Origin of the sequence: Shinella sp. WSC3-e, from assembly GCF_945994535.1 — a bacterium.
Taxonomy (GTDB): Bacteria; Pseudomonadota; Alphaproteobacteria; order Rhizobiales; family Rhizobiaceae; genus Shinella; species Shinella yambaruensis.
Map to the genome: position 1 here is coordinate 283,281 of NZ_OZ000532.1, position 55,839 is coordinate 339,119.

53 protein-coding genes and 4 riboswitches (2 of these 57 running past the window's edge) are annotated in these 55,839 nt (G+C 66.4%); of the genes, 32 read left to right on the plus strand and 21 right to left on the minus strand.

Going from position 1 to position 55,839, the window contains the following annotated elements; translation table 11 throughout:
- Both AABF56_RS28025 and AABF56_RS28030 read right to left on the minus strand, forming a co-directional pair.
- Positions 1-1,416 carry the 5' portion of a sugar ABC transporter ATP-binding protein gene (locus AABF56_RS28025; RefSeq protein WP_272808342.1) on the minus strand. Its footprint begins 78 nt before the window's first position, so only the first 1,416 of its 1,494 coding nucleotides appear in the window; its start codon is at positions 1,414-1,416; its stop codon lies beyond the left edge, outside the window.
- A gap of 59 nt (positions 1,417-1,475) precedes the next feature.
- Positions 1,476-2,552 (minus strand): ABC transporter substrate-binding protein, encoded by a 1,077-nt coding sequence (locus AABF56_RS28030; protein ID WP_244770214.1) that lies wholly within the window; start codon positions 2,550-2,552, stop codon positions 1,476-1,478.
- 265 nt (positions 2,553-2,817) lie between these two features.
- On the opposite strand from AABF56_RS28030, the gene AABF56_RS28035 reads away from it, so the two are divergent.
- From AABF56_RS28035 to AABF56_RS28085, 11 genes are all read left to right on the plus strand, one after another.
- Entirely contained in the window at positions 2,818-3,468 is a 651-nt protein-coding gene (locus tag AABF56_RS28035) for an SGNH/GDSL hydrolase family protein (protein WP_244770213.1), read from the plus strand.
- A 53-nt stretch (positions 3,469-3,521) separates the two neighbouring features.
- Entirely contained in the window at positions 3,522-4,595 is a 1,074-nt protein-coding gene (locus AABF56_RS28040) for an ROK family transcriptional regulator (protein WP_336314405.1), read from the plus strand.
- A 102-nt stretch (positions 4,596-4,697) separates the two neighbouring features.
- Positions 4,698-5,180, plus strand: a complete 483-nt coding sequence (gene parS / locus AABF56_RS28045; RefSeq protein ID WP_244770211.1) for a type II RES/Xre toxin-antitoxin system antitoxin — start codon at positions 4,698-4,700, stop codon at positions 5,178-5,180.
- Positions 5,177-5,683 carry an RES family NAD+ phosphorylase gene (locus AABF56_RS28050; RefSeq protein WP_272808344.1) on the plus strand — a complete coding sequence of 169 codons (507 nt, stop codon included), beginning with the start codon at positions 5,177-5,179 and terminating at the stop codon, positions 5,681-5,683. The genes parS and AABF56_RS28050 overlap by 4 nt, the downstream gene beginning before the upstream one ends.
- Before the next feature lie 391 nt (positions 5,684-6,074).
- Positions 6,075-6,279: riboswitch (cobalamin riboswitch) on the plus strand.
- 159 nt (positions 6,280-6,438) lie between these two features.
- A complete protein-coding gene (locus AABF56_RS28055) occupies positions 6,439-8,358 on the plus strand; it encodes a TonB-dependent receptor plug domain-containing protein (RefSeq protein WP_272808345.1) in 1,920 nt (639 codons plus the stop codon).
- Positions 8,358-9,206 (plus strand): ABC transporter substrate-binding protein, encoded by an 849-nt coding sequence (locus AABF56_RS28060; RefSeq protein ID WP_272808346.1) that lies wholly within the window; start codon positions 8,358-8,360, stop codon positions 9,204-9,206. Before AABF56_RS28055 ends, AABF56_RS28060 begins: the two co-directional genes overlap by 1 nt.
- Positions 9,203-10,204 carry a FecCD family ABC transporter permease gene (locus tag AABF56_RS28065; RefSeq protein ID WP_272808347.1) on the plus strand — a complete coding sequence of 334 codons (1,002 nt, stop codon included), beginning with the start codon at positions 9,203-9,205 and terminating at the stop codon, positions 10,202-10,204. Before AABF56_RS28060 ends, AABF56_RS28065 begins: the two co-directional genes overlap by 4 nt.
- Complete coding sequence (locus AABF56_RS28070) at positions 10,201-10,998, plus strand: ABC transporter ATP-binding protein (RefSeq protein WP_272808348.1); 798 nt, start codon at positions 10,201-10,203, stop codon at positions 10,996-10,998. The genes AABF56_RS28065 and AABF56_RS28070 overlap by 4 nt, the downstream gene beginning before the upstream one ends.
- Positions 10,991-12,025 (plus strand): DUF6925 family protein, encoded by a 1,035-nt coding sequence (locus AABF56_RS28075; RefSeq protein WP_272808349.1) that lies wholly within the window; start codon positions 10,991-10,993, stop codon positions 12,023-12,025. Before AABF56_RS28070 ends, AABF56_RS28075 begins: the two co-directional genes overlap by 8 nt.
- Positions 12,009-12,731 carry an adenosylcobinamide amidohydrolase gene (locus tag AABF56_RS28080; protein WP_272808350.1) on the plus strand — a complete coding sequence of 241 codons (723 nt, stop codon included), beginning with the start codon at positions 12,009-12,011 and terminating at the stop codon, positions 12,729-12,731. Before AABF56_RS28075 ends, AABF56_RS28080 begins: the two co-directional genes overlap by 17 nt.
- Positions 12,732-12,829: 98 nt before the next feature.
- Positions 12,830-13,465: a histidine phosphatase family protein gene (locus AABF56_RS28085; RefSeq protein WP_272808351.1), complete on the plus strand. Its 636-nt coding sequence runs from the start codon at positions 12,830-12,832 to the stop codon at positions 13,463-13,465.
- 30 nt (positions 13,466-13,495) lie between these two features.
- Here AABF56_RS28085 and nrdF read toward each other — a convergent pair whose 3' ends face one another.
- The 7 genes from nrdF to AABF56_RS28120 all read right to left on the minus strand — a co-directional run bounded on the left by nrdF (position 13,496) and on the right by AABF56_RS28120 (position 22,716).
- Positions 13,496-14,485 (minus strand): class 1b ribonucleoside-diphosphate reductase subunit beta, encoded by a 990-nt coding sequence (nrdF, locus tag AABF56_RS28090; protein ID WP_272808352.1) that lies wholly within the window; start codon positions 14,483-14,485, stop codon positions 13,496-13,498.
- 179 nt (positions 14,486-14,664) lie between these two features.
- Positions 14,665-16,812: a class 1b ribonucleoside-diphosphate reductase subunit alpha gene (nrdE, locus tag AABF56_RS28095; RefSeq protein ID WP_272808353.1), complete on the minus strand. Its 2,148-nt coding sequence runs from the start codon at positions 16,810-16,812 to the stop codon at positions 14,665-14,667.
- The gene (gene nrdI, locus AABF56_RS28100) at positions 16,809-17,207 is read right to left on the minus strand and encodes a class Ib ribonucleoside-diphosphate reductase assembly flavoprotein NrdI (protein ID WP_272808354.1); all 399 of its coding nucleotides are present in this window, start codon (positions 17,205-17,207) and stop codon (positions 16,809-16,811) included. The genes nrdE and nrdI overlap by 4 nt, the downstream gene beginning before the upstream one ends.
- 9 nt (positions 17,208-17,216) lie before the next feature.
- On the minus strand, positions 17,217-17,438 hold the full coding sequence (gene nrdH / locus AABF56_RS28105) for a glutaredoxin-like protein NrdH (protein ID WP_244770199.1): 222 nt from the start codon (positions 17,436-17,438) through the stop codon (positions 17,217-17,219).
- Between the two features lie 252 nt (positions 17,439-17,690).
- A riboswitch (cobalamin riboswitch) is annotated at positions 17,691-17,904 on the minus strand.
- A 26-nt stretch (positions 17,905-17,930) separates the two neighbouring features.
- Complete coding sequence (locus AABF56_RS28110; protein ID WP_336314404.1) at positions 17,931-18,722, minus strand: acyl-CoA thioesterase; 792 nt, start codon at positions 18,720-18,722, stop codon at positions 17,931-17,933.
- A 23-nt stretch (positions 18,723-18,745) separates the two neighbouring features.
- On the minus strand, positions 18,746-21,097 hold the full coding sequence (metE, locus tag AABF56_RS28115; RefSeq protein ID WP_272808355.1) for a 5-methyltetrahydropteroyltriglutamate--homocysteine S-methyltransferase: 2,352 nt from the start codon (positions 21,095-21,097) through the stop codon (positions 18,746-18,748).
- A 101-nt stretch (positions 21,098-21,198) separates the two neighbouring features.
- Positions 21,199-21,413, minus strand: a riboswitch (cobalamin riboswitch).
- Positions 21,414-21,486: 73 nt separating this feature from the next.
- Positions 21,487-22,716, minus strand: a complete 1,230-nt coding sequence (locus AABF56_RS28120) for an aromatic ring-hydroxylating oxygenase subunit alpha (RefSeq protein ID WP_272808356.1) — start codon at positions 22,714-22,716, stop codon at positions 21,487-21,489.
- Between the two features lie 431 nt (positions 22,717-23,147).
- A riboswitch (cobalamin riboswitch) is annotated at positions 23,148-23,339 on the plus strand.
- A 93-nt stretch (positions 23,340-23,432) separates the two neighbouring features.
- Here AABF56_RS28120 and AABF56_RS28125 point away from each other — a divergent pair.
- The 5 genes from AABF56_RS28125 to AABF56_RS28145 all read left to right on the plus strand — a co-directional run bounded on the left by AABF56_RS28125 (position 23,433) and on the right by AABF56_RS28145 (position 28,247).
- Entirely contained in the window at positions 23,433-24,230 is a 798-nt protein-coding gene (locus AABF56_RS28125; protein WP_272808357.1) for a (2Fe-2S) ferredoxin domain-containing protein, read from the plus strand.
- A 10-nt stretch (positions 24,231-24,240) separates the two neighbouring features.
- Complete coding sequence (locus AABF56_RS28130; RefSeq protein WP_272808358.1) at positions 24,241-25,737, plus strand: ABC transporter substrate-binding protein; 1,497 nt, start codon at positions 24,241-24,243, stop codon at positions 25,735-25,737.
- A 9-nt stretch (positions 25,738-25,746) separates the two neighbouring features.
- Positions 25,747-26,661: an ABC transporter permease gene (locus AABF56_RS28135; RefSeq protein WP_272808359.1), complete on the plus strand. Its 915-nt coding sequence runs from the start codon at positions 25,747-25,749 to the stop codon at positions 26,659-26,661.
- On the plus strand, positions 26,661-27,422 hold the full coding sequence (locus AABF56_RS28140) for an ABC transporter permease (protein ID WP_244770193.1): 762 nt from the start codon (positions 26,661-26,663) through the stop codon (positions 27,420-27,422). Before AABF56_RS28135 ends, AABF56_RS28140 begins: the two co-directional genes overlap by 1 nt.
- 126 nt (positions 27,423-27,548) lie before the next feature.
- Complete coding sequence (locus AABF56_RS28145) at positions 27,549-28,247, plus strand: class I SAM-dependent methyltransferase (RefSeq protein ID WP_272808360.1); 699 nt, start codon at positions 27,549-27,551, stop codon at positions 28,245-28,247.
- Here the strand turns inward: AABF56_RS28145 and AABF56_RS28150 are convergent.
- The 4 genes from AABF56_RS28150 to AABF56_RS28165 are packed head-to-tail and all read right to left on the minus strand — an operon-like array spanning position 28,219 to position 32,054.
- The gene (locus tag AABF56_RS28150) at positions 28,219-29,016 is read right to left on the minus strand and encodes an ABC transporter ATP-binding protein (RefSeq protein ID WP_272808361.1); all 798 of its coding nucleotides are present in this window, start codon (positions 29,014-29,016) and stop codon (positions 28,219-28,221) included. The genes AABF56_RS28145 and AABF56_RS28150 overlap by 29 nt on opposite strands.
- Positions 29,017-29,024: 8 nt before the next feature.
- A complete protein-coding gene (locus AABF56_RS28155) occupies positions 29,025-30,059 on the minus strand; it encodes a FecCD family ABC transporter permease (protein ID WP_272808362.1) in 1,035 nt (344 codons plus the stop codon).
- Positions 30,056-31,060, minus strand: a complete 1,005-nt coding sequence (locus AABF56_RS28160; RefSeq protein WP_272808455.1) for a FecCD family ABC transporter permease — start codon at positions 31,058-31,060, stop codon at positions 30,056-30,058. Before AABF56_RS28160 ends, AABF56_RS28155 begins: the two co-directional genes overlap by 4 nt.
- Positions 31,061-31,079: 19 nt before the next feature.
- The gene (locus AABF56_RS28165) at positions 31,080-32,054 is read right to left on the minus strand and encodes an ABC transporter substrate-binding protein (RefSeq protein ID WP_272808363.1); all 975 of its coding nucleotides are present in this window, start codon (positions 32,052-32,054) and stop codon (positions 31,080-31,082) included.
- Positions 32,055-32,281: 227 nt separating this feature from the next.
- Between AABF56_RS28165 and AABF56_RS28170 the strand changes: the two genes are divergently transcribed.
- From AABF56_RS28170 to argE, 11 genes are all read left to right on the plus strand, one after another.
- A complete protein-coding gene (locus tag AABF56_RS28170) occupies positions 32,282-33,163 on the plus strand; it encodes a LysR family transcriptional regulator (RefSeq protein WP_272808364.1) in 882 nt (293 codons plus the stop codon).
- A gap of 118 nt (positions 33,164-33,281) precedes the next feature.
- Entirely contained in the window at positions 33,282-34,241 is a 960-nt protein-coding gene (locus AABF56_RS28175) for a LysR family transcriptional regulator (protein WP_244770187.1), read from the plus strand.
- Positions 34,238-35,722 (plus strand): aldehyde dehydrogenase, encoded by a 1,485-nt coding sequence (locus AABF56_RS28180; RefSeq protein WP_272808365.1) that lies wholly within the window; start codon positions 34,238-34,240, stop codon positions 35,720-35,722. Before AABF56_RS28175 ends, AABF56_RS28180 begins: the two co-directional genes overlap by 4 nt.
- A gap of 299 nt (positions 35,723-36,021) precedes the next feature.
- The gene (locus tag AABF56_RS28185) at positions 36,022-38,103 is read left to right on the plus strand and encodes an oxidoreductase (RefSeq protein WP_272808366.1); all 2,082 of its coding nucleotides are present in this window, start codon (positions 36,022-36,024) and stop codon (positions 38,101-38,103) included.
- A 10-nt stretch (positions 38,104-38,113) separates the two neighbouring features.
- A complete protein-coding gene (locus AABF56_RS28190; RefSeq protein ID WP_272808367.1) occupies positions 38,114-39,205 on the plus strand; it encodes an ABC transporter ATP-binding protein in 1,092 nt (363 codons plus the stop codon).
- On the plus strand, positions 39,202-40,134 hold the full coding sequence (locus AABF56_RS28195; RefSeq protein WP_272808368.1) for an ABC transporter permease: 933 nt from the start codon (positions 39,202-39,204) through the stop codon (positions 40,132-40,134). Before AABF56_RS28190 ends, AABF56_RS28195 begins: the two co-directional genes overlap by 4 nt.
- Positions 40,134-40,940: an ABC transporter permease gene (locus AABF56_RS28200; RefSeq protein WP_272808369.1), complete on the plus strand. Its 807-nt coding sequence runs from the start codon at positions 40,134-40,136 to the stop codon at positions 40,938-40,940. Before AABF56_RS28195 ends, AABF56_RS28200 begins: the two co-directional genes overlap by 1 nt.
- 18 nt (positions 40,941-40,958) lie before the next feature.
- Complete coding sequence (locus AABF56_RS28205) at positions 40,959-41,975, plus strand: extracellular solute-binding protein (RefSeq protein ID WP_272808370.1); 1,017 nt, start codon at positions 40,959-40,961, stop codon at positions 41,973-41,975.
- A gap of 131 nt (positions 41,976-42,106) precedes the next feature.
- On the plus strand, positions 42,107-42,529 hold the full coding sequence (locus AABF56_RS28210) for a RidA family protein (RefSeq protein ID WP_244770181.1): 423 nt from the start codon (positions 42,107-42,109) through the stop codon (positions 42,527-42,529).
- 12 nt (positions 42,530-42,541) lie between these two features.
- A complete protein-coding gene (locus tag AABF56_RS28215; protein ID WP_272808371.1) occupies positions 42,542-43,219 on the plus strand; it encodes a DUF1028 domain-containing protein in 678 nt (225 codons plus the stop codon).
- A gap of 14 nt (positions 43,220-43,233) precedes the next feature.
- Positions 43,234-44,400: an acetylornithine deacetylase gene (gene argE, locus AABF56_RS28220; RefSeq protein ID WP_272808372.1), complete on the plus strand. Its 1,167-nt coding sequence runs from the start codon at positions 43,234-43,236 to the stop codon at positions 44,398-44,400.
- A gap of 6 nt (positions 44,401-44,406) precedes the next feature.
- Here argE and AABF56_RS28225 read toward each other — a convergent pair whose 3' ends face one another.
- Positions 44,407-44,751, minus strand: coding sequence for a DMT family transporter (locus tag AABF56_RS28225; RefSeq protein ID WP_272808373.1), 345 nt, complete (start codon positions 44,749-44,751; stop codon positions 44,407-44,409).
- Positions 44,748-45,392, minus strand: a complete 645-nt coding sequence (locus AABF56_RS28230) for an FMN-dependent NADH-azoreductase (protein WP_272808374.1) — start codon at positions 45,390-45,392, stop codon at positions 44,748-44,750. The genes AABF56_RS28225 and AABF56_RS28230 overlap by 4 nt, the downstream gene beginning before the upstream one ends.
- Positions 45,393-45,478: 86 nt before the next feature.
- Between AABF56_RS28230 and AABF56_RS28235 the strand changes: the two genes are divergently transcribed.
- On the plus strand, positions 45,479-46,318 hold the full coding sequence (locus AABF56_RS28235; RefSeq protein ID WP_272808375.1) for a LysR family transcriptional regulator: 840 nt from the start codon (positions 45,479-45,481) through the stop codon (positions 46,316-46,318).
- Here AABF56_RS28235 and AABF56_RS28240 read toward each other — a convergent pair.
- From AABF56_RS28240 to AABF56_RS28265, 6 genes are all read right to left on the minus strand, one after another.
- Positions 46,315-47,325: a LacI family DNA-binding transcriptional regulator gene (locus AABF56_RS28240; RefSeq protein ID WP_272808376.1), complete on the minus strand. Its 1,011-nt coding sequence runs from the start codon at positions 47,323-47,325 to the stop codon at positions 46,315-46,317. The two genes, AABF56_RS28235 and AABF56_RS28240, sit on opposite strands and share 4 nt — an antisense overlap.
- A gap of 105 nt (positions 47,326-47,430) precedes the next feature.
- Positions 47,431-47,850, minus strand: coding sequence for a GlcG/HbpS family heme-binding protein (locus AABF56_RS28245; RefSeq protein WP_272808377.1), 420 nt, complete (start codon positions 47,848-47,850; stop codon positions 47,431-47,433).
- A gap of 11 nt (positions 47,851-47,861) precedes the next feature.
- Complete coding sequence (locus tag AABF56_RS28250; protein ID WP_272808378.1) at positions 47,862-48,767, minus strand: SMP-30/gluconolactonase/LRE family protein; 906 nt, start codon at positions 48,765-48,767, stop codon at positions 47,862-47,864.
- Between the two features lie 129 nt (positions 48,768-48,896).
- Positions 48,897-49,997 carry an ABC transporter substrate-binding protein gene (locus tag AABF56_RS28255; RefSeq protein ID WP_272808379.1) on the minus strand — a complete coding sequence of 367 codons (1,101 nt, stop codon included), beginning with the start codon at positions 49,995-49,997 and terminating at the stop codon, positions 48,897-48,899.
- 49 nt (positions 49,998-50,046) lie between these two features.
- Positions 50,047-51,114: an ABC transporter permease gene (locus AABF56_RS28260; protein WP_272808380.1), complete on the minus strand. Its 1,068-nt coding sequence runs from the start codon at positions 51,112-51,114 to the stop codon at positions 50,047-50,049.
- 17 nt (positions 51,115-51,131) lie between these two features.
- A complete protein-coding gene (locus tag AABF56_RS28265; protein ID WP_272808381.1) occupies positions 51,132-52,628 on the minus strand; it encodes a sugar ABC transporter ATP-binding protein in 1,497 nt (498 codons plus the stop codon).
- 166 nt (positions 52,629-52,794) lie between these two features.
- Between AABF56_RS28265 and AABF56_RS28270 the strand changes: the two genes are divergently transcribed.
- The 4 genes from AABF56_RS28270 to AABF56_RS28285 form a co-directional block, all read left to right on the plus strand.
- Positions 52,795-53,742 (plus strand): 2-hydroxyacid dehydrogenase, encoded by a 948-nt coding sequence (locus AABF56_RS28270; protein ID WP_272808382.1) that lies wholly within the window; start codon positions 52,795-52,797, stop codon positions 53,740-53,742.
- Between the two features lie 10 nt (positions 53,743-53,752).
- On the plus strand, positions 53,753-54,784 hold the full coding sequence (locus tag AABF56_RS28275; protein WP_272808383.1) for an L-idonate 5-dehydrogenase: 1,032 nt from the start codon (positions 53,753-53,755) through the stop codon (positions 54,782-54,784).
- 67 nt (positions 54,785-54,851) lie between these two features.
- Positions 54,852-55,607: an SDR family oxidoreductase gene (locus AABF56_RS28280; protein ID WP_272808384.1), complete on the plus strand. Its 756-nt coding sequence runs from the start codon at positions 54,852-54,854 to the stop codon at positions 55,605-55,607.
- 22 nt (positions 55,608-55,629) lie between these two features.
- On the plus strand, positions 55,630-55,839 hold the 5' portion of the coding sequence (locus AABF56_RS28285; RefSeq protein WP_272808385.1) for a gluconokinase. Its footprint extends 273 nt past the window's final position; only the first 210 of its 483 coding nucleotides appear in the window; its start codon is at positions 55,630-55,632; the stop codon falls past the right edge of the window.

Sequence of the window (55,839 nt, forward strand, 5' to 3'; positions counted from 1 at the left end):
GTGGATCACGTAGAGGCGGTCGCAGAGGCCGATGAGCTCGACCGTCTCGCGCGAGAGCACGAGCACGGCGCCGCCCGCCTCGGCGAAATCGCGCAGGATCCGGTAGATTTCCGCCTTGGCGCCGACATCGACGCCGCGCGTCGGCTCCTCGATCAGGAGGAGGTCGGCATCGGTGGCGAGGTAGCGGCTCAGCAACACCTTCTGCTGGTTGCCGCCGGAAAGCGCGCCGACAGGGGCGGATGGACCCGAGGCCTTGATGTTCAGCCGGCGCATCGTCTCGGCGATGACGGTGCCGTAGCGCCTGGCTGCCTTCAGCGCCGGCCGGCCGGCATGCAGCGCCGCGACGATGTTCTGGCCGACGGAATGGCCGAGGAACAGTCCCTCATCCTTGCGATCCTCGGGCACGAACGCCCCGCCGAGCGCCTGCCAATGCCGCATGCCGCTTTCCTTCGCCACGGGCAGGCGGATGGTTTTGCCGCGCCGGGACACCACGCCTTCAACGGGCGCGAATTGCCCGACCAGTGCCCGCAGCGCCTTCTGCTGGCCCTGCCCTTCCAGCCCGGCGAAGCCGACGATCTCGCCCTTTTCGACCGTAAACGAAAACGGCCGCGCCGCCGCATCGAGCCGCAGCCCGGAAACCGAGAGCGCCGCCACGCCTGTTCCTTCGCCCCGTTCCGGGAAGAGGTCCTGCAGCTCGCGCCCGACCATCATCGCGATCAACGAGGCCGGCGTCATCTCGGCGAGCGGCTTCGTGCCGACGCGCTGGCCGTCCTTCAGCACCGTGACCACGTCGCAGATCGCAAAGATCTCGTCCATGCGATGGGAGATGTAGACGATGGCCTTGCCGGCATCGCGCAGCGCGCGGATATGCCGGTTGAGGATCTCGACGTCGGCGGCGTTGAGCGCGGCGGTCGGCTCGTCGAGGATGAAGACGTCGGCATCCGCATCGATGCCGTGGGCGATCTCGACGAACTGCCGCTCGGCGATGGACAGTTCGGAGACCAGCATGTCCGGATCGAGCGTCAGGCCGAGGCGGGCGAGCGCGCCCTTCGTCTCCTGCCGCATGCGCCGCCGGTCGATGCCGCCAAGACGGCCAACCGGCTCGCGACCGAGGAACATGTTTTCCGCGATCGTCATGTTGGGCAGCAGCGACAGCTCCTGGAACACCGTCGATATGCCGGCTTCCAGCGCGGCGCGCGGATTGGCGAAGGCGACGGGGCGGCCCGCACGGCGGATCTCGCCGCTGTCCGGCTGATGCACGCCGGCAAGGATCTTCATCAGCGTCGACTTGCCGGCGCCGTTCTCGCCCATCAGGGCGTGCACGGTGCCAGGCGCAAGCGCCAGCGACACATCCCGAAGTGCGACACTGCCGCCGAATGCCTTGGATATTCCAGACATTTCAATGAGATGCGACATGGATTCCCTCCGCCGTGACGGCGGAAGGCGGGTGATGGCCCGCCTCCCGTGCGGCGCGCCTACTGCTTGGCGTAGAACTGCTTGAGCTGATCCTCGGAGAGCTCCGACGGCCACCAGACATTGGCCGAAAGGTCGTCGCGGTAGTATTTCTTGACCTTTTCGAGGTCCCAGCCCGGCGGGTTGTAGTCGTAGTGCTTGTGGAGCGCTTTGCCTTCCAGGAGGGCAACGGCGGCGCGGATGCCGGCAGCGCCCTGGGCAGGGCTGTATTCGGACGATACCGACTTGAAGCCGTCGGCGATCCACTGGCCGAAGAAGCCGTTGTTGCCCTCGCCGGAAATCGGCGGAATGGCCGCGCCGAATTGCTTGAAGACGTCGACGCAGGCACGCGTCATGTCCGCGCCCGACGACCAGATGCCGGCGACATCGGGGTCGTTGAGATAAAGCGTCTCGCAGACCTTCTTGGCCTTGTCATATTGCCAGTCGCCGTGCTCCTCGGCGGTGATCGTGATCTCGCTGCCTTCGAGCGCCTGCTTCAGGCCGTTGTAGCGGTTCGTGTCCTCCGGGTGCCCGGCGAGGCCGCGCAGCACCCAGATATTGCCCTTGCCGCCGAGCTCCTTGACGAGGAAATCGCCCATGACCTTGCCGAAATGCTCGGCGCCGCCCTGGATTTCCGTCGTATAGGCATCGGATTCGATGCGGCCCGTGTGCAGCACGACGGGGATGCCCGCCGCCACGGCCTTCTCGATGCTGGCATTGGCCGAGGTCGAGGTGACCGGCTGGACGATGATCGCATCCACCTTCTGGGCGATCAGGTCCTCGATATCGGCGACCTGCTTCTTCTGGTCGAAGCCGGCATCGAGCAGGATGAACTTGGAAATGCGCGTGTCGCGGTCGGCGGCGGCCTGCGCCTCGTGTGCCACCTGCACCGTCCAGGTATTGGCGTTGACGCCGAAGCTGCTCATGCCGATGACCCAGGGGGCATCCTTCTTGTATTTGCCCTCTTCCACCGTCGGATTGTTGTCCGCGCGGGTCGTCACGCCGTCGAGCAGAGGCACGTCCTGCGCCAGGCTGTTCGTTGCGAAGACCACGCCGGCCAACAGAACCGACAGGCCGATTTTCCTGATGATGCTGCTCATACTTCTCCTCCAAAAAGCTGGCGTCCAAAGAGGCCAAGGCCGGCCGGAAGGCATGCGGCATCACCAGCCCGCGACCCATGTCCGGTGCTCGCCCGCAGCCTTTGAAACGACCTGAAACTCTCCTCCGGCCAACACAAAACCACTGGCGCTTTCGGCTGTCAATAGTTATTCAGACTGAATGAATAATCTGCCGTCCTTGCAAATCGCCCCTGCGGATGCGAAGTCTCAACCGCAATTGCGGGCATACGGCCCGGTGGAGGAGACAGTGACGCGGACCGTTCTATGCTTCGGGGATTCCAACACCCACGGCCAGATTCCCGGCCGCGGGCCGCTTGAGCGCTATCGCCGGGAACAGCGCTGGGCCGGCGTTCTCGAAGGCCAGCTCGGCCCCGGCTGGCAGGTCATCGAGGAGGGCCTCAGCGGCCGCACGACGGTGCATGACGACCCGATCGAGGGCGCCTTGAAGAATGGCCGGACCTATCTGCGCCCCTGCCTGCAGAGCCACGCGCCGCTCGACCTCATCATCATCATGCTCGGCACCAACGACCTGAAACGGCGCTTCAACATGCCGCCATCCGAGGTCGCCATGGGTATCGGCTGCCTGGTGCACGACATCCGCGAGCTGTCCCCCGGCCCTGCCGGCCACGATCCGGAGATCATGATCGTCGCCCCGCCGCCGATGCTGGACGATCTGAGGGAATGGGAATCGATCTTCTCCGGCGCGCAGGAGAAATCCCGCAGGCTTGCGCTGGAATTCGAGATCATGGCGGATTCGCTGGAGGCCCATTTCTTCGATGCCGGCACGGTCTGCCGGTGCTCGCCGGCTGATGGATTTCATATCGACGAACAGGCGCACCGCCAGCTCGGCGAGGCGCTTGCCCAAGAAGTGCTGGCGATCGGGTGGCCGGATGCCTAGGCGTTTCCACAGCACCGTCATCGCCCTTGCCGGGGAGCGCGCCCATGCCTGACATGCGTTTCGCGCCGCCCAACCCGCTCCGCATCGCGGACCGCGCCAGCGGCCTCAACTCGCTGAGCGTGCGCAGCCACAACGAGCGTCTGGTGCTCTCGCTGCTGCTGCAGAACGAAGCGACGACCCGCCTCGAGATCGGCGAGAAGACCGGCCTTTCGGCGCAGACGATCTCCGTGATCGTGCGCTCGCTCGAACAGGAGGGCCTTGTCGTGCGCGGCGCGGCGCAGAAGGGTCGCGTCGGCCCGCCGACGACGCCTCTCATGCTGAATTCCGAGGGCGCCTATTCCGTCGGCGTCAGCGTCGGCTACCGCAACACCCACATCGTCGTCGTCGATTTCATCGGCAATGTGCAGCATCACCGCGTGATGCCGCACAGGGCGGCCGATACGTTCGACGCGCCGGAAGCCCTGGCGCTCGAAATCCACCAGGCCATCGCCGGCCTTTCGGAAAGCCGGCAGGCGCGCATCGCCGGCGTCGGCCTGGCGCTGCCCACCCCGCCGATCCGCTCCGGCCCGGACCATGACGTGCTGCACCGCCATCTGGAGGCCGAGCTCGGCCTGCCGGTTTTCGTGCAGAACGACATCACGGCGGCGGCAGGCGGCGAAAGCCTGTTCGGCACGGCGCGGCAGTTGCAGGATTTCCTGTTCTTCTATCTCGGCGCCCGCCTGCACGGCCGCCTCGTGCTCAACCACCAGATCTACAACGGCAATTCGCCGCTGAGCTACGATGTCGGCGTGCTCGCGCTGGAACGCGCCCTGCCGTCCGGCAGCACGCTGGCGGAAAAGCTCTGGGGAGAGGTCCCGTCATGGCCGCCCATGGGGCCGGCCCTTGCGGCCTGGCAGCAGGCCTGCGCGGAAAGCCTCATCCAGCTAACGCAATCCCTCCTGCAATTCATCGAGCTTAAGACCGTCGTGCTCTCGTCCTTCGTCCCCACCGAGATCTGCGAGGCGTTATGCAACCTCATCCGGCAGGAAATCCCCTCGGTGAGCGCCGTCGTGGGAAGGACATCCGCAGCCCCGAAAGCCGTCGGCGCCGCAAGCCTGCCCTTCAGTTCGCGCTTCATGGTGCACTAGGCCGGATCCATATTCCGCAGACGGCCCGGATGCGATCCAGGCCTTGAAATTGCATGCGACAGATGACATATTCCAAGCGACAGATGACGCGGGAGAATAACCATGGCCGTCGCAGCAAAAGCATCGCAGGCAGCAACCGGTGGCGAACTGCAGAAAATCGAAGCCCTGCTCGGCGGTTCGCGCATCCTGTCGCGCCGCCTGACCAATGCGCTTGACGCGCATGAACTGCTTCTGCACGGCCTGCCCGCATCGGCGCTGGATCACCTTGTCGGCAATCTCGTCTTCATCGGCAAGAACGAATCGCTCGAAAAGGCCGTGGGCATGAGCCTGCGCACCTGGCAGCGGCGGAAGGACACGCCCTCCAAGCCGCTCAGCCTGGAACAGAGCGGCCGGACCTGGAAATTCGCCGAGATTCTCGCAAAGGCGACGGATATTTTCGGATCGCAGGCGGAAGCCGAGCAATGGCTGGAGCGGCCGGCCATCGGGCTCGACCAGCGCCGCCCCATCGACCTTCTCGGCACGCCTGCCGGCGTGGAGCTGGTCGAGGATCATCTCGACCGCCTGGAATACGGCGTCTACGCATGACCGTTCTGCCCATCGCGCTCGGCGGGAGCGAGCTGGTCGCGTGGCGGCTCGACCAGGCTGTCCATGCGCCGAGCTGGGATAGCGGCGAAGGCGCCTACCGCGTGGGCGGACGCTGGAACAGCAAGGGCACGCGCGCGGTCTACTGCTCGCTCGATCCTGCGACCGCAATCCTCGAAGTCGCGGTCCACAAGGGATTTCATGCGCTCGACACGGTGGCCCATCGCATGACGGCCGCCGTCATTGCCGATATCGGCGATGTCCACGTCGTCGATCCGCAAACGGTGCCCAATCCCAACTGGCTGCGCCCGGGCATTCCCGGCGCGGGCCAGCAGGCCTTCGGCGACGACCTGCTGCGACGGCACCGTTTCGTCGCGATCCCCAGCGCGGTCTCGCCGCACAGCTGGAACCTGATCTTTCTCGCAGGCGCCGCGCCGGGCACCTATGCCCTGAAATTCCAGGAAAGCTTCGCCCTGGACACGCGGCTGCATCCATCGACGGCCTGATGCGCCTGCACGACCTTCCCGTGCCCGCAGAGTGCGCACCGGCCAGCCGACCACTCCAAAACCGGCGGCGGGACGACTGACCCAACCGGCCTATGCCGTCTGGGTCAGGAAGGCCGCTATGGCATCGATCTCGTGCTGGCGCACCTCGTGGCCTCCGTCACCAGGGTTCACAAGGGCGGGGAGCGCACCCACCACGGCACGCCTCGGCCCCAACCCGGCGCGGTAAGCATCGGACCCATAAGGCTCGCTCCCTGCGGAGCCGGCCGTATCCCTTCCCCGGTGGCATGATCCTGACGGCGTTGGTGCTGGCGCCGTTGCCCGGCCAATTTCTGCCGCCCATGACTGTGGGTATGGCCTTATGCCCCTTGACCGGGCTTCGCAACCGCCAATAAGCTTTGTTCGCGACACAGGTTCCGTCAGCCCGACGGATGAAAAGGGAACACGGTGAGGATTACCCATCAGGGGCCGAGACCGTGGCTGCCCCCGCAACTGTAACCGCCGAGCTTGCCTCACGATGCCACTGTGCGTTCTGCACGGGAAGGCGAGGATAGCGACGACGCGGAAGTCAGGAGACCTGCCTGTGCCGGTCACCCATGCCAGGATACGGGGTGTGTCCGGGCGCGGCCGTCCGTAGCGGTGACATTGTCGACGATGTCGCCGCGCCGGTGGACGGTTCGGGAAAGTGCCCGCTTTTCCATGATCCTCTCTTGCCCGCGGTGGAAAACCGTGCAGGCGCGTCCTGCCTTGGGGGAAAGATGAAAAAGCACCTGGCGGGGGCCTCCCTGCTCGTTATCGCGCTGTGTCCACCGGTTTACGCCCAGGAAAGGGCCGCGGCCGATGCGCCGACCGATCTCGACGAGATCGTCATCACCGACGGCCTGACCTCGGTGGACCTCAAGAAATCCGGCCGCGCCGTCACCGTCATCACGGGGGAGCAGATCGAGAAGAACCAGGTGCGCTATGTCGCCGATGCGCTTCGGCTCGTGCCGGGCTTCGCCGTGTCGCGCACCGGGTCTTTCGGCGGCCTTACGCAGGTGCGCGTGCGCGGGGCGGAAGGCAACCACGTGCTCGTGATGATCGACGGCGTCGAGGCCAACAACAACGACCAGGGCGAATTCGATTTCGGCAGCCTGATCGCCGACGATATCGAGCGCATCGAGATCCTGCGCGGCGCGCAGAGCACCTTCTGGGGCGCCAACGCCATGTCGGGCGTCATCAACATCATCACGAAACGCGGAGAGCGCGGCACCGCCACGTCGAGCGCGCGCACCGAGGTCGGCAGCGACGGCACCGTCATGGGCGCGCTTTCCACCCGGGGCGGCGGGGAAAACTACGATTATTCGCTCTCCGGCATGCTGCGCCGCACCGGCGGCTTCAACATTTCCGACATCGGCGGGGAAAAGGACGGCGACCGCAACGGCACGCTGAACGGCCGTTTCTCCGTCGACCTCTCGCCCGAGACGACAATCGATGGCACGCTGCGCTACGTGAACCGCCGCAGCGACCTCGACCAGCAGGACAACGACACGGCCATGGCCTATGACGTGGGCGACTATACGAAGAACCGCGAGCTTCTCGGCTCCATCGGCTTCAGCAACAGCGCGCTCGACGGCGCGTTGACGCAGAAGGCCCGGTTCTCCGCCTATGACCTTCACCGCTTCGATCATTCCGAAGCGTTCGGCGACAGCTGGAACGACGGCAACCGCTACAACGCCACCTACCAGGCCTCCTACCGCCATGACGCGCTGGAAAACCAGGTGCACCAGCTGACCGCCGGCTACGAATGGCAGCGCGAGACCTTCTCGCCGTCCCATCTCACGCAAACCTTCAGCCGCAACACCCATTCGCTGATCGGCGAATACCGGGGGGAATTCTTCGAGCAGTTCTATCTCAACGGCGGCATCCGGCAGGACTGGAACGGTGCATTCGCCGATGCCGCCACCTGGACGGTGAGCGCGGCCTGGCAGGTGCCGCAGGCCGATACGCGCCTGCATGCCTCCCTCGGCACCGCCGTCACCAACCCCACCTTCTACGAGCAGTTCGGCTATTTTCCCGGCACGTTCAAGGGCAACCCCAACCTGAAGCCGGAGGAAAGCCTCGGCTGGGACATTGGTGTCGAGAAGAGCCTCTTCGACGGCGGCCTCGTCGTCGACGTGACCTACTTCCGCCAGAATCTCGAAAACGAGATCGCCACGGTCTTCAATCCGGACTTCACGTCGACGCCGGTCAACCGTGACGGCGAAAGCCGCCGGCAGGGCGTCGAGGTCTCCGCGACGGTCGACTTCTTCAACGGCCTCACGCTGACCGGCGCCTATACCTATACGCATGCGACCGAGCAGGCGGAGGCCGGCGGGCCGCGTCTTGAGGAGGTGCGCCGGCCGCGCCACATGGGCTCGCTGAACGCCGCCTATGTCTTCCACGACGAGCGGGCGCGCGTCTTTGCCGAGGCGGTGTTCAACGGAAGGATGAAGGACGTGGTTTTCGCCACCCTCGTTCCGCCGCGCGTGACGCTCGGCGGCTACACGGTGGTCAATGTCGGCGGCAGCTTCAAGGTCAACGACACGGTGGAGGTCTTCGGCCGCATCGACAACCTGTTCGACCGCGACTACCAGGAAGTCTACGGCTTCAACACGCCGGGCCTGACGGCCTTCGCCGGCCTGAAGGCGACCTTCTGATGGGCAGCCGGCGCTGGCTTGCGGTGACCCTTGCCGGCCTCGCCTGGCCGGCCGCGGCCACAGGTGCCGACAACGTTCCGCAGCGTGTCGTGTCGATGAATGTCTGCACCGACCAGCTGGCCATGCTCGTCGCACGGCCCGGCCAGCTCCATTCGGTCTCCTATCTGGCGCGCGACGCCGGCACCTCGGCCATGGCGGAGGAGGCCGGCGCCTATGCCGTCAACCATGGGCTGGCGGAGGAGATCTTCCTGATGAAGCCTGACCTCGTGCTCGCCGGCACCTACACGACGCGCACGACCATCTCGCTGCTGCGCCGGCTCGGCTTCCGCGTCGAGGAATTCCAGCCGGAAGCCTCCTTCGACGAGGTCCGCGCGAACCTCGCCCGCATGGGCGACCTGCTCGGCAATCCCGTGCGGGCGAAGACGCTGATCGCCGGCATGGATGCGCAGATCGCGGCGCTCGAAGCCGCAGGGACGCCGCGGCTGCGCACCGCCCTCACCTTCGCCAACAGCTACACCGCCGGCTCCGGCACGCTCGTTTCCGAAGTGGTGAAGCGCGCGGGCCTCGACAACATCGCCGAGATGCTGGGCATGACGGGAACCGCCCGCCTGCCGCTGGAACTGCTCGTCCTTGCCGATCCCGAGCTGATGGCGGGCGGCCGGTCAGAGGTCGAAGGGCCGGCCCTTGCCGAACAGAACTTCGCCCATCCGGCCTATCGCGCCCTTGCGGCGGCCACCGCCGAGGCACCCCTCGAAAACCGGCTGACCGTCTGCGGCGGGCCGTTCACCCTTGAGGCCGCCCGCGCCCTGCAGGCCGCCGCACGCCGGGCCAGGGGAGCCGCACCGTGACCATCCGCTCCCATTTCCGGACCACCCTCGTCTTCCTTGCGGCGATAACCCTCGCGCTCTTTCTCCTCTCGCTCACCATCGGCCCGGCCGACGTCGCCTTTTCCGACAGTCTTCGCGCCCTGTTCGGCGGCGGCGAGGAACTGCTCGTCCTGGTGATGCAGGAGATCCGCCTGCCCCGCGCGCTGCTCGGCCTCATCGTCGGGGCGACGCTCGGCCTTTCGGGGGCGGCGCTGCAGGGATATCTGCGCAATCCGCTGGCCGAGCCGGGGCTGATCGGCATCAGCGCCTCGGCCTCGCTCGGCGCCGTCATCGCCATCTATACCGGCCTTTCGGCGCTTTTCATGCTCGCCCTGCCGCTCATGGCGCTGGCCGGCGCGATGCTGGCCGTCCTCGTCCTCAAGGCGATGGCAGGCGTGGACGGGCGGCCGCTCACGGTCATCCTCACCGGCATCGCGATCTCCAGCCTTGCCGGCGCGATGACCTCGCTGGTGCTCAACCTCTCGCCCAATCCCTTCGCGGCGACGGAGATCATGTACTGGATGCTCGGTTCGCTCACCGACCGCTCCATGCCACATGTCTGGCTGGTGCTGCCCTTCACGGCGGCCGGCTGGCTGCTGCTGTTCCGTCTCGGCCGGGCGCTCGACGCGCTGGCCCTCGGCACCGATGCAGCCGCGAGCATGGGCGTCGACCTTGCGCGGGTGCAATGGCTTGCCGTTGCCGGCACCGCGCTCTCGGTCGGGGCCGCCACCGCCGTCACGGGCGCCATCGGCTTCGTCGGCCTCGTCGTGCCGCATGTGCTGCGGCCCCTTGTCGGCGCACAGCCCTCGCGGCTGCTGCCGGCCAGCGCGCTCGGCGGTGCGGCGCTCCTGCTCTGCACCGACACGCTGGTGCGCGTCATCGCCCCGGATCGCGACATCAAGCTCGGCGTGCTGACGGCCATCGTCGGCGCCCCCTTCTTCTTCTGGCTCGTCTGGTCGCACAGGAGGGCGGGGCTGTGAGCATCCTCACCATCGAGAACCTGTCGGCGACGCTCGCCGGCAAGCGCGTCGTGGACGGCGTCTCGCTCACCGTCGGCAAGGGCAGCTTCACCGGCCTCATCGGTCCGAACGGCGCCGGCAAGTCGACCTTCCTGCGCGCCTGCCTCGGTCTCGTGCCGGCCAGCGGCACGGTCCGCCTCGACGGCGTCGACCTCGCCGGCCTTCGTGCCGCGGAGCGCGCACGCCACCTCGCCTATCTGCCGCAGGAACGCGAGACCGCCTGGGCGATGAGCGTAGAGGCCGTGGTGGCGCTCGGGCGCCTGCCGCACCATGCGCGCTTCGCCGCCCCTTCGGAACGGGATCGGGCGGCGATAGAGGCCGCGATCACCCGCATGGACCTTTCCGCCTTCCGCCACCGCGCCGTCACCAGCCTTTCCGGCGGCGAACGGGCACGCGTGCTCATCGCGCGGGCGCTTGCGCAGGAAACGCCGGTGCTGCTGGCGGACGAGCCGCTGGCCGGGCTCGACCCGCAGCACCAGATCGCGCTCATGCGGCTCTTCCGGGAGTTGGCGGTGGAGGGCCGGATCGTCATCGCCTCCATGCACGACCTGACGCTCGCCGCGCGCTGGTGCGACCGGCTGCTCCTCCTGCATCGCGGCCGCGCCCATGCGGAAGGCCGGCCGGAGGCGGTGCTGACCGCAAGGACCCTTGAAGACGTCTATACGGTCGAGGCGTTCATCGGCGCCGCCGCCGGCGGCCTGATCGTGCAGCCGGTCGACCTGTCGCAGAAGAAGGATGAAGACGACCATGGCTGATCTCCGGGATATCCTGCAAACCCACCTCGTCGACGAGAAGGCGGGCTGGAGCATGGGCTCCTTCGGCGCCATCGCGGAATTCCACCAGGACAAGGGCGAATATCTCGAAGCCGATGCGCCGGCCCTCTTCGTGCGGGCGACCCGGCGCGGCGCGATCCGCCTCAATGCCGTGACGGTGGACCGGATCGAGCCCGTCGCCTACGAGACGCTGAGCCCGAAGCCGCACCGCTGGAGCCACGCCGTCGCCCTGTGCCTGCCCCACCGGGAGGCCGCCGGGAACCGGCGCGATACCCTTACGGAACTCGGGCCGGACGAGGATGCGGTGCGCCCCGCCGACCGCAGGGCGATCCTCTTCGACATGGGCCTCGGCCTGCCGCAATGCGATTTCTGCATCCGTACCGCGGATCCGGACCTCCTCGCCCTCCTCCGGGAAAATGCCGGGCGCAGCCTGTTCGATCCTGCAAATCCGGCCGGCGGCGCCATCCTGAAGGCCCATCCCCACCGGGTCGCGCTGACGCGCATCGGCCGCGTCGAGGTCTTCCAGAAGATCGGCGGGCCGGATACCGGCGGTGTCTCGCCGCCCGGGCCCCATACCCACCTCCTGCCGCAGCTCCTGAAAGCGAACCGCACCCATTCGGCCAACACGCCGATCCCCGGCCATCTGGTGCCGCTCGGCTATCTCCACCCGGCCAACCCGGTCATGGACGGCATGGGAGCGGATACGGACTTCGACATCGACGCCCACGCCCGCTTCCAGGGTCTCTACGACCAGTTCGCCCGCCCCGACCTGCCGCTTCTGCGCAAGGCCGTGCTGGAGGCGCTGGGCCGGAAGGTCGAACCGGATGATTTCATCGCCCCCTCTGACCGCTTCGGCCGCGCGGCGCTGCGCCTGACGCTGCGCCAGCAGCACCGCCTCGCCGAAAAATTCTCCGGCAGCACCTATTGCGAGCTGGTGGCGCGCTGGCGCGCGGTCTTCGACAAGGCCTCCGACACCGCAGCGGCGGACGACGATGCGCCCGGCCATTGAACGGGAAGGATCCGCAGGCCGCATACACGCCTTCTCGATCCGCTGGGCGGCGCCTTTCCTCGTCGCGGAATTCACCGAGCCGCAGAACATGCTGAGCTGGTCGCTCACCCGGCCGGGCTTCGTCATTGCACGCTCCGTCGCCTGGCTCGAGGTCCGCGACGGGGACCTGCCGGCGCATGTCGATCCCGTCGCGCTCTTGCGCAGGCGCATGGAGGCCGCCGGCCATGGCGAGGCGGTGCATCTCATGACGTCGCGCAGCCTCGTGCACCACCATCTCGCCAGCGCCGAGGCCGGCGCCGTCACCTCCTCCTGCCTCGCCACCGTCGGCCTTTCCAATGCCGGCCGGGTGGGCGAACCGTTCGACGGAAGCGCGCCGGCCGGCACGATCAACCTCCTCGCCCATGCCGGAACGCCGTTGTCCGATGCGGCGCGCATCGAGGCACTGTCGATCGCCGCCGAAGCCCGTACGGCCGCCGTCATCGATCTCGGGCTCATCCGCGATGGCCACGTCGTGACCGGCACGGGAACGGACTGCATCGTCGTCGCCTCGCCCTGCGGAAACCCCGAAGCCCCCTTTGCCGGGCTTCACACCGACGTCGGCCTTTCGCTGGGGCGCGCCGTCTACGACGCGGTCAGGGCAGGCGGGCTGCACTGGCTCGCGGAGCGGCGGAGCCCACGCCCGCAAAATGCGGCGACGGGGATTTGACCGCTGCGGGATTCCACTGGCGTGCCGGGATGATATGGATATCCATCGGCGGCGCGCCAGCGCGGCGTCCCTTGTCCCTTGACCAGCGTGGAGCATGGATGGACGTGAAGACGGAAGCAGAAGAGCCGAAGCCGGCCGCAGGCAGGGCCACGCGCCTTGTGATCCTGTGCCGCGGCGCGACCGTGGCCAATCAGCAATCGCGATTTTCCTCCGGTGATCCGCTGCTGCCCAGGGAGCAGGCGCGACTGGGCGAACTGGCCCGGGGCCTCCGCCGGTTCGAGACCGTGCTGCACGCACCCGAGCGTCCTGCCATCGAAACCGCTGCCGCCTTCTCCCCCGTCGCGGCATCGTGCCCGGCGCTCCGGGATGCCGACTACGGACGATGGAACGGCCGGACGGTTGCGGATGTGGCGGAACGGTCGCCGGAGGACCTGCAGCGCTGGATGTCCGACCCGTCCTCTACCCCGCATGGCGGCGAGCCGTTCGAGACGGTGCAGGCCCGGGCGGCGACCTGGCTGGAGAGCCGGCATGCGAAAGGCGGCAACACGCTGGCCGTCACCCATGCCATCGTCCTGAAGCTGCTGTTCCTGCATGTGACCGGTGCGCCGCTGGCCTCGATCTGGCGTATCGACGTCGAGCCGCTCGGCATGCTGGCGCTTTCCAGCGACGGCAGGCGCTGGGCACTGCGAAGCTTCGGCACGGGGCTGCCGGGCGGACCGCCGGAAAACGGCTGACCCGCCGCGCGGAATCTCGGGCTCCCGGCCTCAGAAGTCCCAATCCTCGTCCTCGGTCGCCACCGCCTTGCCGATGACATAGGACGAGCCGGAGCCGGAGAAGAAGTCGTGGTTCTCGTCGGCATTCGGCGAGAGGGCGGAAAGGATGGCCGGGTTGACCTTGCAGGCTTCCGGCGGGAAGAGCGCTTCGTAGCCGAGATTCATCAGGGCCTTGTTGGCATTGTAGTGCAGGAACTTCTTGACGTCCTCGGTCAGGCCGACGCCATCATAGAGCTCCTCGGTATATCTCGCCTCGTTGTCATAGAGATCAAGCAGCAGGTCGAAGGAAAAGTCCTTGATCTCCTGCCGCTTCTCCGCGCTCAACCGCTCTGTCCCGCGCTGGAACTTGTAGCCGATATAGTAGCCGTGCACCGCCTCGTCGCGAATGATGAGGCGGATCATATCGGCGGTGTTGGTGAGCTTGGCGCGGCTCGACCAGTACATCGGCAGATAGAAGCCGGAATAGAACAGGAAGCTTTCGAGGAAGACGCTGGCGACCTTCTTCCTCAGGGGATCGCCGGAGACATACTGCTCCATGATCAGTGCTGATTTCTTCTGCAGGAACTCATTCTCCTCAGACCAGCGATAGGCGTCGTCCACGTCGGGCGTCAGGCACAACGTCGAGAAGATCGAGGAGTAGGAGCGCGCGTGCACGGCCTCCATGAAGGAGATGTTGGAGAGCACCGCCTCCTCGTGCGGCGTGACGGCATCCTCCATCAGCCTCACTGCGCCGACACCGTTCTGGATCGTGTCCAGCAGGGTCAGGCCGGTGAAGACGCGGATGGTGAGCTTCTGCTCCTCCGGCTTCAGCGTCGCCCAGGAGGGGATGTCGTTGGAGAGCGGCACCTTCTCCGGCAGCCAGAAATTGCCGGTGAGCCGGTTCCAGACTTCCAGGTCCTTGTCGTCCTCGATGCGGTTCCAGTTGATGGCGCGCACGGCGGTGGCCGCCTTCGGGGTCTTGGTCTTCACTTGGATGTTCATGGCGTTCCTCGAATTCGAAATCTTCTTGCTCTGCCCCTCATCCGGCTGCCGCCACCTTCTCCCCGCGGACGGGGAGAAGGGATATGCCGCACCGTTTTCCACAAACATCCCCGCTTCGGCGGGGCAGGTCCCCTCTCCCCGCTTGCGGGGAGAGGGTTAGGGTGAGGGGCAGCCCGGGTTTAAAGCGCGCACGACACGCAGCCCTGCACTTCCGTGCCGGACAGCGCCATCTGGCGAAGGCGGATATAGTAGATGGTCTTGATGCCCTTCTTCCAGGCGTAGATCTGCGCCCGGTTGATGTCGCGCGTCGTCGCCGTGTCGCGGAAGAACAGCGTCAGTGACAGGCCCTGGTCGACATGCTGCGTCGCCGCCGCGTAGGTATCGATGATCTTCTCCGGACCTATCTCGTAAGCGTCCTGATAATAGTCCAGGTTGTCGTTCGTCATGAAGGCGGCCGGATAGTAGACGCGGCCGATCTTGCCCTCCTTGCGGATCTCGATCTTCGAGACGATCGGGTGGATCGAGGAGGTCGAGTGATTGATGTAGGAGATCGAGCCCGTCGGCGGCACGGCCTGGAGGTTCTGGTTGTAGAGCCCGCCTTCCATGACGGCCTTCTTCAGCTCCAGCCAGTCCTCCTGCGTCGGGATATGGATGCCGGCTTCCGCGAACAGGCCCTGCACCTTCTCCGTCGCCGGCAGCCATTCGGCCTCGGTATATTTGTCGAAGTACTCGCCCGAGGCGTATTTCGAGTTCTCGAAGCCCTTGAAGCTGACACCCTTCTCCACCACCAGCCGGTTGGAGGCGCGGATGGCGTGGTAGGTCACCGTGTAGAAATAGATATTGGTGAAGTCGACGCCTTCTTCCGAACCGTAGAAGATGCGCTCGCGGGCGAGATAGCCGTGCAGGTTCATCTGCCCGAGGCCGATCGCGTGGCTGTCGTCATTGCCCTTTTCCACCGACGGAACCGAGGAGATATGGCTCATCTCGGAGACCGCCGTCAGCGCGCGGATCGCCGTCTCGATCGTCTGGCCGAAATCCGGCGAATCCATCGCAGCGGCGATGTTGAGCGAGCCGAGATTGCAGGAAATGTCCTTGCCCATCTTCGAATAGGAGAGGTCGTCGTTGAATTCGCTCGCCTCGCTCACCTGCAGGATTTCCGAGCAGAGATTGCTCATGGTGATGCGGCCGGCGATCGGGTTGGCCCGGTTCACCGTGTCCTCGAACATGATGTAGGGGTAGCCCGATTCGAACTGGATCTCGGCGATGATCTGGAAGAAGTCGCGCGCCTTGATCTTCTTCTTGCGGATGCGCCCGTCCTCGACCATCTCGCGATACTTTTCCGTCACCGAGATTTCGGTGAAGGGCACGCCGTAGACGCGCTCCACGTCATGCGGCGAGAAGAGGTACATGTCGTCGTTGCTGCGGGCGAGCTCGAAGGTGATGTCGGGAATGACGACGCCGAGCGACAGCGTCTTGATGCGGATCTTCTCGTCGGCATTCTCGCGCTTGGTGTCGAGGAAGCGCATGATGTCGGGATGATGGGCATGCAAGTAGACCGCCCCCGCGCCCTGCCGCGCTCCGAGCTGGTTGGCGTAGGAGAACGAGTCTTCCAGCAGTTTCATCACCGGGATGACGCCCGAGGACTGGTTCTCGATCTGCTTGATCGGCGCGCCCATCTCGCGGAGGTTGGTAAGCGAGAGTGCGACGCCCCCGCCGCGCTTGGACAGCTGCAGGGCGGAATTGATGGAGCGGCCGATGCTCTCCATGTTGTCCTCGACACGCAGCAGGAAGCAGGAGACGAGCTCGCCGCGCTGCTTCTTGCCGGCATTGAGGAAGGTCGGCGTCGCCGGCTGGAAGCGGCCGGAAATGATCTCGTCGACGAGGCCGCGGGCAAGCTGCTCGTTGCCGCGCGCCAGGGTCAGCGCCACCATGCAGACGCGATCCTCGTAGCGCTCCAGGTAGCGCTTCCCGTCGAAGGTCTTCAGCGTATAGGACGTATAATACTTGAAGGCGCCCAAAAAGGTCGGAAAGCGGAATTTCCTGTCATAGGCATGATCGAACAGATCGCGCACGAAGTTGAAGGAATACTGGTCCAGCACCTCCTGCTCGTAATACCCCTCCGTCACCAGGTAATCGAGCTTTTCCCGGAGATTGTGGAAGAACACCGTGTTCTGGTTGACGTGCTGGAGGAAATACTGCTTTGCCGCCAGCCGGTCCTTGTCGAGCTGGATCTTCCCCGTCTCGTCGTAGAGGTTCAGCATCGCGTTCAGCGCGTGGTAGTCCAGCGCCGTGATCTCCGGTGCCTTCGGTGCTTTTTCGAGCGTCATCGTGTCCAAAATCGTTCCAGTCCCTGTCTGACGTTGTCGACATCCTCGTCCGTCCCGAGCAATTCGAAACGATAGAGGAACGGCACGGCGCATTTTGCGGAGATGATGTTGCCCGCGACGGCATAGCCGGTGCCGAAATTGGTATTGCCGGCCGCGATCACGCCGCGGATCAGGCTGCGGTTGCGGGGATTGTTGAGGAAGCGGATGACCGGTTTCGGCACCGCCCCCTTCTCCCCGCCCCCGCCATAGGTCGGCGAGACCAGCACGAAAGGCTTTCCCGCCTCCGGCGGTTCCCCGGCCGCGTCGACCGGGAGCCGCAGCGCCGCGACCCCGAGCTTCCCGACGAAGCGGTGGGTGTTTTCCGACCGGCTGGAGAAATAGACGAGCCGGGTCATCGCGCGGGGTCAGGCGAGCGCGCTGATCATGTCCGGGCGGAAGCCGGCCCAGTGCTGCTCGCCGGCAACGACGACGGGCACCTGGCGATAGCCGAGACCCTGCACGAGCGCGAACGCATCGGCATCCTCGGAGATATCGACGACGCTGTAGTCGATGCCCTGGCGGTCGAGCGCACGGGTGGTCGCGGTGCACTGGACGCAGGCGGGTTTCGAATAGACGGTGATGGACATGGCTTTCCTCGTGATTTGGCAATCGGGCATCAGGAATCGTTCGGACATCCGCCGATGACCGTTCTTCAGGCTGGGAGATGACAGGGGCGGCCGCCCGCGAACGGCCGGACGCGGGGCGCCGCTTACTCGCGCGGAGGAACTGGAAACAAAATCGACATGACTTCACCCCGAGACATTTCTGCGGGGCATCAGGGGAGACGGCGGGGCGGCATCACTCGCGCCCCAACGCTCGCCGACCGGACACCCCGCCCGTGGACGTTCATGCGCGAGGCAGGTCTCCTGGCTTGCGGGTCGCGGCATCCGTTCGCCTTCCCAGGACATACATCCCAGTGGCTTTGTCGAACGAATGCTCACCGCTTACAGTTGCGGGGGCAGCTCCGGATTGACGCGGCATCATGCCGCCCCGGATTCCCGTCTTAGCCTTCGATCCTCTCGAATCGAAGGAACCTCGAACACAAGATATAGTAGACGAGGTAAAAAATGCGTCAACGGCTATGATGGCTTATCAACGGTTTCGTGACGGCCGACGGGAACGGGACGGTCCTGCCGATCGACCGCGACCATGACGAAACGGCCGTTCGCGGTGCATGTGCGGGTCCCGCTCGTCAGGTCTTCCGACCAGAGCTCGACCGCGACGGTCATCGACGTACGCCCGACGCGGGCCACGGTGGCCACCGTATCCACGATCAACCCCACGGCGACCGGCGCACGGAAATCGACCCGTTCGGAGGCGGCAAGCACCGTGATGCACCGGCCGTGGCGCGTGGCGGCGACGAAGGCGGCCTTGGTCATGGCGGCGAGTGCCTCGCCGCCGAACATGCGGCCGGAACTGTTCGCCTGGTCGGCGAAAACGATATCGCTCGTGCATGCCCCGTGGCTGGGCGGCTCCCGCATGTCCGCCAGCGACGGAAGGCACCAGCCCGGCGTCTTGCCTTCCGGAACGGCCACCATGCTGAAGCTGCCGCGCGTGCACAGCCGCCGTTCGCCGCTGACGAGGCCTTCGGCGACCATCTCCACCTCCACCGTCATCGATGTGCGGCCGACACGCGAGACGCGCGCCACAAGCTCGACCAGCTCCCCGACGCGCGCGGGGGCCTGGAAATCGACGCGATCGACGGATGCCGTCACGAAGGGCACGCGCCCGTGGCGGGTCGCGGCGATGAAGGCGATGCGGTCCATCAGCGCCAGCCCGGCGCCGCCGAACAGCGTGCCGTGATGGTTGGTATCCCCCGGGAAGACAAGATCGACGAGACGGCTGGGCGATGCCGGGATTGCTCCCGGCATCGCAGTGTCTTCAAGCGCACGCTTCATTGCGCCGCCACCGCCGAGCCGTCTTCGCCCCGCAGGCGGCGCGCGGCCTCCACCATGTTGACGAGCGCCGGCCTGACCTCCTCCCACTTGCGCGTCTTGAGCCCGCAGTCGGGATTGATCCAGAGCTGGCGGTCCTCGAGACGCCGCCGGGCGAGCGACAGGAGATCGGTCATCTCCTCCACGTCGGGCACGCGCGGCGAGTGGATGTCGTAGACGCCCGGGCCGATTTCGTTCGGATACTGGAAGTTCCTGAAGGCATCGAGCAGCTCCATCTTCGAACGCGAGGTCTCGATGGAGATGACGTCGGCATCCATGGCGGCGATCGCCGCGATGATGTCGTTGAACTCCGAATAGCACATGTGGGTGTGGATCTGGGTTTCGTCGGAGACCCCGGAGGAGCAAAGGCGGAAGGATTCGACTGCCCAATCCAGATAGTGCTGCCAGTCCTTGTGGCGAAGCGGCAGGCCTTCCCGGAGAGCCGCCTCGTCGATCTGGATCATCTTCGCACCAGCCTTCTCCAAATCCACGACCTCATCGCGGATGGCGAGCGCGATCTGGCGGCACGTCGCGCTCCGGAGGATATCATCCCGCACGAACGACCAGTTGAGGATGGTCACCGGTCCGGTCAGCATGCCCTTCACCGGCTTGGCGGTGAGCGACTGGGAATATTGCCACCAGCGCACGGTCATCGGGTTCGGCCGCGAGACGTCGCCGAAGATGATCGGTGGGCGCACGTAACGCGAACCGTAGCTCTGCACCCAGGCATGCTGCGTGAAGGCGAAGCCCGAAAGCTGCTCGCCGAAATACTGCACCATGTCGTTGCGCTCGAACTCGCCGTGAACAAGCACGTCGAGCCCGATCTCCTCCTGCCAGCGGATGGCCGCCGCCGTTTCCTGCTGGAGGAAGGCTTCGTAGTCCTTGTAGCTGAGCGTGCCCCTGGCATGGGCGGAACGGGCCTTGCGAACGTCACCGGTCTGCGGGAACGAGCCGATCGTCGTGGTCGGGAAGAGCGGCAGCTTGATCGTTTCCGCCTGGACCTGCCGGCGCGCCTCAAAGGCGTGCTTGCGGGCCTTCATGCCGGCGTCGATGCCGGCAATGCGCCCCTGCACGAGCGGGTCGGTCACTTTCGGCGAGGATGCACGGGCGGCGATAGCCTGCGAGGCGCTGTCGATGGCGTGCCGGACGGCATCCCTGCCCTGCGCAAGCCCCTTGCCGAGCGTTGAGAGCTCGCCGAGCTTCTGCGTGGCGAAGGACAGCCAGGACTTCAGATCGGGATCGAGTGCCGTTTCCAGTTCAAGGTCGATCGGGACATGGAGGAGCGAGCACGAGGCCGCGACCTCCACCAATTCGCCACCACGCCCTTCCACGAGCGGGGCCAGCCGGTCGAGAATGGCGGCGAGGTTCGCCCGCCAGATGTTGCGCCCGTCAACGACGCCGAGCGACAGGACCTGCCCGGGGCGAACGGCGCTTGCGACCGCGTCGAGCTGTTCGGGCGCGCGGGCAAGATCGATGTGCAGGCCGGCCACCGGCAGCACGGCCGCTGCATCGAGATTGTCCGCAAGCGCGCCGAAATAGGTCGTCAGCATGACCTTCAGGCCGGGCGCGGCCTTGGCCAGCGCCTCATAGGCCAGCTTGAAGGCATGGCGCTCGCCCTCCGTCAGATCGAGCGCCAGGATCGGCTCGTCAACCTGCACCCAGTCGGCGCCCGCAGCGCCCAGGCGGCGGAAGAGTTCTTCGTAGACCGGGAGCAGCCGCGTCAGGAGGTCGAGCGGCTTGAAGGTCGAGGGCCGCGCCTTGGCGAGCTTGAGGAACGTGACCGGGCCGAGCACCACCGGGCGCGTGTGGATGCCGAGGGCCTTGGCTTCCAGGAAGTGAGCGACGGGCTTCTGCGTGGTCAGCCTGAAGACCTGGTCTTCCGCGACTTCCGGAACCATGTAGTGGTAGTTGGTGTCGAACCACTTCGTCATTTCCAGCGCCGGAACCCCGTGGCCGTGACGGGCGTGGCCGCAATCCGCATGGCCGTCGCCCTGGCTGCCGCGCGCCATGGCGAAATAGAGGGACAGCGGCACCTCCCCGCCATCCCACCCATAAACATGCGGAATGGCGCCGACCATGACGGCCGTGTCCAGAACGTGATCGTAGAAGGAGAAATCGTTGGAGGGGATCCGCGTGATCCCGTGTTCCTGCTGAAGCTTCCAGTGTTCGGCACGCAGCGTCTTCGCCGTTTCGATAAGTTCGGTGTCCGGGATCCTGCCGGACCAGAAGGCTTCGAGCGCAAACTTCAGCTCGCGGTGGCGGCCGATGCGCGGAAAGCCCAGAGAAGCGGTCGCAAGAGATTGATGTGACATTGTCATACCCCATTGGTTTCTGGGGGCATGGGTAAAGCGGACGCGTGCAGGCCCGCCGTCTTGACGGGCAGGTGCAGCAACCACCGGGACACCCCGCCCGTGGACGTTATTTCGTCTTGGCAGGTCTCCTGGCTCACGGGTCATCGCCGCTGTCCGTCTTCCCAAGGCTCTCGCCTCAGTGACATTGCTGGACAGCGGCTCGCCGCTCACAGTTGCGGGGGCAGCCCCGGCATTGCCGAACGATCGGCGCACCGGATTCCCTCTTAGCCCTGAAGCGGACATACCGCCCCAGGGAACCACGACGCGACGACTTCACGCCATCACGGACAGATTGTCAATATACATAAAGAAATCTTTATATCTTTATTTATCTGGTTGCTCCGAAATTCTCAGGGGCGGCCGATCTCGTCGAGATACCAGTCGATGTAGCGCAGCTCGTTATGTTCCATCGGCGCGATGGGGCCGGGCACGAAATAGTGCGATTGCACCCCGCGCGCCGTATGCTCGATGATCGCCTTGTCCTCCGCCGTCGTGACCTTCCAGAGCCAGGTCAGCTTCGCGAGGTCGTAGTCCCTGCCTTCCTCCGCCTTGCCGTCGACGAGCCAGATCAGTTCCATCTCGCAGCTTTCCGCCGTCTTCGGAATGAAGCGGTAGATCATGCCATGGTCCGGATAGCAGACGAGGAAGGTCGTGCCGCCGAGATGGATGGAGGTGACGCCGCCGTCGAAACCGGTGAAGCGCCCCATCAGCGGCGCGACCGCCCTGCCGTCCTCGCTGCCGCTCTCCACACCCTCATAGAGCGCGTAGCGGAAGGCGTGGATCGCCTCGCGGCCTTCGCGCGAGGTCTGCCAGTGATTGCCCGAGCCGACCTCGATGCCGAGGGCGCAGGTGCGCTGCTCCATCGCGGCATTCATCGCCTCGATCATGTGCAGCGGCTGCTCCAGCGCATGGGTCTGCGAATATTCGGGGTGCGCGGGACCGCAATGATAGCATTCGACGTAGTTTTCGACGGCGAGCTTCCAGTTGGCGGCAACCGGGTAGCTTTCGCGGTGGGCAACCTTGGCGCTTCCCCAGCCATACTGGCCACAGGTCGCATGCAGGAGGTGCTCGACCTCGGAAAACGCCAGCGGCACCTCGGCGAAGGAGATGAAGATCAGGCCTTCCACGACGCGGACATGCAGCGTCTTCAGCCCATGGTCCTCCCGCCTGAAATCCTTCGGCATCAGGCGCGCGGCGCGCAGGCTGCCATCATTGCCATAGGTCCAGGCGTGATAGGGACAGACGAAGACCCGCGCATTGCCCTTCGGCTTCGTGCAGACCTCCGCGCCGCGATGGCGGCAGACATTGAGCATGGCATGGATCGAGCCACCCGGCGCGCGGGTGACGATGACCTGCTCGGTATCGATGCGGAAGACCTCGAAGTCGTTCACGTCGGGGATGACGCTCTCGTGGGCGATGCAGTGCCAGTGGCGCCGGAAGATGCGCTCCATGTCGCGCCGGTAGATTTCCGGATCATGGTAGAATGGGCGGGCGAGACCATGGCCCGGCCGGTGCCCGGCAACAAGCCGGTCGATGAAATCAGCAGTTTTGTCGATTAAGGCTTCCGCGGTCGTTACCATGCTCGTTTCCCATAAATACCGGCTTTTGATCAGTATTCAGGGATGGAAGAACTAAAACAAGATCAATGGCTTGCTCCTATTAATCGATAAAATCGATCACGACGTCAGGCGCCGGAGACGGTTTCATGTCGCGATTGGAGATTCCGCGATCTTGCCGCACACGGTGCACCTCCCTCGCGCATCCTCCGGCGGAAATGCCAAATCCGGCAATCGGATCATCGGGATGCGATAGATCGGCCGAAGAATAGATCGCCCGTTCCGGGCTGGCAGACGGGCCGACGGAGCCGGGCCGGGCTTCCTGAATGCGTCATCGTGGTGGGTGGGTGACCGGCATCCGCGATCCGCCATGGCCGGGGCGTGCTCGAAGATCATCGGCGCCTTTCGGGAATCGGGCCGAGGCCGGCAGGCCGGTTGACAGCACCGACCGAGGCTGTAGGTTCACCGCGTCATGGTTCTCCTGCCGTCGGCAGGAGCTAAGAGGGAATCCGGTGGAAGACCGGAGCTGTCCCGCAACTGTAAGCGGTGAGCCTTTCGCCCACGATGTCACTGGCAGAGATGCCGGGAAGACGGGCCGAAGGCCTCGACCCGCAAGCCAGGAGACCTGCCTGACATCGTGTGATTCCGTGGTCGGGGTGTGCCGCAGGAATGACGGCTGTCACCGCAGGCGCTGTGAGAGAAACCCGTCATTTCGATGCCGCCTCGCAAATGAGGCAGCGTTGACGACCAAGAGCACCAGTCCTTCTTCGAGCCCCCCGGCGCCGGACGCCGTGCTGCTCCTTGCCAAGTCCGCCTTCGCCGCCGCACCGCACCAGGACATGCGGCGCCTCGCCACGCTCGCCGAGGGCCTCGCCGGCGCCCGGATCGTACGCTTCGCCTTCACCGAACAGGGCACGCCCTCGCTGCGCGAGGCCCTGCTCGATCTCGTCGAAGAAAATGCCGGCAGGATCCTTCTCGTCCCGCTGATGCTGCCGATGGAGCCGAGCTTTCACAACTGGCTGACGAAAACGCTGAAGCGCTGGCGGGCGGCCGATCCGCGTCCCTGGCCGTCGCTGTCGATTGCCGCAAGCCCTGCCTCCAGCACCGTCATGGCGCGCCTCATCGAAGACCTTGCCGGGACGTCGCAGGACCTGGATCTGTCCGCCCCTGCCCGGCCGGCCGCCGAAGGCTCGCTCGTGCCGGCGCAGAAGCGCCGCGTGCTCGTCTGCCAGGGCGGCCCCTGCAACTCGGCCGGCGCGGACGCCATCTGGGGACACCTGCGCAACCAGCAGGAGCGGCAGAAGCTGCGCGTGACCGGCGATGGCGTCATGACCGCCAAGTCCACCTGCCTCGGCCCCTGCAACCTCTCGCCCGTCCTGCAGGTCTTCCCGGAGGGGACCTATTACGGCGGCGTCACGGAAGAGGCCGTCGACCGGATCATTGCCGAACACCTCGTCGGCGGCCGGATCGTCGAGGCCTACGCCTATCACCCGACCGGCCGCAAGCAGCGGCTGCGCCATCTTCCCGAACAGACCTGAAGGAGAGACCATGTCTTCCAAAATCCTTTCGCGCCTTGCTGCGGCCTGGCTCGCCGCGATCGCCATAGGCGGCACAGGCCCGGCATCCGCCGCCGAGCCGCTGCATGTCGGCGCCACCTACATCACGAGCGGGCTGGACCCGGCCAAGGGGTCGAACGGTTGGGCGCTGGTCAGCCACGGCGTCGGCGAAAACCTCTTCACCGTCGACAAGGACGGACGGCTGGTGCCGGCGCTCGCCGAAAAGGCCGAGCGCACGGGCGACCTCACCTGGACCGTCACGCTGAAGCCGGACCGGTCGTTTTCCGATGGCTCGCCGGTGACGGCTGCCGCGCTCGCCGCCGGCTTCGACCACACCTTCGCCACCAACAAGGCCGCGCTCGCGACAGGCGGCAGGCTGACCTTCGAGGCCGCCGACGACCTGACGTTGAAGATCACCACGGAAAAGCCGGTCGCCTTCCTCCAGGCGCTCTTCGCCGAATGGCCGCTGATCGCCTACACGCTCGCCGACGACGGCAGCGCCGTCTTCACCGGCCCTTACCGGATCGCCGACTTCAAGGCCGATACGGCGCTGGCGCTGGAGCCGAACGCGCATTTCTCCGGCGCGCAAACGCGTTCCCCGGTGGAATTCCGCCGGTTCGGCGATGCCCAGAGCATGACGCTGGCGCTGGAATCGGGCGAGCTCGACCTCGCCTTCGGCCTGCCGTCCGAGGTGGTGGGCCGCCTGAAGGCCAATCCGGACCTGACGATCAAGTCCTTCCCGGTCGGCTACCAGTATCTCGCCTTCCTCAACACGGCTCGGCCGGCCCTGGCCGACGTGAAGGTGCGCCAGGCGCTCGACCTTGCCTTCGACCGCAGGGAGCTGGCCGCCGCGATCAACGGCGGGGAACCGGCAACCGGCGCCTACGCCGCCTACTTCCCCTTCGCCGGCAAGGAGCCGCGGCCGACCGATATCACCAAGGCCGAAGCGCTTCTCGACGAGGCGGGCTGGACGAAGGATGCCGCCGGAATCCGCCAGAAGGACGGAGCGCCGCTGCGCCTGCTCGCCATCACCTATCCGCAACGCCCCGATCTCGTGACCATGCTGCCCGTGGTCAAGTCGCAGTTCGCCAAGATCGGCATCGCGCTCGACACGCAGGTGATCGAGAACATCCAGGAAGCGGCATCCACCGGCAATTTCGACATCGCGCTCTGGGCGCAGCACACGGCGCCGAACGGCGATCCCGCCTTCTTCCTCAATTCCATGCTGCGCACGGGCGCCGCGCTGAACTACGCAAAATACGCCTCCGCCGAATTCGACGCGATCCTCGACCGCTTCGCCTCCGAGGGCGACGCCGACCGGCGGGCGGCGATCGCGTTCGACGCCCAGGCGAAGCTCTTCGTCGACGCCCCGGCCTCGTTCCTCGTCTCGCCGGTCTGGTATGTCGGCCTGTCGAAGCGGCTGCAGAACTACGAGCCGTGGGGCTCGGACTACTACGTCCTGCGCGCCGATATCGGCGAGGCGAGATAAGGCGCCAGAATGGGCTTCGTCCGGGCCGGCGTCTTCTCGATGGTGGGGTTGGTGGCGCTTTCCTTCGCCTCCTTCACCCTCATCGCGCTGATGCCGGCCGATCCGGTCGAGATCGCCATCCGGGCCTGGAACCTGCCGGCGACGGAGGAGACCGTCGCCGCGCTTCGGGCGGATTGGGGCCTCGACCGGCCCCTGGTCCAGCGTTACCTGCATTGGCTTGCGGATTTCGTGACGGGCGACTGGGGCCGCTCCTTCCGCACCGGCGAGCCCGTGTTCGCCGAGTTCCGCGCGCGGCTGCCCGTCTCGCTTGTGCTCGGCCTTTCCGGCCTTCTTCTCGCCATCGCCCTTGCGGTTCCCCTCGGTTTCCTCGCCGCCGCGCGACCGGGCGGTTTTGCCGACCGCGGCAGCCGGGCGCTGTCGGTCTTCGTCCAGGCGGTTCCCGGATTCTGGCTCGGGCTCATCCTGCTCTGGGTGATCGGCGTGCAATTTCGCTGGATCCGCCCCTTCGCCAATGACGCCGCCGCCTTCGTGCTGCCGATCCTGCTGATCGCGCTGCATTCGGTCGCGGTCTTCTGCCGGGTCTACCGGCGCGACATGGCTGAAACGGCGCGGCGACCCTATTTCCGCACGGCGCTTGCCAAGGGCCTCTCGCACCGCCAGGCGCTCTGGCGCCATGCCCATCGCGGCGCCTTCTACGCTCTTCTATCCGCAGTGCGTTCGGAGGCCGGCTGGGTGATCGGCTCCACCGCGACGATGGAGATCCTCTTCAACCTGCCCGGTCTCAGCCAGTTTCTGGTGCAGAGCATCGCCGTGCGCGACCAGATGGTGCTGCAAGCCTATGTCATGGTCATCGCGCTCTGGCTGCTGGTCATGAACGCGCTCGTCCACCTCGCCCTCCGCCTTCTCGATCCCCGGCTCGCCTGATGGTCCGCACGTTCGCGCTTACGGCATTGGCCGTCTTTCTCCTCCTCGGCGGTCTCTGGCAGCCGCACGACCCGGACGCGGTGGACATCCTGGCGCGCCATTCCGGCATGACCGCCAGCCATCCGCTGGGCACAGACCATCTCGGCCGCGACCTCCTCTCCCGCATCCTGGCGGGCGGCTGGCGCACGGCCTGCGTCCTGCTTTCGGTCGGCTTCATCGGCTTTACCGCGGGTACGCTGCTCGGCACGGCCGCCGCCGTGCTCGGCGGCTGGCGGGAAAGCGTGCTGCTACGCTGCTGCGAATTCTTCATCACCGTGCCGACCCTGATCATCGCGCTCACCGCCGCCGCGATCTTCGGCCTCACGCCTTTGAGCGCTGGCCTGGCGCTCGGCCTTGCCGGCATCGGTCCCCACGCCCTGTTCGCCCACGCGCTGAGCCGGCGGGTGATCAGCCAGCCGTTCATTCTGGCGGCAAGGGCGCTCGGCGTGCCGCCGGGACGCATGATCGCCCGGCACCTCCTGCCCAACACCCTGCCGCTGATGTTCTCCCATGTCGGCAACCAGGCGGGCCTTGCCGTCGTCGCCTATGCCTCGCTCGCCTTCATCGGCCTCGGTGCCGATCCGTCCAAGCCCGACTGGGGCTCCATGCTCTTCGAATACCGCGTCTTCATCTTCGACCATCCTGCGCTGATGATCTGGCCGGGCATCGCGATCGCGGGCACCGTAGCCGTGCTGAACGCCGTGTTCGACGATCCTGACTAGATCCATACGATGACCGACGAAAAAGCCGGTTATCCACCAGCCATGTCGCAAAACGCGCCTCACGCGTTTGTGCACGGCCGCGTCCCGTAAGAAACTGGTCAAAACAGAATCGCATCGGAGGCGGCCATGAGCCAGGACAGCAAGACCATCACCACCTGGTATGTCGATCCCGACGCGGAAGACCGGATGTCGGATGGCCATGCGCCGATCTGGCGGCACCTCTTCGACCTGATCGTCGAACGGGACCTCCGCGCGAAAAGCGTGCTCGATTTCGGCTGCAACCAGGGGGGCCTGCTGCGACACCTCTATGCGATCCGTCCCTTCCGCAAGGCCCTCGGCATCGATATCGCCGAACAGTCGATCGCCAAGGCCGAGGCCTTCAAGGGCAACATTCCCGTCCAGCATGCCGTGGGCGGAACGCTCGAGGGCTGGGTCGAGGAATTCGATCTCGCGATCAGCCACGAGGTGATCTATCTCATCGAGGACATCGATGCCCATGCCGCCGATATCTTCAAGGCGCTGAAGCCGGGCGGCGTCTACTACGCCGTCACGGGCTGCCACACCGACAACCCGCTCTGGCCGAAGTGGCGCGATCTGGTGGCCAAGCGCACGAACACGGTCGTCCAGGATCGGTCGATCACCGACTATGCCAGGGCCTTTACCCGCGCCGGCTTCGAGGTTTCCGGCCGCAAGCTGGAGTTTGACGGCTTCATCCCCTTCATCGCCGACGGCTGGACGCCCGACTTCGCCGACGCCCTCGACTACTACACGCAAACGAAGATCGTCTTCCGCCTCGTCAAGGCCCCGAGCGGTTCAGCTTCGTAAGCTCGACGTCGAAATGGGGCGGCTTGCCGGGGGCGACCTCGACGAACGTGCCCTTTACCCGGAAGGTCTTTTCGACAAGGCCGCTTTCGGAGAGCGCTTTCGGCGCGCCGTCGAACCGCAGCTCGCCCTTCTCCAGAAGCGAGATGCGGTCGCTGACGGCGATCGCCTGGTTGATGTCGTGGATCGCCATGACGATCGTCACGCCGCGCTCGCGGCTCAGGCGATGGACGAGGTCCAGCACCTCCACCTGGTAGCCGATATCGAGGAAGGATGTCGGTTCGTCCAGGAGCAGGATCGCGGCCTCCTGCGCCAGGGCCGCCGAGATCCAGGCGCGCTGGCGCTCGCCGCCGGAGAGCTCCTGGAGCGTTCGGCCGGCAAGGCCCGTCAGGCCCGTGCTTTCGAGCGCCCATGCGATCGCCTCCTCGTCCTTCCGGCCATAGGACCGGAACAGGCCGACATGGGGAAAGCGGCCCTGGCGCACGAGCTGGGCCACCGTCATCTCGTCCGGGGCGACGGGCTGCTGCGGCAGGAAGGCGAGTTTCTTCGCGATCGCGCGCCGCGACATCGAGGCGACCGATACGCCCTCGATCTCGGCCCGGCCTTCCGACGGGGCGATCAGGCCGGCCAGGGCCTGCAGCGCGGTGCTCTTGCCCGACCCGTTCGGGCCGATGAGGGCGCGGATTTCCCCCTTTTCCATGGAAAGGGAAAAGCCGGACAGCGCCCTTCGGCGACCATAGGAAACCGACAGGTGCGAACAGGTGAGCGGCATTAGCGATCTCACGGAACCTTGCGCAGAAGTGCGAGCATGACGGGAACGCCCATGAGGGCAGTGACGACGCCGATCGGGACCTCCTCCGGCCCGCCGGCCAGCCGGCCGACCAGGTCGCCCAGCGTGACGATGACGGCGCCGAGGACGATGGTGAGCGGAAGGACCAGCGGGAAATGCCGGCCCGCGAGGAACCGCGCCAGATGCGGGACGATCAGGCCGACGAAGACGATCGGCCCGACGGCACCCACGGCGCTGGCCGCGAGTGCGCAGGAGACGAGCAGGACGAGCGAGAACTGCCGTCTATAGGAAAGCCCGAAGGAACGGGCGACGGCCGCATCGAACCGGAGCAGGATGAGCGGCCGATAGATCAGCGGAAGCATGCCAAGCCCCGCGACCGTGAACGGCAGCAGGAAGAGCGCATGATCCCAGGTGCGTGCATAGAGGCTGCCGGAGAGCCATTCGAGAATGATCTCGATGCGCGCCGAGCCCCACCCCGCGATGAGCCCGATGGCGATGGCGTGCAGCACCGCGCCGATGGCGATGCCGCAGAGCGTGATCCGCAGCGGGCTGAGGTCGAGGCGGAAGGCGAGCAGGTAGATGATGCCGCCCGCGGCCATGCCGCCGATCATGCCGGCGGGCGGGAGCCATGCGATCGGCAGTTCGTTCACGGAATAGGAATCCGGATTGGCAAGATAGACCGTGAACAGGAGGAACAGCGTCACCGTCAGGGTCGCGCCCTGCGAGACGCCCATCAGCGAGGGATCGGCGAGCGGGTTGCGCGTGATCGTCTGGAGCAGGAGACCCGCCAGGGCGAACTGCATCCCGGCGAGAATGCCCGTCACGATCCGCGGCAGCCGGATGTCGAGGATGATCGACCGGGCTTCCGGCGACCCGGTCCCGGTCAGCGCCGACAGGACGTCCCGGGCGGGGATATCGACGATGCCGAGAAAAACGGCCGCCACGAAGGAGATGAGGACGAGCGCCAGGGCGGCGAACAGGATCCAGCGGCTCGGCTGGCCGATGGCCGGGGCGTTCGCGCTCATGCGCCCTGCCCCTTGAAATCGAGCCGGCCCCGCTGGATGAGATAGACGAAGAGCGGCCCGCCGATGAGTGCGGTGACGATGCCGACCGGCAGTTCCTTGGGAATGGCGATGGTTCGCGCGACGAGGTCCGCCGACGTCACGATCAGCGCGCCGAGCGCGGCGGTAAGGCCGATCTCCCAGACAGTGCCGCACGGTTTCAACAACCGGGCGATATGCGGCGCGGCCAGGCCGACGAAGGCGACAGGCCCGGCGACGGGCGCAACGCCCGCCACGGGGCATATGCCGAGCAGGAGCAGGACCGGTTTCCATAGAGTGAGCTGCACCCCCATCGCCGCGGCGGAATGATCGTCGAGGCAGAACATGGCGAGGACCCGATGGAGGATCAAGGCGCCCGACACCCCGACCAGCACCCATGGCAGCATCTGGATGAGGTTCACCCAGGTCCGGCCCGCAAAGCCCCCCGCCAGCCAGAACAACAGCGCGGTCGACTGCGGACCGGCGAAAAGCAGCACGTAGATCGTGATCGCGCCGAGAAAGAGCGAGACGCTGACGCCGCCGAGCGCGAGATGAAGCGGATGGCCTTTGCCGCCACGCGCCACCCAGAACGTCACCGAGGCAGCCGCAAGACCGCCGGCAAGGCCGACGAACGGATAGTAGAGCCCGGAAACAGAGGGCAGGAAGACGAAGCAGGTGACGATCGGCGCGATCGCCCCGGCGGTGACGCCGGTGATGCCGGGATCGGCAAGCGGGTTGCGGGTGAGCGACTGGAGGAGATAGCCGGACACGGCAAGCCCCGCCCCCGCCGTCGCGGCGGCAAGGCTGCGCGGCAGCCGGAGGGTCCAGACGAGGATCGATTCGATCTTGCCATCCGGACTGAAGAGCGCCCGCAGGACGGCGTCGAAGGAGAGCGTTCTTGCGCCGGGCATCAGCCCGGCCGCGATGACGAGAAGGGTCGCGACGACGATGAGGCCGATGGCTATCGAGGATTTCCGTGCGTCCATCGTCGTCGCGGCCAACCGCTTACTTCTGGAGTTCCGCCGGGATGATCTTGGCCGCTTCCGCCTTCACGTCGACCTTGGGGAAGATATCGGGATAGAGGTAGTGGGCCGCCTCGCGCAGCACGATCTCGCGGGCGATCGGGCCGTTGGTCTCGACCCATTGGTCGCCGACATAGAAGACCCGGTTGTTCTTGACCGCCGTGAGTTCCTTCCAGATCGGGTTGCTCTCGTGCGGGCGATCCGGACCGTAGTCATAGATGAAGAGCACTTCCGGATCCTTCTCGAGCATGGTTTCGAGGCTGAGATCGATGCCGAACTCGCCGCCCGGCGTCATGGCGCCGGCGATGTTCTCGCCGCCGATGGCGTTCACGATCGAGGCGGAGGTGTTCTCGTCATGGAAGGCGAACGGCACCTCGCCGCCCCACATGATGGCGTAGCGGGGATGCGTGTCCTTCGGCGCCTTGGCCGCGACCTCGGCAAGATGCGCGCGAAACTCCCTGTTCAGCTCGACGCCGCGCTCGGGCTTGCCGAGGATCTTGGCCAGCGCCTCGATTTCCTTGTCGCTGCCGTCGAGCAGCTCCATGTTCCAGGCGACATAGGGCGCGATCTTTTCGAGCTGCGGCGCGTTGCCGACGGTGTAGCGGCGGATCGCGACGATGAGGTCCGGCTTCGCTTCGGAGAGAAGCTCGAGGTTCGGCTTGGCGCGCTGGCCGATCTGCGTCATGTCGCCGGTGAGGCCGAGCAGGAATTCCGGCGGGCGGTCGGCCACCATGTAGGTGCTGGCCACCGGCTTGATGCCGAGCGCGAGCGCCACGTCGTCGGCGAAGAACGAGATCGACGCGATGCGTTTGGGATGGGCGGGAACCTCGACTTCGACACCGCGATCGTCGATCACCTTCTGCGTGGCATCCTGGGCAAGACCGGGACCCGAGAGCGCGACGAGGCAGGCGGCGAACAGCACGGCACGGCTGCGCGGCAAGACAAAACTGGACAACATGGTTCTCTCCCTGAGATGTGGTCAGCGATGACAGTGGCGCGCTGCAGGCGGGGCTTGCCGTTGCGCGGAATGCACGCCGCCGCGCGGCATGAAGCCCGGCGTGCTCAGGTCGCACCGATTTCGCCTGTCGGTCTTCACGTCGGGCTTCCCGGATAATTCTTGTCGCGTCGACACAATGTGGATAGATACGGTCAACTTATTTGCAAGCGAAAGATTCTCACGCCGGCATGAGAAATCCTCAATCCACGCGCGCCAAACTGCCGCCGCTGGCAACGCTCCCCGCCTTCTCTATCGCGGCGCGCACGGGCAGCCTCACGCTGGCGGCGCGCGAACTGCACCTGACGCCGGGCGCGATCAGCCGGCAGATCAAGTCGCTGGAGGAGGCGCTGGGCGTCCAGCTCTTCCATCGCGGGCACAACACGATCTCGCTGACCGATGCGGGCCGGCAGTACCTGACCCATGTGAATGCCGCCCTCGCCACGATCGACAACGGCACGCGCGCCCTGCTGCCGGATCGCGTGCGCCTGGTGATCCAGGCGCCCATCACGCTGGCGCGGCGCTGGCTGATCCCGCGGCTCGGGGCCTACCTGCAGGAAAATCCCAATGTCGACCTCAACATCCAGTCGCTCGCGCTCGGCGCCAGCGACGTTCCCGACGTCACGGTGACCTACAGGCGCGGGGCGGACGAAGCCCGCTTCGCCTCCGCCTTCCTGCTCGACCGGACGGTCGCCGTCTGCTCGCCGCTGCTGATCGGCGGCACGGCGAAGACGATGACGCCTAGCGCCTTGCTCGATCTGCCGATCCTGCTCGACACGGCGGATGCGTGGTCATGGCGGCGCTGGTGCGCGGCGGCGGATATCGCGTTCCAGCCGCGCGGCGGCAGCATCACCTTCGACACCGACGAAGCGTCGATCGACGCCTGCATGACCGGCCTCGGCATCGGCCAGGCAAGCCCCTCGCTGATCGAGCGGGAGCTGCGCGAGGGCCAGCTCATCCTGCTGTGCCCGAACATCAACCCGATCGTCGGGGCCTACGAGATGGCCGGATCCACGCCGACCGGCCTTGCGGCCGGGTTCAATCAGTGGCTTCTCACCTGGCGAGAATCCTGACCGGGGCGGGCCGCGATTTAGCCGCTCCGCCCCGGCCTATCCCCAGCCTCGCACCGAAACAACCCTTTCCCTGCGCGCCGATCTGCTCCTTAATTGACAGACAACAAGGACACCGGACATGGTCTTGCGCTTCACCCTCCGCCAGCTGGAATATCTCGTCGCCGTCGGCGAGTACGGCTCCGTCACTGAAGCCGCGGAACGGGTGAACGTCTCCGCGCCCTCGGTTTCCGCAGCGATATCGCAGCTCGAGCGGGAATTCGGCATCACGCTCTTCGTGCGCCGCCATGCGCACGGGCTGTCGCTGACGCAGGCCGGCCGGAGCTTCGTCGAGCAGGCCCGGCATGTCCTCGGCGAGGCCGCCAAGTTCAACGCGCTGTCCAACGAATTGACCGGACAGGTGCGCGGACCGCTGCATGTCGCCTGTCTCGTCACCTTCGCGCAGGCCGTCATTCCAGCACTGCGCCGCGCCTTTTCCGATGCCTATCCCGATGTCGATTTCTTCCAGTACGAGCGCGACCATGCCCGCATCCTGGAAGGCCTGCGCATGGCGCGCTTCGACATCGCGCTCAGCTACGATCTCGACATCCCGGCCGACATGGAGTTCCACGAGCTCGCCGTGCTGCCGCCCTATGCGGTGCTCCACGAGGACCATCCGCTGGCCGGGCGTCCCGAGGTGACGGTGGAGGAGCTTGCCGCCCACCCGATGATCCTGCTCGACCTGCCCTATTCCTCGGCCTATTTCCTCTCGCTCTTCCGCGAGGCCGGCCTTGCGCCGCATATCGTCGAGCGCACCCGCGACATGTCCGTCATGCGGGCGATGGTCGCCAACCGCTTCGGCTATTCGATCGCCAACATCCGGCCGGTCTCCACCTATGCGCTGGATGGCGGCAGGTTGAATTTCGTCTCGCTTGCCGGCAACCTGCGCCCCATGCGCATGGGCATCATCGCCATGCGCGGCGCAAGCCCGGCGCTCACCGTCCGGCGTTTCATCGATTTCTGCAGCGAGAGGATCCGCGGCATGGGCATGGACCTGCCGGTTTGCGCCGACGATACCCAGGAGGAGAAAGGCACTTCATGACCACCACGACATCCGACTGGCGCACGCGCGCCGCGAGCCTCACATTGCGAAACCGCCTCTATATCGACGGCGGCTTTCGCGAGGCGGCCAAGGGCGGGCGGTTCGAAACCGTGAACCCCGCCAACGGGCAGGTCCTCACCGCCGTCGCCCGCGGCACGGCCGAGGATATCGATGCCGCCGTCGCCGCCGCCCGCCGTGCCTTCAACGATGGCCGCTGGTCCGGCAAGTCGCCGGCAGAACGCAAGGAGGTGCTGCTGCGCCTCGCCGCGCTCATCCGACAGAACGTGCCGGAACTCGCTTTGCTCGATACGCTCGACATGGGCAAGCCGATCAGCGACAGCTCCACCATCGACGCGCCCGGCGCGGCGCATTTCTTCCAGTGGCACGCCGAGGCGATCGACAAGCTCTATGACGAGATCGCGCCCACCGGCCAGGGCGATCTCGCGCTGATCCGCCGCGTGCCGCTCGGCGTCATCGGTGCGGTCGTGCCGTGGAACTTCCCGCTGGACATGGCGACCTGGAAGCTCGCCCCGGCGCTCGCCACCGGAAATTCCGTCGTACTGAAGCCGGCCGAACAATCGCCGCTCTCCGCCCTGATGCTGGCCGAGCTTGCCTCCGAGGCCGGCCTGCCGGACGGCGTGCTCAACGTCGTGCCCGGCCTCGGCGAGGATGCCGGCCGCGCCCTCGGCCTGCATGCGGATGTCGACGCGCTGGTCTTCACCGGCTCGACCAAGGTCGGCAAGCTCTTCATGACCTATGCCGGGGAAAGCAACATGAAGCAGGTCTGGCCGGAGACCGGCGGCAAGTCGCCGAACCTCGTCTTCGCCGACGCCGATCTCGACAAGGCGGCCGAGATGGCGGCCTTCGGCATCCTGTTCAATTCCGGCGAGGTCTGCTCCGCCAATTCCCGCCTGCTGGGCCACCGCTCCGTGCAGGAAGAGTTCACGCAGAAACTGATCGCCGCCACCGCCGCTTGGCCACTCGGCGACCCGCTGAATCCCGCCACCCGCATGGGGCCGCTGGTCGAGAAGAGCCATGCCGACCGTGTGGCAGGCTATATCGACATCGGCCGCAAGGAAGGCCGCCTTGCCCATGGCGGCGAACGCGAGACGCGCGACGGCTCGGACTGCTACATCCAGCCGACGATCTTCAACGAGGTGCCGCCGGATGCCCGCATCGCGCGGGAGGAGATTTTCGGTCCCGTGCTCGCCATCACGCCCTTCGACAGCGACGAGGAGGCCCTGCGCATCGCCAATGACAGCGAATACGGCCTTGCCGCCTCCGTCTGGACGCGCGACCTTTCCCGCGCGCTCTCGGTTTCCGACAGGCTGCAAGCCGGGACGGTCTCGGTCAACACCGTCGACGCGCTCTCGGCCATGACGCCCTTCGGCGGCATGAAGCAGTCCGGTTTCGGCCGCGACCTCTCCATTCACAGCTTCGACAAGTACTGCGCGCTCAAAACCGTGTGGGTGAAATACTAGGCATCTGCCCGCGCCAGCGGCGCGGGCACGCCCAAGCCTTGAGCACGAGCGGCACCGGCTCCCGAAAGCGTCCCGATACGCGATCGGGAGCCAGTGATCGGCTTCACACAAGAAATTGAAAACAAAAGAAGATTTTTTATCCGCCTTGGCGCGGCGGCGCTTTCGCGCAAAAATTGAGAACATAGCTAAAGAACACGCGCGCTCGTGATTAGCCTGAGCCTAATCCCCGTTTCCGGAACGCGTCATTTACCAAAAACCCTTCGCCCCATCCAATAGCCGCGGAAACCCCGGGGACTGCCATGCGCGATGCCAAATACGATATCCTGTTCGAACCGCTGGCGATCGGCCCGCATGTCGCCAAGAACCGGTTCTACCAGGTGCCGCATTGCAATGGCGGCGGCTATCGCGACCCATCGGCGGCCGCAGCCATGCGCGGCATCAAGTCGGAGGGCGGCTGGGGCGTCATCTTCACCGAGCAGACCGAGATGCACCACACCTCGGAGATCACGCCCTTCATCGAGCTGCGCCTGTGGGAGGACAAGGACATTCCCGGCCTTCGCCGCATGTCCGACGCGATGAAGGTGCATGGCGCGCTCGCCGGCATCCAGCTCGCCTATTCCGGCATCAACGGCCCGAATTTCTACACCAAGGAAGTGCCGCTCGCCCCCTCCGCCCTGCCGATCCGCACCTTCACCAACGACCCGGTGCAGGCCCGTGCACTCGACCGCACCGACATAACGAATCTGCGCCGCTGGTTCGTCAACGCGGCCAAGCGCTCGAAGGTCGCCGGCTTCGACCTGATCTGTCTTTACGGCGCGCACGGCTTCGGCATCTTCCAGCACTTCCTGTCGCGCGCCACCAACCAGCGCACCGACGACTATGGCGGGAGCCTGGAAAACCGCTCGCGCTTCGCCCGCGAAGTGGTGGCCGACATCCGTGACGCCGTCGGCGACACCACGGCGATCACCATGCGCGTCAGCCTGGACGAGACCATCGGCGAGCTCGGCTTCTCCAATGCGGAGGTGCGCGAATTCGTCGAGATGAACACCGACCTGCCGGACCTCTGGGACCTGGCGCACGGCGCCTGGGAAGACTGTTCCGGCCCCTCCCGCTTCAAGGAGGAGGGGGCGCAGGAGATCCTGGTGAAGGGCATCCGGGAACTTTCGTCGAAACCCGTCGTCGGCGTCGGCCGCTTCACCTCGCCGGATGTGATGGCGCGCATGATCCGCCAGGGCGTGCTGGATTTCATCGGCTGCGCCCGTCCCTCCATCGCCGATCCCTTCCTGCCGAAAAAGATCGAGGAAGGTCGCATCGAGGATATCCGCGAATGCATCGGCTGCAACATGTGCATCACCGGCGACATGACCATGTCGATCAGCCGCTGCACCCAGAACCCGACCTTCATGGAGGAATGGCGCAAGGGCTGGCACCCCGAACGCATGAACGAGAAGGGCGAGAGCCAGACCGTGCTCGTCGTCGGCGCAGGCCCCGCCGGCCTCGAAGCCACCCGGGCGCTCGCGCTGCGCGGCTACGACGTGACGCTCGCCGAAGCCACCACCACGCTCGGCGGCCGTGTCGCCCGCGAACGGCTGCTGCCCGGCCTTTCCGCCTGGGGCCGCGTCGTCGATTACCGCCAATACCAGATTTCCCAGCGCACCAACGTCGAGACCTATTTCGACAGCCGCCTGACCGCCGAGGACGTGCTCGGCTTCGGCTTCGAGCATGTCGCCATCGCCACCGGTTCGCACTGGCGCCGCGACGGCGTTGCCAGACAGCATGTCGTGCCCATGCCGATCGATCCGGCAATGCCCCTCTGGACGCCCGACGACATCATGGCGAAGACGCATCCCGAAAGCCTCGCCGGCAAGACAGTCGTGGTCTATGACGACGACCACTACTATATGGGCGGCGTGATGGCCGAGGTGATGGCGAAGGCGGGTGCGGCAGTCATCCTCGTTACGCCCTCGGCCTATGTCTCCGACTGGACGCGCAACACGCTGGAACAGGGCGCGATTCATGTGCGCCTCGACGATCTCGGCGTCGATATCCGCCTCAACCGCGGCGTCACCGCCATCCGCGCCGGCGAGGTCGAGACCAGCTGTACCTATACCGGCCGCCGCAGGCCCATTGCGTGCGACGCCGTCGTCATGGTCGCCTCGCGCCTTTCCGAGGACGCGCTCTACAACGATCTCCTTGCCCGGCAGGCGGATTGGGCCGATGCCGGCATCAGAACGGTCAAGATCATCGGCGATGCGAGCGCACCCGCGCCGATCGCCTGGGCGACCTATGCCGGCCACCGCTATGCGCGGGAACTGGACACGCCCGATATCGGCGACGCCCTGCCTTTCCGCCGCGAAGTCACCCAGCTCGAACCGGCTTGAGGAACACGGCATGATCAAGCCCCATCCCACTGGAGCCCAAAAGGCCATCGAAGTGAAATCGGTCTCCAAGAGCTTCGGGACCTATCAGGCGTTGAAGTCCGTCAGCTTCGACATCGGCAGCAACGAGTTCTTCACGATGCTCGGCCCGTCCGGCTGCGGCAAGACCACGCTCCTGCGCATGCTCGCCGGTTTCGAAAGCCCGGACACCGGCTCGATCCTCCTCACCGGCCAGGAGGTCGTCGCGATCCCGCCGCACCGGCGCCGCGTCAACACGGTGTTCCAGAGCTACGCGCTCTTCCCGCATATGACGCTGGAGCAGAATGTCGCCTACGGCCTGGAGAACCTCGGCTGGGAGAAGGGACGCATCAGGACCCGCGTCGGCGAGATGCTGGAGCGCGTGCACATGGCGCCGATGGCGAAGCGCAGGCCCGCCCAGCTTTCGGGCGGCCAGCGCCAGCGCGTCGCGCTCGCCCGGGCGCTCGCCCCCGAACCGGAAGTGCTGCTGCTCGACGAACCGCTCTCCGCCCTCGACCTGAAATTGCGCCAGGCGATGCGGGACGAGCTGCGCACCCTGCAGCGCGATACCGGCATCACCTTCGTCTTCGTCACGCATGACCAGGAAGAGGCGCTCGACATGTCCGACCGCATCGCCGTGCTGGGCGGCGGCGAGGTGCAGCAGATCGGCACGCCGACGGAAATCTACGAGGAGCCGGTCAACCGGTTCGTCGCAGATTTCGTCGGCGAAACCAACTTCCTGGATGTGGAGGTCGTGGAAACCGCGCCCGGACAGGCGACCGTGCGCACGCCGTTCGGCGTCGCCCTCACCGTGCCGGCGACCGGCACTGCCAGCCGCGGGCGTGCGACCCTTTCGGTTCGTCCGGAAAAGATCAATCTCGGCGACCAGGCCCAGGGCACCGTCTTCGAGGGGCGCATCATCAACAAGAACTACATGGGCGGCTACACGCATTACACGCTCGATGTCGCGGGAACGGAGCTGCGCGCCTCGCGCCGCAACGCCTCGCGCGAGGGCGACGCGATCCCGCTCGGGGCGACCGTCCCGGTAGGCTTCGTCGCGGGTTCGGCGCGGGTGCTGGCCGCATGACGGAGAGCGCCCTCCACGCCGCCGCCGGCGGAACGGACCGCTCGCCCCGCGCCCGTTTCTGGCGCGACCTCTCCTTCTGGGGCCTCCTGCCGTCCTGGCTGCTGATGGGCCTGGCGCTGATCCTGCCGATCGCCATCATCGCCGCCGTCTCGCTCGCCACACGCGGCGCACATGGCGGCTTCACCTGGGATTTCAACCTCGCGGGCTACCGCCAGATCCTCTTCAACGAAGGCTGGACGGGGGAGCTGGAATTCACCCCGCAATATCTCCTGATCGTCGCCCGCACCTTCGCGCTCGCCGGCGCGACGACGCTGATCTGCCTCATCTTCGCCGTTCCGGTCGCCTATTTCATCTCCCGCCAGCCGCCGGGCCGCAAGGCAGCGCTCGTCTATCTCGTGACGCTGCCCTTCTGGGTCTCGATGATCCTGCGCGTCTATGCCTGGATGATCATCCTCGGCAAGGACGGCACGCTGCCGCGCTTCCTCGAGACTTTGGGCCTGCCCGCAGGCATGAGCTTCATGTTCAACGACGGCGCGACGCTGACGGCCATGGTCTACACCGCCATGCCGCTGATGGTCCTGCCGGTCTTCGCCTCGATCGAGAAGCTGGACGGGACGCTGATCGAGGCCTCGCACGATCTCTACGGCAACCGCTGGGTGACGCTGCGCCGGGTGATCCTGCCGCTGACGGCTCCCGGTCTCGTGGCCGGCGCCATCCTCGTCTTCGTGCCCGCGCTCGGCGCGGTGCTGGAACCCTCGCTGATGGGCGGCGGCAAGCAGATGATGATGGGCACGCTGATCCAGCTGCAGTTCGGCGGCGGGCGCAACTGGCCCTTCGGCGCGGCGATCGCCATGACGCTGATGGCGCTCGTCCTCGTCTTCCTCCTCGTCATGGCGCTGCGCGCCGCCCGCCGGGAGGACGTCCGGTGATGAAGGGCCACGACGTCAAGCACTATCCCGGCCTCGGCCCCCTCGCCGTCTTCTTCTTCATCTATCTCTATGCGCCGCTGGCGGTGATCATCGCCTATTCGTTCAACGCCAACCGGGTTGCCGGCGTCTGGACGGGGTTTTCGACGCACTGGTACGCCTCCGCGCTCAACAACAGGGCGCTGATGAACGCGCTCGAAACCTCGCTGACCGTTGCGGCCGTCGCGACGGTCGTCTCCACGCTCATCGCGCTTTCCGCCGCGCTCGCCATCATCCGCGGCAAGAACGTGCGCTACCGCAAGCTCTGCGAAACGATCGTCAACCTGCCGCTGCTGCTGCCGGAGATCGTGCTGGCCGTCGCGACGCTGATCCTTTTCTCGCTCGTCAACGTACAGAACGGCATGCTGCGGCTGGTCATCGCCCATTCCGCCTTTTGCACGCCCTTCGCCTTCCTGCCGATCCGCGCCCGCCTGCAGGGCATGTCGCTCGACCTGGAGGAGGCGAGCGCCGACCTCTATGCCGACCGCTGGACGACCTTCCGCCGGGTGACGCTGCCGCTGATCTTCCCGGGCGTCTTCTCCGGCGCGATGCTCGCCTTCCTGATCTCGATGGACGACTTCATCACCTCCAACATGCTGTCGACGGGCGGTTCGACGACCCTGCCCGTCTACATCTTCTCGCTGATCCGCGCCGGCACCTCGCCGGAACTGAACGCCATAGCGACGCTGCTGATCCTGGCCTCGCTCATCCTTGCCACCGTCGCGCTTCTCGTTGCGGCGCGCGGCGCCCGTGAAAATGCCGAACCATAACGAAGAGAGGAACAGACAATGAAACGATACCTCGCAGCGACCGCCCTTGCCCTATGCCTTGCCACCGCCGCGCGGGCGGAGGGCGAGCTGAACATCTACGCCTGGGCCGAGTCGATATCCCCCGCCCTCATCGAAAAGTTCTCCAAGGAGAACGACGTCAAGGTCAATGTCGACAGCTTCACCTCCAACGAGGACCTGCTGACCAAGCTGCAGGCCGGCTCCTCCGGCTACGACATCGCCACGCCCTCCCAGCACTTCCTGCGCGTGATGATCGACGAGGGGCTGATCGAGAATTTCGGGGCCAGCAAGCTGCAGGCCTACCAGAACATCGAGGAGCGCTGGCGCAATCAATGGTGGGACGAGATGCAGGATTTCTCGATCCCGCTCGCCTATGGCACCGCCGGCTTCGTCGTGAACACCGAGGAATACAAGGGCCCGACCGACAGCTTCAAGTATTTCTTCGAGCCGGAAGGCGAGCTCAAGGGCAAGATCGCCATGCTCTCCTATCCCGACGAGGTGATCGGCGCCGCCCAGCTCTATCTCGGCGTGCCCTTCTGCTCGGAGGACCAGGCGGAGATGAAGAAGGTGCTGGACCTCCTGATGGCGCAAAAGCCCTCCGTCGCGGTCTATTCCTCCGACAATATCGCAAGCCGGCTCGCCTCGGGCGAGGTCTCCGCCCATTTCTGGTGGGACGGCGATTCCCTCAAGGCCCGCGTCGCCGGCTCGCCGGTCAGCCTCGCCATGACCAAGGAAGGCCTTGTCGGCTGGATGGACAGCCTGGCAATCCCGAAGGGCGCGCCGAACCGGGACAATGCGGTCAAGTTCATCGAGTTCATCTCGACGGTGGAGAACGCCACCGAGCAGATGAACTTCTACGCCCATTCCTCGCCGATGAAGGTCATGCAGGAGAAGGTCGTCTACACCAAGGACAAGGCGCCGGAACTCTATCCGGACGTGCCGATCACCTTCTCGCGCACCTGCTCGGCCGCCGCGCAGGATCTGGTGACGCGCGTCTGGACCCAGCTGCTGCAATAATCCCGCATAAGCACCGCGGGCGGCAGGCCGGTCCCGGCATAGCTTTTTCCGAAGCGGGGGATCGGCAAAAACGACTTACCCCGCCCGCGGCGCACCGATACGTTCAGGGCTCGGCCATCAAGGAGACAAGCATGCCCGTGCACACCCGCATCCGCCCCTTCAACACCAAGGACACCTATCCCGAGCAGAAGCTGGACAACGACCTCTGCCAGGCGGTTGTGGCGCGCGGCACCACGGTCTTCGTGCGCGGACAGATCGCGCAGGACCTAGACACGCGCGAAAGCCTGCACATCGGCGATGCCGCCGCGCAGGCCCGCAAGGCGATGGAAAACATCAAGATGCTGCTGGAAGAGGCGGGCTCCGACCTCAGCCATGTCTGCCGCGTCGTCGTCTATCTCATCGACATCCGCTACCGCGAGGCCGTCTATCGGGAGATGGGCAAGTATCTGAAAGGCGTCTTCCCCGTCTCGACGGGCCTCGTCGTCACGGCGCTCGCCCGGCCCGAATGGCTGGTCGAGATCGAGGCCACCGCCGTCATTCCCGACCAGGCCTGACGGGAGGGCGGCATGACCTTTTCCGTTTCCGGCCGCTGCGCCGATACCGGCATGTTCGGCATCGCCGTCTCCTCCTCCTCGCCGAGCGTCGCGGCGCGCTGCGCCCATGTGCGCGCGGGCATCGGTGCGGTCTCGACGCAGAACGTCACCGACCCGCGCCTCGGCCCGAAAGGGCTCGACCTGATGGCGGGCGGCCTTTCGGCGGAAGCCACGCTTGCGCGGCTGGTGGCGGAGGCCCCCCATGTCGAATACCGCCAGCTGGCGCTCGTCGACGCCGAGGGGCGTACGGCCGCCTTTTCCGGCGCCAAGACCCTCGGCACCCATGCCTTCGCCCGGGGCAACGGCGTCGTTGCCGCCGGCAACATGCTGACGACGACGGCCATTCCGCAGGCGATGGTCGAGGCCTTCGAGGCCGCGGAGGGCCGGCACCTCGGCGACCGGCTGATTGCCGCCATGCGGGCGGCGGTCGCCGCCGGCGGCGAGGAAGGGCCGGTCCATTCGATGGGCCTGGTGATGGTCGACAAGGTCTCCTGGAACGTCGCGGATCTCCGCGTCGACTGGACCGAGGGCGATCCGATCGAGGAATGCGCCGCGCTGTGGCAACGCTGGCGCACGGAAATGGACGCCTATGTCACGCGCGCGCTGGACCCCACCCGGGCGCCGAGCTACGGCGTGCCGGGCGACCTGTGAACGGCGGCAGGCGCATGATCCCCGCGACCCCGGATATCCTCGCCCGCCTCGTTGCCGAACCGACGGTGTCGCGGACATCCAACCTGGCGCTGCTCGATTATGTCGAAGGCCTGCTGCGCCCGGCCGGCGCGCGGATCGAGCGCTTTTCGCATCCGGATGGCAGCCGGGCCAATCTCTGGGCGACCATCGGTTCCGAGGGGCCTGGCGGCGTGGTGCTGTCGGGCCATACCGACGTCGTGCCGGCCGAAGGACAGGACTGGAGCACCGATCCGTTCCGGCTGGCCGAGCGGGACGGGCGGCTCTACGGCCGCGGCACGGCGGACATGAAGGGTTTCGTGGCCGCAGCGCTTCACGCCGCGCTTTTCGCCGCGACCCGCCCCCTGAAAGCGCCGCTGCACCTCGCCCTCTCCTACGACGAGGAGATCGGCTGTCTCGGCGTGCGCGGCATGATCGAGGCGCTGGTGAAGCGGCCGGCAGGGCCGGCGCTCTGCATCGTCGGCGAGCCGACGGGCCTGCGCATCGCCAGCGGCCACAAGGGCAAGCTGGCACTCAAGGCCTGCTGCCGCGGCGAGGCCGGCCATTCGGCACTTGCACCCAAGGCGCTGAATGCGCTGCATCTCGGCGCGGCCTTCATCACCACCCTCCAGGCGCGGCAGGACATGCTGGCTGCGCGGGGCGCGCGCGACCCGGACTACGACATCCCCTATTCCACCATCCATGCCGGCCTGATGCACGGCGGCACCGCGCTCAACGTGGTGCCCAGCCTGTGCGAGATCGACTTCGAGATCCGCAACATTGCCGGCGACGATCCGGGGCGCATCCTCGCCGATATCCGCGGCGATGCCGAGGCCATCGTCGCGCCGCATCGCGGCCGGTTTCCGATGGCCTGCATCGAGATCGAGCCGGTTTCCGGCTATCCCGGCCTCGACACGCCCTCCGACGCGCCCGCGATACGGCTGCTGCGCCGGATCCTCGCGACGGACGAGCCGACCGTGAAGGTAGCCTTCGGCACGGAAGGCGGCCTCTTCCATCAGGACCTCGGCCTTTCCACCGCGGTCTGCGGCCCCGGCTTCATGGAACAGGGTCACAAGGCCGACGAATTCGTCAGCATCGAGCAGCTCGACCGGTGCGACGCGATGCTGGCGCGGCTCGTCGCCGAACTCGAACGCGGCCCGGCCTGACGCCGCTCAGCCGGAGGCCTCCTGCCCCGTGCCGAGATGCAGGCCGACGATCGCGATCACGATGATCGCCACATAAGCGATGCGCTGGGCGCCCAGCGGCTCGCCGAACACGATGGTGCCGACGGCAACGGAGCCGACCGCGCCGATGCCTGTCCAGACCGCGTAGGCCATTCCGAGCGGCAGGACGGACAAGGCCCTGGCGAGCGAGAACACGAAGGCCGCCAGCAGGAGGATGGAGAGAAGGCCCCAACCCCAATGCGTCATGCCGTTCGATTTCTTGGTCGCCAGCGCCCAGAAGACATCCAGCACGCCGGACAGAACCAGGAGCGCCCAACCCGTCGCCGCGCTCATGCGTCCACCCTCGCAAGCCGCTCCGCAAGGGCCGCCAGCTGCGCCTGCGCCTTTTCCGCCGCGGCCAGCACGTCGCCCGGCTTGCCGACGGTGGGGCCGACGGGGACGATGTCCACATCGCGAAAGCCGATGAACTTCAGGGCCTGCCGCAGATACGGCGTGGCAAGATCGGGCCGGCCCCAGGACGGCCCCTCGGAAAAATCGCCGGAGCTTGCGAGGATCGCGACGATGGGGCGCGGCCGCAGAAGCGGCGTATAGCCGGTTTGCGGATCGAAGCGGAAGCTGAGGCCCGGCTGGGTGACGAGGTCGATATAATGCTTCAGCCGATAGGGAATGGAGAGGTTCCACATCGGCGTGGAGAGAAGCACTATCTTTGCCGCATCGAGCCTGCGCACCATATCCTCGATCGCCGCCCAGCTTTCGGCCTCCTGCGGCGTGAAAGGACGGCCGGCGAGGCGCGCATATTTCGCCGCGAGCAGAGGGCCGTCGAAAGCCGGCAGGTCCGCCTTCCAGACATCGATCTCGCGGACCTGAAGCGCGGGATGGTGTTTTTCAAGCGCGGCGATGAACCCCGCCGCCGCCTTGCCGGAATGCGAGAGGTCCGCACGGGGCGAAGCCTTGATGTGCAACAGTTCGGTCATGTCGATCTCCTTTGATCGACATATAGATTTGCAACAGCGCGAATTCTTCTGCATGAATTGCGAAACCAGTTCGCAATGGTGCGAAAATGCTATCGACCGACGACCTGCTCCTGATCGCGGCACTGGCGCGCAGCGGAAAGCCCGCCCCAGCGGCCGCCGGCCTCAATGTACACCTCGCCACCGTCTACCGCCGGCTGAAGGAACTGGAGCAGGAGGCCGGGGCGCCGCTGTTCCAGCGGCTCGGCGGGCAATATGTCCCGACCCCGCTCGGCAGCGAGCTGGTCCGTGCCGCGATGGACGTGGAGGCAAACCTTGCCGAGGCGCGGCGGCAACTGGCGGGCGGCGAACAGCGGCTTGCGGGCCGCATCACCCTGACGACGCCCGATTCCCTGGTCCCGCTGGTTTCCACGCTGCTCCCGCCGGTACGCCGGAAACATGCCGGCATCCGCTTCGATCTCGTGGTCTCCAACACCTTTGCCGACATGGCGCGCTATGAGGCCGAAGTGGCCATCCGCCCAACCCGCTCCCCGCCGGAAACGCTGGTCGGCCAGCGGGCAGGCGCGTTCCGCTATGCGATCTACGTGAAAAGCGGAACCAGGGAAGACCTGCCGTGGATCGCGCTCGACGACAGCCTTTCGGCCATTCCCGCCGCACGCTGGCTGACCGCCCATGTTGCGGAGGAGGAGATCGTGCTGCGGGTGAACAGCATGTGGGCCGCCGCCCAGGCCGCCGCAGCGGGCCTCGGAAGAGCGCTTCTGCCGGATTATCTCCACCGGTCGTTCGATCTCGACCGGCAGGGCGATTTCATCGGCGCGCTGGAATCGGAAGTCTGGCTCCTCATCCATCCGGACCTGCGCCGCACGCCGCGCATCCAGGCCTTCATGGACCTCGCCGCCGGCAAACTGCGGGCGCAATTGAAGGCCTAGCGGCTGCTGTCGCGCACGATCAGCCGCGGTTCGATCGTGACATGCGGCACGTCCGGCCGGTCGTCGAGGAGATCGAGGATGAGGCGGCCGGTGCGCTCGCCGATCTGCCGCGCCTGGGCGTCGACGGTCGTCAGCGCCGGCACGCAGATGCCGCCGATCTCGTAGTTGCCGAAGCCGCCGATGGCGATGCGCCCGGGCACGGGCACGCCGCGGCGCTGGCACTCCGTCAACGCCCCGAAGGCCGAAAGGTCGGACACGCAGATCACCGCTTCCGTATCGGGGAATTCCGCCAGCAGCCGCGCCATGGCATTGGCGCCTTCCCGCATCGAGATCGGCGGCACGCCCGCATCGATGAGGCGGGAGGCGTCAAGGCCGTGGTTGTCGAGCGCGGCAATGAAGCCGAGACGGCGGTCGCTGCCGCGGGTATCGCGGCTCGCGTCACCGCCGATGAAGGCGATGCGGCGATAGCCGGCCGCCACGAAATGATCGACCATGCTGCGCACGGCGTTGGCATTGGAAAAGCCGACGAAATGGCCGATCGGCTCGGCCGGCACGTCCCAGGTCTCGATGACGGGCACGCTGGCGTTCTCCAGCAGCCTCCGCGCCCGCGGCGTGTGTTTTCCGCCGGTCACGACGATGGCCTGCGGCTTGCGGCGCAAGAGCTGCTCGATCAGCCGCTCCTCTTCCTCGACATCGTAGTTCGTATAGCCGAGCAGGATCTGGAAGCCGCGGGCGCTCAGCGTTTCGGAAAGACCGCCGACCGTATCGGCGAAGTTCGCATTGTTGATCGACGGGATGGTGACGGCGATGAAATCCGTCTTCTGCGAGCGCAGGTTCGAGGCGGTGGAATCGAAGACATAGCCGAGCTCTTCCGCCGCCTTCAGGATCGCGTCGCGCGTATCCTTGTTGATCAGGCTGCCGGACTTGAACGCGCGCGATACCGTCATCGGGGAAACACCCGTCTTGCGGGCGATGTCCGCCATGGTCGGCGCCTTGTCGTTGCGCATTCCCCGTGCTCCGTTATCGTTACCACACCGTAGCGCGCCGGCCTTCCATGCCGCAAGCCGGGCGCCAGCAGAGCGTTCCGTTATCCCCACGCGCGCAAAGGCCGGTCACGCCGCGTCCGCGCCGATAGCGGCCAGCGCCGCGCGGGCGACCTCCTCGTCCTGCTCCCCCGAGCCCGAACCAACGCCGATGCCGCCGAGGAGCACTCCGGCCGAGCGGATCGGCAAGCCGCCGCGAAGGCCCGTCACCTCGCCCCGGGTGGCCGCCGCAAGCGGTAGCTTCGCATGGTCGGGCAGGCTGTGGCTCGGGGCGCCGATGGAGGCGGCGGTGCGGGCCTTGGCCGTGGCGCTCTTCAGCGAGAGATAACGCGAGCCGTTCATGCGGAAGGCGCCGAGCACCACGCCGCTCTGGTCGACGATGACGATGCATTGCGGCTGGCCCGAGGCCTTCGCGGCATCGATGGCGCCCTGCAGCATGGCAAGCACGCCCTCGTCCGTCAGCTTCGCGGTCGTTTCGGTGAATGGCATGTCCGGCGTTCCTATCGCGTGGTCCGGACCGCGCCGCGGATGGCGAGCGAAACGGCATAGAGGGATGTGGTGGCGGTGATGAAGAGCCGGTGACCATGCCGGCCGCCGAAGCAGATGTTCGATACCGTCTCCGGCACGAGGATTTTCCCGAGCCGGCGGCCGTCCGGCGCGATGCAGTGCACCCCGTCGCCGGCCGAGGTCCAGAGATTGCCGGCCGCATCGACGCGCATGCCGTCCGCGCAGCCGGGACTGACGACGTGGAAGACGTCGCCTCCGGCAAGCGACCAGCCTTCGCCGACATCGAAGACGCGGATATGGCGCGGATCGTCGGAGAAGATGCGGCCCGTATCGGCAACATAGAGTCGCGTCTCGTCCGGGCTGAAGGCAAGGCCGTTCGGGCATTGGAAATCGGTGAGCACCGCCCGGATCTCCCCCGAAAGCGGGTCGACCCGGTAGACATTGCAGGGCAGCTCCTGTTCGGCGCGCGTGCCCTCGTAGTCGGAGGCGATGCCGTAATGCGGATCGGTGAACCACACGGCACCGTCCGAGGCGACGACGACATCGTTCGGCGAGTTCAGCCGCTTTCCCTCGTAGCGGTCGGCGATGACCGTGATGGAGCCGTCATGCTCGGTGCGGGTGACGCGGCGCGTGCCGTGCTCGCAGGTGACGAGCCGACCTTCCCGGTCGCGCGTGTTGCCATTGGAGAAATTGGCAGGCTCGCGGAACGTGCTTATACCGAGCGCCGGGCTCCAGCGCAGGATGCGGTTGTTGGGAATGTCGGAGAACAGCAGGCAATCGTGATCGCCGAACCAGACCGGGCCCTCGACCCAGTCGAACCCGCCGGCCAGCTTCTTCAGCGGCGCATTTCCCAGCACGAAGGTTGAAAACACCGCGTCCTCGGCCTCGAAAAACGACATGGCACTCCTCCCTCGCAATCCAACGCCCGCGCAAGATACCGATCATGCCGTCCCGGGCAAGGGCAATGGAGACCGGGCTTTGATCGCGCCCGGGGACGGTCCTCCCGCCCCCGGACGCCGGAAGGAGGCTTATTTGCCCCAGATCTTCTTGTATTCGTCGCGATAGCCGTTGTCGGGGTCGAAGCTGTTCTTCGGCCCGCCATCGAACTCGACATTGTCCACCGTCACGACATGGAGCGGCGAGACGTAGCCCGACCACTGCTCGCCCGCGAAGGCGCGGTTCAACTCGTCGACGAGCTGCCAGCCCTGCAGGTTGAGCGGCTCGGCCACGGTGACGGACTGGTACTGCCTGGCGCGGATGCGCTGGTAGGCGCTTTCCGAGCCGTCGCCGGCCGCAACGCTCTTCGGCGCGCCATCGCCCGCAATGCCGGCCGCGGCGAGCGACGGGCCCATGAAGTCGAAATAGATGTCGTTGATCGCCAGCGAATGGGTCCACTGCTCGCCGTATTTTTGCAGGAGCGTCGTGGTGAGCTGCGGCATGCGCTGCGATGTCTCGGCGATCGGCGTGTCGACATATTCGAGCACCGTGCCGCCGAGCGCCTCGATCTCCGCCTTCATCTTGTCGGCCTTGGCGATGGCGATGGCGTAGGTGGAATCGGTGAAGATGATCACGCCCGGCTTGCCGCCGGCATCGACGAAGGCATAGTCGGCCGCCGCCTTGGAGACTTCCATGGCGTCCGTCGTCACGTTGGCGAAGACGCCGACCTCCTCGACCGGGCCGACGGCAGGCGCCGCATGCCAGGCGACCATCGGAATGCCGGCTTTCTTGGCCTCCTCCATCGCCGGCTTCTGCTCGACGGCATCGAAACCGGTGATGATGATGCCGCCCGGCTTCAGCGTCAGCGCCTGGCCGAAGGAGGCGGTACGGCCCTCGATCGAGCCCGCGCTGTCGAGCACCGTCACCTTCCAGCCGATGGCGGCGGCCGCCTCCTCGATGCCGTTGACGACGCCGAGGATGCCGCCGTTCTTCATGTCGGCGGCGACCACGACGACGGTCTTACCGTCCGCCGCCTTCGGGCCGCCCGTCGGGCCGTCCCATTTCTCGACCTTGCTGGCATATTTCTCGACGACGGCCTTCGCATCCGCCATGGCATCCGCGAAGGCCGGACTTGCGAGCATCAGGCCGAAGGCGACGGCGGCCGTGGTGGCCAGGAAATCTCTGCGTTTCACGATAGTGTCCTCCCTTTGGACGTGAGACATGCGACGATGGAACGAAGGTTCAGGATGGCTTGCCGGCCGCTTCCCCCGGCGCGCCCTTCGGCTTGATGGCGCCCGCAGCGCCACGGCGGCGCTGGGCGTAACCGGCAATACCGATGGCGACGAGCAACGTGACGCCGTTGAACAGCGGCTCAACGAAGAAGGAGCCGCCGAACTGCTGGATGCCGGCAATGCCGACGGCAAGGATGATGACGCCGATCATCGTGCCCCAGACATTGACGCGGCCCGGCTTGATGGTGGTGGAGCCGAGGAAGGCGCCGACGAGGGCCGGCAGCAGGTATTCGAGGCCGACGCTCGCCTGGCCGATGCGCAGCCGCGAGGCGAGCAGCACGCCGGCGACGGCCGAGAGGACGCCCGAGGCGATGAAGGCGCCGATGACGAAACGGCGGACCGGAATGCCGTTCAGCGCGGCCGCCTTCGGATTGGCGCCGATGGCATAGACATAGCGGCCGATCGGCAGGTATTCGAGCACGATCCAGAGCACGATCGCCAGCGCCAGCACGTAGAAGCCGGTGATCGGCAGGCCGAAGAGCATGGTGCCGTTCAGCGCGAGAAACCCGTCCGGCAAGACACCGACCACCTGCCGGCCGCCTGTGTGCCAGAGCGCGATGGCATAGATGACCGTGCCGGTGCCGAGGGTCGCGATGAAGCTGTCGATCTTGGCCACCTCGACCAGCAGGCCGTTCAGGAGGCCGGTCAACGCGCCGAGCATCAGAACGACGGCGACCGCCAGCGGCCAGGGCAGGCCCAGCATGGTCTGCAGGCTGATCGCCAGGATATGCCAGAGCACGATGCCGTAGCCGATGGTCAGGTCGATGCGCCCGCACGCCATGGGGATCATCGCGGCCAGCGACAGGATGGCGATGATCGTCTTGTTGGCGATGATCGAGCGCAGGTTGAGCAGCGTCGGGAACGTATCCGACAGCAGGACCGAGAAGACGAGGATGAGCAGGACCGTCAGGATGACGAGGCCATAGACCGGCAGGAGGCGCTTCAGCTTCTCGCCGGTCGAAAGCCCCTTCAGTTCGGCGGGCGTCGGCTCGAGCGCGTTGGACTGGATGGATTGCATCGTCTTTCTCCCGGAAATCAGGCCGCCTCGGAGGCGGAGGCCGCAGCGATGACGGCGGAGGTGGTGAGGTCGGCGCCGGACAGCTCGCGAACGATGCGTCCGCGCGAGAACACGAGCGCCCGATGGCAGATATGCGCGATCTCCTCGAAGTCGGTGGAGATCACGAGGACGGCGAGCCCTTCCTCCACCGCCGCGGCGATGAGGCGGTAGATGTCGGCCTTGGCGCCGACATCGACGCCGGCCGTCGGGTCCTCGGCGATCAGCAGCCTGCGGCCGGTCGCAAGCCAGCGCCCGACCACCACCTTCTGCTGGTTGCCGCCCGACAGCGCCTCGATGGCGAGCGCCTGGTCGTTGGGGCGCAGCCCCACCTTCTCGCCGATGGCCGCGGCCATGCCGGCTTCGCGGGCCGGCGACAGGAAAGCCGCAAGCCCACGCCCGGACGCGCCGGGATTGAGGAAGGTGTTTTCCCGCAGCGTGAGCGACATGGCGACCGATTCCTCCGTCCGGTCGCGGGCGATCAGCCCGATGCCGGAGGCGATCGCCGTTTCCGGGCTGGAAAGATCGGGCGCCGCACCGCGGATCGTCACCACGCCCGTCGCGGGTTCGGCGCCGAAGAGGGCGCGGCCGATCAGCTCCTGCCCCGCGCCGCGCAGGCCGACAAGGCCGAGAAGCTCGCCCTGCCTGAGCTCGAAGGAGACGGGGCCGGCACCACGGCAGGCAAGGTCGCCGACCGACACCAGCACCGGACCGGGTGTCGAATGGGCCTTGGCAAAGAGCTGGTCCGCCTTGCGGCCGACGATCATGCGGATCAGCTCGTCCGGATTGGTGTCGGCGACGGCCGTCTCGCCGACGAGATGCCCATCGCGCAGCACGGCGACGCGGTCGGCGATGCGGAAGATCTCGTCGAGGCGGTGCGAGACGTAGATCATCGCCACGCCGCGGTCCTTGAGCGGCCGGATGGCGTCGAACAGGCGCTCCACCTCGTCGGCCGGAAGGCTCGCTGTCGGTTCGTCTAGGACGAGCACGTCGGCCTCGACGGCGAGCGCCCGGGCGATGGCGACCAGCGACTTTTCGGTGCGCGTCAGGCTCTGCACGCGGGTGGAGGGATCGAAATCGCAGCCGACCAGCTTCAACGCCTCGGCCGTGCGCCGCGCCGTGGCGTTCCAGTCGATCAGCTTGCGGCGCAGCGAAAAGCCCTGTGCCAGGCCGACATTCTCGGCCACCGTCATCCATTCGATGAGGCCGAGGTCCTGGTGGATGAAGGCGACCGATTGGCGCTCGTTCGGCCGCGGCGGGCGATGGTGATAGGGCTCGCCACGAAACAGGATGTCCCCGCCGTCCGGCCGGTAGATGCCGGCGAGCGTCTTGATGAGGGTCGACTTGCCGGCGCCGTTTTCGCCGAGAAGCGCGAGGATCTCGCCGCTCCTGAGGTCGAGCGACACGTTCGTCAGCGCTTTCGTGCCACCGAACTCCTTCGACACGGCGCGAAATTCCAGAAGTTTCTGCGTTTCCACCTGCTCCTCCCAAAGCCGATGGAATGATCGTATGGTATCGATAACATCATTGTCAAGGGCGCTATATAAGCCTCTTCAACACCCCCATAGCTTTTTGAAATGGGGCTGGACAATTCCCTGCGGCACGATATGTTATCGATAACAAAATACATATCGGAGGAATCCCGTGAGCAAGATCGAGCTGTTGCAGGTTGGGCCGTATCCAGCGTGGGACGAAGAGCGCCTGAACGCCAACTTCACCATGCATCGCTATTTCGAGGCGGCCGACAAGGCGGCGTTCCTGGCCGCGCACGGCGCCAACATCCGCGGCATCGCCACGCGCGGCGAGCTTGGCGCGAACCGGACGATGATCGAGGCGCTGCCGAAGCTGGAGGTCATCTCCGTCTACGGCGTCGGCTATGATGCGGTGGATCTTGCCGCCGCCCGCCAGCGCGGCATCCGCGTCACCAACACGCCCGACGTGCTGACCAAGGACGTCGCCGACCTCGGCGTGGCGATGATGCTCGCCGAGGCGCGCGGCGTCATCGGTGGCGAGACATGGGTCAAAAGCGGCGACTGGGCGAAAAAAGGCCTCTACCCGCTGAAGCGCCGCGTGCACGGCAAGCGCGCCGGCATTCTCGGCCTCGGCCGCATCGGCTACGAGGTCGCAAAGCGCCTGACCGGTTTCGACATGGACATCGCCTACAGCGATACCGGCCCGAAGGATTTTGCCGGGGACTGGACCTTCATCGCCGACCCGGTGGAACTGGCCGCCCGCTCCGACTTCCTCTTCGTCACGCTGGCCGCCTCCGCCGAGACGCGCCACATCGTCGGCCGCAAGGTCATCGCGGCGCTCGGGCCGGAGGGCATGCTGATCAACATCTCCCGCGCCTCCAACATCGACGAGGACGCCCTTCTCGACGCGCTCGAAAGCAAGGCGCTCGGTTCCGCCGCGCTCGATGTCTTCGAGGGCGAGCCGAACCTCGATCCGCGCTTCCTTGCGCTCGACAACGTCCTGCTCCAGCCGCACATGGCCTCCGGCACGGTCGAGACGCGCAAGGCGATGGGCCAGCTCGTCTTCGACAACCTGTCGGCCCATTTCGACGGCCGCCCGCTGCCGACCCCGGTTCTGTGAGGAAGAGACCATGAAGGCGATCGTCATCCACGCGGTGAAGGACCTGCGCATCGAGGAGAGCGCCGTTGAGGCGCCCGGCCCCGGCGAAGTGGAGATCCGCCTTGCCGCCGGCGGCATCTGCGGCTCGGATCTGCACTACTACAACCACGGCGGTTTCGGCACGGTGCGGCTGAAAGAGCCGATGATCCTCGGCCATGAAGTGGCCGGCCATGTCGCCGCGCTCGGCGAGGGCGTCTCCGGCCTTGCCATCGGCGATCTCGTCGCCGTCTCGCCCTCGCGGCCCTGCGGGGCTTGCGACTATTGCCTCAAGGGCCTGCCGAACCATTGCTTCAACATGCGCTTCTACGGCTCGGCCATGCCCTTCCCGCATATCCAGGGCGCTTTCCGCGAGCGGCTGGTCGCCAAGGCCAGCCAGTGCGTGAAGGCCGATGGCCTCTCCGCCGGGGAGGCCGCGATGGCCGAACCGCTTTCGGTCACGCTGCACGCCACGCGCCGGGCCGGCGAAATGCTGGGCAAGCGCGTGCTCGTCACCGGCTGCGGGCCGATCGGCACCTTGTCGATCCTCGCGGCAAGGCGGGCCGGCGCGGCCGAGATCGTCGCCGCCGACCTCTCCGAACGGGCGCTCGGCTTTGCCCGCGCGGTCGGCGCGGACCGTACGGTCAACCTGTCGGAAGACCGCGACGGCCTTGTTCCGTTCAGCGAGAACAAAGGATATTTCGACGTGCTCTACGAATGCTCCGGCGCGCAGCCGGCGCTCGTCGCGGGCATCCAGGCGCTGCGCCCGCGCGGCGTCATCGTGCAGCTCGGCCTCGGCGGCGAAATGAGCCTGCCGATGATGGCGATCACGGCCAAGGAACTGGACCTGCGCGGCTCTTTCCGCTTCCATGAGGAATTCGCCGTGGCGGTGAAGCTCATGCAGGGCGGGCTGATCGACGTGAAGCCGCTGATCACCCATACGCTGCCGCTCGCCGACGCCCTGAAGGCCTTCGAGATCGCCTCGGACAAGGGCCAGTCGATGAAGACGCAGATCGCTTTTGCCTGACGGCAATGGCAGGAAAGCGTAAGACGGCTTTCATCCGCCCTTGCGGGAACAAAGAGACAAAGGATCCATGAGCACGCAACTCTTCGACCTTACTGGCAAGCGCGCCCTCGTCACCGGCTCCTCGCAGGGCATCGGCCTTGCGCTCGCCAAAGGCCTTGCCGATGCCGGCGCAGAGGTCATCCTCAATGGCCGCGACGCGGGCAAGCTGGCGGCCGCGGCAAAGGAACTCGGCGCGAAACACACGCTCGCCTTCGACGCCACCGACCACGCGGCCGTGCGCGCGGCAATCGATGCCTTCGAGGCGGAGGTCGGCGCCATCGACATCCTCGTCAACAATGCCGGCATGCAGCATCGTACACCGCTGGAGGACTTTCCCGCCGACGCCTTCGAGCGGCTCCTGAAGACCAATGTCTCCACCGTCTTCAATGTCGGACAGGCCGTCGCCCGCCACATGATCCGCCGCGGCGCGGGCAAGATCATCAACATCGCCAGCGTCCAGACGGCGCTCGCCCGCCCCGGCATCGCCCCCTACACCGCCACCAAGGGCGCCGTCGGCAACCTCACCAAGGGCATGGCGACGGACTGGGCGAAATACGGCCTGCAATGCAACGCGATCGCGCCCGGCTATTTCGATACGCCGCTGAATGCCGCGCTCGTCGCCGATCCCGCCTTCTCCGCCTGGCTGGAAAAGCGCACGCCGGCCGGCCGCTGGGGCAAGGTGGAGGAGCTGGTCGGCGCCTGCATCTTCCTTTCCTCCGACGCTTCCTCCTTCGTGAACGGACACACGCTCTATGTCGACGGCGGCATCACGGCCTCGCTCTGAGGAAAACAGGCGCATCGTCCTGATGGGCGTTGCCGGCTGCGGCAAGTCCGCCGTCGGCGCGGCGCTTGCCGGCCGCATCGGCGCGATCTATCTCGATGGCGACGACCTGCATCCGCCGGAAAACATCGAGAAGATGAGCCGCGGCGAACCGCTGACCGACGAGGACCGCTGGCCCTGGCTGACCCTGGTCGGTCGTACGCTCGCGCAGCCGGACGGCACCCTGATCATCGGC

Excerpts from the sequence above, each read along its gene's own strand:
- AABF56_RS28190 (WP_272808367.1), top strand. The coding sequence starts at position 38,114 with ATGATCAAGCCCCATCCCACTGGAGCCCAAAAGGCCATCGAAGTGAAA.
- AABF56_RS28215 (WP_272808371.1), top strand. The coding sequence starts at position 42,542 with ATGACCTTTTCCGTTTCCGGCCGCTGCGCCGATACCGGCATGTTCGGC.
- AABF56_RS28130 (WP_272808358.1), top strand. The coding sequence starts at position 24,241 with ATGTCTTCCAAAATCCTTTCGCGCCTTGCTGCGGCCTGGCTCGCCGCG.
- AABF56_RS28040 (WP_336314405.1), top strand. The coding sequence starts at position 3,522 with ATGCGTTTCGCGCCGCCCAACCCGCTCCGCATCGCGGACCGCGCCAGC.
- AABF56_RS28075 (WP_272808349.1), top strand. The coding sequence starts at position 10,991 with ATGGCTGATCTCCGGGATATCCTGCAAACCCACCTCGTCGACGAGAAG.
- AABF56_RS28210 (WP_244770181.1), top strand. The coding sequence starts at position 42,107 with ATGCCCGTGCACACCCGCATCCGCCCCTTCAACACCAAGGACACCTAT.
- AABF56_RS28205 (WP_272808370.1), top strand. The coding sequence starts at position 40,959 with ATGAAACGATACCTCGCAGCGACCGCCCTTGCCCTATGCCTTGCCACC.
- AABF56_RS28275 (WP_272808383.1), top strand. The coding sequence starts at position 53,753 with ATGAAGGCGATCGTCATCCACGCGGTGAAGGACCTGCGCATCGAGGAG.
- AABF56_RS28240 (WP_272808376.1), bottom strand. The coding sequence starts at position 47,325 with ATGCGCAACGACAAGGCGCCGACCATGGCGGACATCGCCCGCAAGACG.
- parS (WP_244770211.1), top strand. The coding sequence starts at position 4,698 with ATGGCCGTCGCAGCAAAAGCATCGCAGGCAGCAACCGGTGGCGAACTG.
- AABF56_RS28260 (WP_272808380.1), bottom strand. The coding sequence starts at position 51,114 with ATGCAATCCATCCAGTCCAACGCGCTCGAGCCGACGCCCGCCGAACTG.
- argE (WP_272808372.1), top strand. The coding sequence starts at position 43,234 with ATGATCCCCGCGACCCCGGATATCCTCGCCCGCCTCGTTGCCGAACCG.
- AABF56_RS28110 (WP_336314404.1), bottom strand. The coding sequence starts at position 18,722 with ATGCCGGGAGCAATCCCGGCATCGCCCAGCCGTCTCGTCGATCTTGTC.
- AABF56_RS28185 (WP_272808366.1), top strand. The coding sequence starts at position 36,022 with ATGCGCGATGCCAAATACGATATCCTGTTCGAACCGCTGGCGATCGGC.
- AABF56_RS28180 (WP_272808365.1), top strand. The coding sequence starts at position 34,238 with ATGACCACCACGACATCCGACTGGCGCACGCGCGCCGCGAGCCTCACA.
- AABF56_RS28145 (WP_272808360.1), top strand. The coding sequence starts at position 27,549 with ATGAGCCAGGACAGCAAGACCATCACCACCTGGTATGTCGATCCCGAC.
- nrdI (WP_272808354.1), bottom strand. The coding sequence starts at position 17,207 with ATGACCCGGCTCGTCTATTTCTCCAGCCGGTCGGAAAACACCCACCGC.
- AABF56_RS28060 (WP_272808346.1), top strand. The coding sequence starts at position 8,358 with ATGGGCAGCCGGCGCTGGCTTGCGGTGACCCTTGCCGGCCTCGCCTGG.
- AABF56_RS28245 (WP_272808377.1), bottom strand. The coding sequence starts at position 47,850 with ATGCCATTCACCGAAACGACCGCGAAGCTGACGGACGAGGGCGTGCTT.
- AABF56_RS28280 (WP_272808384.1), top strand. The coding sequence starts at position 54,852 with ATGAGCACGCAACTCTTCGACCTTACTGGCAAGCGCGCCCTCGTCACC.
- AABF56_RS28200 (WP_272808369.1), top strand. The coding sequence starts at position 40,134 with ATGAAGGGCCACGACGTCAAGCACTATCCCGGCCTCGGCCCCCTCGCC.
- AABF56_RS28055 (WP_272808345.1), top strand. The coding sequence starts at position 6,439 with ATGAAAAAGCACCTGGCGGGGGCCTCCCTGCTCGTTATCGCGCTGTGT.
- metE (WP_272808355.1), bottom strand. The coding sequence starts at position 21,097 with ATGTCACATCAATCTCTTGCGACCGCTTCTCTGGGCTTTCCGCGCATC.
- AABF56_RS28165 (WP_272808363.1), bottom strand. The coding sequence starts at position 32,054 with ATGTTGTCCAGTTTTGTCTTGCCGCGCAGCCGTGCCGTGCTGTTCGCC.
- AABF56_RS28085 (WP_272808351.1), top strand. The coding sequence starts at position 12,830 with ATGGACGTGAAGACGGAAGCAGAAGAGCCGAAGCCGGCCGCAGGCAGG.
- AABF56_RS28080 (WP_272808350.1), top strand. The coding sequence starts at position 12,009 with ATGCGCCCGGCCATTGAACGGGAAGGATCCGCAGGCCGCATACACGCC.
- AABF56_RS28235 (WP_272808375.1), top strand. The coding sequence starts at position 45,479 with ATGCTATCGACCGACGACCTGCTCCTGATCGCGGCACTGGCGCGCAGC.
- AABF56_RS28155 (WP_272808362.1), bottom strand. The coding sequence starts at position 30,059 with ATGAGCGCGAACGCCCCGGCCATCGGCCAGCCGAGCCGCTGGATCCTG.
- AABF56_RS28150 (WP_272808361.1), bottom strand. The coding sequence starts at position 29,016 with ATGCCGCTCACCTGTTCGCACCTGTCGGTTTCCTATGGTCGCCGAAGG.
- AABF56_RS28140 (WP_244770193.1), top strand. The coding sequence starts at position 26,661 with ATGGTCCGCACGTTCGCGCTTACGGCATTGGCCGTCTTTCTCCTCCTC.
- nrdE (WP_272808353.1), bottom strand. The coding sequence starts at position 16,812 with ATGACGCTCGAAAAAGCACCGAAGGCACCGGAGATCACGGCGCTGGAC.
- nrdH (WP_244770199.1), bottom strand. The coding sequence starts at position 17,438 with ATGTCCATCACCGTCTATTCGAAACCCGCCTGCGTCCAGTGCACCGCG.
- nrdF (WP_272808352.1), bottom strand. The coding sequence starts at position 14,485 with ATGAACATCCAAGTGAAGACCAAGACCCCGAAGGCGGCCACCGCCGTG.
- AABF56_RS28225 (WP_272808373.1), bottom strand. The coding sequence starts at position 44,751 with ATGAGCGCGGCGACGGGTTGGGCGCTCCTGGTTCTGTCCGGCGTGCTG.
- AABF56_RS28160 (WP_272808455.1), bottom strand. The coding sequence starts at position 31,060 with ATGGACGCACGGAAATCCTCGATAGCCATCGGCCTCATCGTCGTCGCG.
- AABF56_RS28135 (WP_272808359.1), top strand. The coding sequence starts at position 25,747 with ATGGGCTTCGTCCGGGCCGGCGTCTTCTCGATGGTGGGGTTGGTGGCG.
- AABF56_RS28250 (WP_272808378.1), bottom strand. The coding sequence starts at position 48,767 with ATGTCGTTTTTCGAGGCCGAGGACGCGGTGTTTTCAACCTTCGTGCTG.
- AABF56_RS28230 (WP_272808374.1), bottom strand. The coding sequence starts at position 45,392 with ATGACCGAACTGTTGCACATCAAGGCTTCGCCCCGTGCGGACCTCTCG.
- AABF56_RS28050 (WP_272808344.1), top strand. The coding sequence starts at position 5,177 with ATGACCGTTCTGCCCATCGCGCTCGGCGGGAGCGAGCTGGTCGCGTGG.
- AABF56_RS28195 (WP_272808368.1), top strand. The coding sequence starts at position 39,202 with ATGACGGAGAGCGCCCTCCACGCCGCCGCCGGCGGAACGGACCGCTCG.
- AABF56_RS28030 (WP_244770214.1), bottom strand. The coding sequence starts at position 2,552 with ATGAGCAGCATCATCAGGAAAATCGGCCTGTCGGTTCTGTTGGCCGGC.
- AABF56_RS28170 (WP_272808364.1), top strand. The coding sequence starts at position 32,282 with ATGAGAAATCCTCAATCCACGCGCGCCAAACTGCCGCCGCTGGCAACG.
- AABF56_RS28120 (WP_272808356.1), bottom strand. The coding sequence starts at position 22,716 with ATGGTAACGACCGCGGAAGCCTTAATCGACAAAACTGCTGATTTCATC.
- AABF56_RS28175 (WP_244770187.1), top strand. The coding sequence starts at position 33,282 with ATGGTCTTGCGCTTCACCCTCCGCCAGCTGGAATATCTCGTCGCCGTC.